Source organism: Gramella sp. Hel_I_59 (genome assembly GCF_006714895.1).
Taxonomy (GTDB): domain Bacteria; phylum Bacteroidota; class Bacteroidia; order Flavobacteriales; family Flavobacteriaceae; genus Christiangramia.
The window spans coordinates 1,441,790-1,499,460 of the sequence record NZ_VFME01000001.1 but is presented as its reverse complement, the minus strand read 5'-3'; the positions used below and the strand labels follow the sequence as shown (position 1 = coordinate 1,499,460).

General features: G+C 36.1%; 45 protein-coding genes (1 of these 45 cut by a window edge). 10 read left to right on the top strand and 35 right to left on the bottom strand.

Annotated features, from left to right (window positions below; genetic code table 11):
- Together JM79_RS06795 and JM79_RS06790 are read right to left on the bottom strand one after the other, a co-directional pair.
- On the bottom strand, nucleotides 1-485 hold the beginning of the coding sequence (locus JM79_RS06795) for an ATP-binding protein (RefSeq protein ID WP_141877427.1). Its footprint begins 1,729 nt before the window's first position; 485 of the gene's 2,214 nt are visible here — the first part of the coding sequence; its start codon is at nucleotides 483-485; the stop codon falls past the left edge of the window.
- Nucleotides 486-492: 7 nt separating this feature from the next.
- Entirely contained in the window at nucleotides 493-4,152 is a 3,660-nt protein-coding gene (locus tag JM79_RS06790; protein WP_141877426.1) for a CheR family methyltransferase, read from the bottom strand.
- A gap of 603 nt (nucleotides 4,153-4,755) precedes the next feature.
- Here JM79_RS06790 and proC point away from each other — a divergent pair.
- The 7 genes from proC to JM79_RS06755 all read left to right on the top strand — a co-directional run bounded on the left by proC (nucleotide 4,756) and on the right by JM79_RS06755 (nucleotide 13,867).
- Nucleotides 4,756-5,562: a pyrroline-5-carboxylate reductase gene (proC, locus tag JM79_RS06785; RefSeq protein ID WP_141877425.1), complete on the top strand. Its 807-nt coding sequence runs from the start codon at nucleotides 4,756-4,758 to the stop codon at nucleotides 5,560-5,562.
- A 35-nt stretch (nucleotides 5,563-5,597) separates the two neighbouring features.
- Nucleotides 5,598-6,371, top strand: coding sequence for a glutamate 5-kinase (gene proB / locus JM79_RS06780; RefSeq protein ID WP_141877424.1), 774 nt, complete (start codon nucleotides 5,598-5,600; stop codon nucleotides 6,369-6,371).
- A 32-nt stretch (nucleotides 6,372-6,403) separates the two neighbouring features.
- Nucleotides 6,404-7,603, top strand: a complete 1,200-nt coding sequence (locus JM79_RS06775) for a glutamate-5-semialdehyde dehydrogenase (RefSeq protein WP_141877423.1) — start codon at nucleotides 6,404-6,406, stop codon at nucleotides 7,601-7,603.
- Between the two features lie 198 nt (nucleotides 7,604-7,801).
- Nucleotides 7,802-9,670, top strand: coding sequence for a peptidase M61 (locus JM79_RS06770; protein WP_141877422.1), 1,869 nt, complete (start codon nucleotides 7,802-7,804; stop codon nucleotides 9,668-9,670).
- A 115-nt stretch (nucleotides 9,671-9,785) separates the two neighbouring features.
- Nucleotides 9,786-11,792, top strand: a complete 2,007-nt coding sequence (locus JM79_RS06765; RefSeq protein ID WP_141877421.1) for a cation:proton antiporter — start codon at nucleotides 9,786-9,788, stop codon at nucleotides 11,790-11,792.
- Nucleotides 11,793-11,829: 37 nt separating this feature from the next.
- Complete coding sequence (locus JM79_RS06760; protein WP_141877420.1) at nucleotides 11,830-13,320, top strand: carboxypeptidase; 1,491 nt, start codon at nucleotides 11,830-11,832, stop codon at nucleotides 13,318-13,320.
- A gap of 55 nt (nucleotides 13,321-13,375) precedes the next feature.
- Entirely contained in the window at nucleotides 13,376-13,867 is a 492-nt protein-coding gene (locus JM79_RS06755; protein ID WP_141877419.1) for a hypothetical protein, read from the top strand.
- Between the two features lie 18 nt (nucleotides 13,868-13,885).
- On the opposite strand, the gene thrC is transcribed toward JM79_RS06755, so the two are convergent.
- The 5 genes from thrC to JM79_RS06730 form a co-directional block, all read right to left on the bottom strand.
- On the bottom strand, nucleotides 13,886-15,187 hold the full coding sequence (gene thrC, locus JM79_RS06750) for a threonine synthase (RefSeq protein WP_141877418.1): 1,302 nt from the start codon (nucleotides 15,185-15,187) through the stop codon (nucleotides 13,886-13,888).
- Nucleotides 15,184-16,104, bottom strand: a complete 921-nt coding sequence (locus tag JM79_RS06745) for a homoserine kinase (RefSeq protein ID WP_141877417.1) — start codon at nucleotides 16,102-16,104, stop codon at nucleotides 15,184-15,186. The genes thrC and JM79_RS06745 overlap by 4 nt, the downstream gene beginning before the upstream one ends.
- 2 nt (nucleotides 16,105-16,106) lie before the next feature.
- Nucleotides 16,107-18,554: a bifunctional aspartate kinase/homoserine dehydrogenase I gene (thrA, locus tag JM79_RS06740; protein ID WP_141877416.1), complete on the bottom strand. Its 2,448-nt coding sequence runs from the start codon at nucleotides 18,552-18,554 to the stop codon at nucleotides 16,107-16,109.
- A 320-nt stretch (nucleotides 18,555-18,874) separates the two neighbouring features.
- Nucleotides 18,875-20,338, bottom strand: coding sequence for a magnesium chelatase (locus JM79_RS06735; protein WP_141877415.1), 1,464 nt, complete (start codon nucleotides 20,336-20,338; stop codon nucleotides 18,875-18,877).
- A 4-nt stretch (nucleotides 20,339-20,342) separates the two neighbouring features.
- The gene (locus tag JM79_RS06730; RefSeq protein WP_141877414.1) at nucleotides 20,343-21,470 is read right to left on the bottom strand and encodes a hypothetical protein; all 1,128 of its coding nucleotides are present in this window, start codon (nucleotides 21,468-21,470) and stop codon (nucleotides 20,343-20,345) included.
- Nucleotides 21,471-21,848: 378 nt separating this feature from the next.
- Here JM79_RS06730 and JM79_RS06725 point away from each other — a divergent pair, with 378 nt between their 5' ends.
- Entirely contained in the window at nucleotides 21,849-22,961 is a 1,113-nt protein-coding gene (locus JM79_RS06725) for an endonuclease/exonuclease/phosphatase family protein (protein WP_141877413.1), read from the top strand.
- Here the strand turns inward: JM79_RS06725 and JM79_RS06720 are convergent.
- From JM79_RS06720 to JM79_RS06710, 3 genes are all read right to left on the bottom strand, one after another.
- A complete protein-coding gene (locus JM79_RS06720; protein WP_141877412.1) occupies nucleotides 22,930-23,334 on the bottom strand; it encodes a response regulator in 405 nt (134 codons plus the stop codon). The two genes, JM79_RS06725 and JM79_RS06720, sit on opposite strands and share 32 nt — an antisense overlap.
- Before the next feature lie 21 nt (nucleotides 23,335-23,355).
- Nucleotides 23,356-26,259 carry a PAS domain S-box protein gene (locus JM79_RS06715; RefSeq protein ID WP_141877411.1) on the bottom strand — a complete coding sequence of 968 codons (2,904 nt, stop codon included), beginning with the start codon at nucleotides 26,257-26,259 and terminating at the stop codon, nucleotides 23,356-23,358.
- Nucleotides 26,260-26,347: 88 nt separating this feature from the next.
- Nucleotides 26,348-27,703, bottom strand: a complete 1,356-nt coding sequence (locus JM79_RS06710; RefSeq protein ID WP_141877410.1) for a capsule assembly Wzi family protein — start codon at nucleotides 27,701-27,703, stop codon at nucleotides 26,348-26,350.
- 72 nt (nucleotides 27,704-27,775) lie between these two features.
- Here JM79_RS06710 and JM79_RS06705 point away from each other — a divergent pair, with 72 nt between their 5' ends.
- Nucleotides 27,776-28,519 (top strand): CpsB/CapC family capsule biosynthesis tyrosine phosphatase, encoded by a 744-nt coding sequence (locus JM79_RS06705; RefSeq protein WP_141877409.1) that lies wholly within the window; start codon nucleotides 27,776-27,778, stop codon nucleotides 28,517-28,519.
- Here JM79_RS06705 and JM79_RS06700 read toward each other — a convergent pair.
- The 8 genes from JM79_RS06700 to JM79_RS06665 are packed head-to-tail and all read right to left on the bottom strand — an operon-like array spanning nucleotide 28,512 to nucleotide 38,213.
- The gene (locus JM79_RS06700; protein ID WP_141877408.1) at nucleotides 28,512-30,920 is read right to left on the bottom strand and encodes a tyrosine-protein kinase family protein; all 2,409 of its coding nucleotides are present in this window, start codon (nucleotides 30,918-30,920) and stop codon (nucleotides 28,512-28,514) included. The genes JM79_RS06705 and JM79_RS06700 overlap by 8 nt on opposite strands.
- Nucleotides 30,921-31,688, bottom strand: coding sequence for a polysaccharide biosynthesis/export family protein (locus JM79_RS06695; RefSeq protein WP_141877407.1), 768 nt, complete (start codon nucleotides 31,686-31,688; stop codon nucleotides 30,921-30,923).
- Nucleotides 31,688-33,661 carry a nucleoside-diphosphate sugar epimerase/dehydratase gene (locus JM79_RS06690; RefSeq protein WP_141877406.1) on the bottom strand — a complete coding sequence of 658 codons (1,974 nt, stop codon included), beginning with the start codon at nucleotides 33,659-33,661 and terminating at the stop codon, nucleotides 31,688-31,690. The genes JM79_RS06695 and JM79_RS06690 overlap by 1 nt, the downstream gene beginning before the upstream one ends.
- A 3-nt stretch (nucleotides 33,662-33,664) precedes the next feature.
- The gene (locus JM79_RS06685) at nucleotides 33,665-34,810 is read right to left on the bottom strand and encodes an aminotransferase class I/II-fold pyridoxal phosphate-dependent enzyme (protein WP_141877405.1); all 1,146 of its coding nucleotides are present in this window, start codon (nucleotides 34,808-34,810) and stop codon (nucleotides 33,665-33,667) included.
- A gap of 1 nt (nucleotide 34,811) precedes the next feature.
- The gene (locus JM79_RS06680) at nucleotides 34,812-35,420 is read right to left on the bottom strand and encodes an acetyltransferase (protein WP_141877404.1); all 609 of its coding nucleotides are present in this window, start codon (nucleotides 35,418-35,420) and stop codon (nucleotides 34,812-34,814) included.
- Nucleotides 35,420-36,025 carry a sugar transferase gene (locus JM79_RS06675; RefSeq protein WP_141877403.1) on the bottom strand — a complete coding sequence of 202 codons (606 nt, stop codon included), beginning with the start codon at nucleotides 36,023-36,025 and terminating at the stop codon, nucleotides 35,420-35,422. The genes JM79_RS06680 and JM79_RS06675 overlap by 1 nt, the downstream gene beginning before the upstream one ends.
- Before the next feature lie 37 nt (nucleotides 36,026-36,062).
- Nucleotides 36,063-37,226, bottom strand: a complete 1,164-nt coding sequence (locus tag JM79_RS06670) for a glycosyltransferase family 4 protein (protein WP_141877402.1) — start codon at nucleotides 37,224-37,226, stop codon at nucleotides 36,063-36,065.
- Nucleotides 37,227-37,247: 21 nt separating this feature from the next.
- Nucleotides 37,248-38,213, bottom strand: coding sequence for a polysaccharide deacetylase family protein (locus JM79_RS06665; RefSeq protein WP_141877401.1), 966 nt, complete (start codon nucleotides 38,211-38,213; stop codon nucleotides 37,248-37,250).
- A gap of 318 nt (nucleotides 38,214-38,531) precedes the next feature.
- Between JM79_RS06665 and JM79_RS06660 the strand changes: the two genes are divergently transcribed.
- The gene (locus JM79_RS06660) at nucleotides 38,532-39,044 is read left to right on the top strand and encodes a hypothetical protein (RefSeq protein ID WP_141877400.1); all 513 of its coding nucleotides are present in this window, start codon (nucleotides 38,532-38,534) and stop codon (nucleotides 39,042-39,044) included.
- A 113-nt stretch (nucleotides 39,045-39,157) separates the two neighbouring features.
- Here JM79_RS06660 and JM79_RS06655 read toward each other — a convergent pair whose 3' ends face one another.
- The 17 genes from JM79_RS06655 to JM79_RS06575 all read right to left on the bottom strand — a co-directional run bounded on the left by JM79_RS06655 (nucleotide 39,158) and on the right by JM79_RS06575 (nucleotide 57,629).
- Nucleotides 39,158-40,384 carry a hypothetical protein gene (locus JM79_RS06655; RefSeq protein ID WP_141877399.1) on the bottom strand — a complete coding sequence of 409 codons (1,227 nt, stop codon included), beginning with the start codon at nucleotides 40,382-40,384 and terminating at the stop codon, nucleotides 39,158-39,160.
- Entirely contained in the window at nucleotides 40,385-41,317 is a 933-nt protein-coding gene (locus JM79_RS06650; RefSeq protein WP_141877398.1) for a GNAT family N-acetyltransferase, read from the bottom strand.
- A 54-nt stretch (nucleotides 41,318-41,371) separates the two neighbouring features.
- The gene (locus JM79_RS06645) at nucleotides 41,372-42,484 is read right to left on the bottom strand and encodes a glycosyltransferase (RefSeq protein WP_141877397.1); all 1,113 of its coding nucleotides are present in this window, start codon (nucleotides 42,482-42,484) and stop codon (nucleotides 41,372-41,374) included.
- Nucleotides 42,485-42,875: 391 nt separating this feature from the next.
- Complete coding sequence (locus tag JM79_RS06640) at nucleotides 42,876-44,060, bottom strand: hypothetical protein (protein WP_141877396.1); 1,185 nt, start codon at nucleotides 44,058-44,060, stop codon at nucleotides 42,876-42,878.
- Nucleotides 44,061-44,401: 341 nt separating this feature from the next.
- Nucleotides 44,402-45,238, bottom strand: a complete 837-nt coding sequence (locus tag JM79_RS06635; protein ID WP_141877395.1) for a hypothetical protein — start codon at nucleotides 45,236-45,238, stop codon at nucleotides 44,402-44,404.
- Between the two features lie 190 nt (nucleotides 45,239-45,428).
- Nucleotides 45,429-46,544: a glycosyltransferase family 4 protein gene (locus JM79_RS06630; RefSeq protein WP_141877394.1), complete on the bottom strand. Its 1,116-nt coding sequence runs from the start codon at nucleotides 46,542-46,544 to the stop codon at nucleotides 45,429-45,431.
- 13 nt (nucleotides 46,545-46,557) lie between these two features.
- Nucleotides 46,558-47,427: a GNAT family N-acetyltransferase gene (locus JM79_RS06625; protein ID WP_141877393.1), complete on the bottom strand. Its 870-nt coding sequence runs from the start codon at nucleotides 47,425-47,427 to the stop codon at nucleotides 46,558-46,560.
- 22 nt (nucleotides 47,428-47,449) lie between these two features.
- The gene (locus JM79_RS06620) at nucleotides 47,450-48,319 is read right to left on the bottom strand and encodes a polysaccharide deacetylase family protein (protein ID WP_141877392.1); all 870 of its coding nucleotides are present in this window, start codon (nucleotides 48,317-48,319) and stop codon (nucleotides 47,450-47,452) included.
- A gap of 8 nt (nucleotides 48,320-48,327) precedes the next feature.
- On the bottom strand, nucleotides 48,328-49,482 hold the full coding sequence (locus JM79_RS06615; RefSeq protein WP_141877391.1) for a glycosyltransferase family 4 protein: 1,155 nt from the start codon (nucleotides 49,480-49,482) through the stop codon (nucleotides 48,328-48,330).
- A 149-nt stretch (nucleotides 49,483-49,631) separates the two neighbouring features.
- Complete coding sequence (locus tag JM79_RS06610) at nucleotides 49,632-50,642, bottom strand: glycosyltransferase family 52 (RefSeq protein WP_141877390.1); 1,011 nt, start codon at nucleotides 50,640-50,642, stop codon at nucleotides 49,632-49,634.
- 5 nt (nucleotides 50,643-50,647) lie between these two features.
- Nucleotides 50,648-51,688, bottom strand: a complete 1,041-nt coding sequence (pseI, locus tag JM79_RS06605; protein ID WP_141877389.1) for a pseudaminic acid synthase — start codon at nucleotides 51,686-51,688, stop codon at nucleotides 50,648-50,650.
- Nucleotides 51,689-51,760: 72 nt separating this feature from the next.
- Nucleotides 51,761-52,759, bottom strand: coding sequence for a UDP-2,4-diacetamido-2,4,6-trideoxy-beta-L-altropyranose hydrolase (pseG, locus tag JM79_RS06600; RefSeq protein ID WP_141877388.1), 999 nt, complete (start codon nucleotides 52,757-52,759; stop codon nucleotides 51,761-51,763).
- Nucleotides 52,760-53,024: 265 nt separating this feature from the next.
- Complete coding sequence (locus tag JM79_RS06595; protein ID WP_141877387.1) at nucleotides 53,025-53,900, bottom strand: glycosyltransferase family A protein; 876 nt, start codon at nucleotides 53,898-53,900, stop codon at nucleotides 53,025-53,027.
- 238 nt (nucleotides 53,901-54,138) lie between these two features.
- Nucleotides 54,139-54,849 (bottom strand): PIG-L family deacetylase, encoded by a 711-nt coding sequence (locus tag JM79_RS06590; RefSeq protein ID WP_141877386.1) that lies wholly within the window; start codon nucleotides 54,847-54,849, stop codon nucleotides 54,139-54,141.
- A 41-nt stretch (nucleotides 54,850-54,890) separates the two neighbouring features.
- The gene (gene pseI, locus JM79_RS06585; RefSeq protein WP_141877385.1) at nucleotides 54,891-55,928 is read right to left on the bottom strand and encodes a pseudaminic acid synthase; all 1,038 of its coding nucleotides are present in this window, start codon (nucleotides 55,926-55,928) and stop codon (nucleotides 54,891-54,893) included.
- Between the two features lie 11 nt (nucleotides 55,929-55,939).
- A complete protein-coding gene (gene pseH, locus JM79_RS06580) occupies nucleotides 55,940-56,473 on the bottom strand; it encodes a UDP-4-amino-4,6-dideoxy-N-acetyl-beta-L-altrosamine N-acetyltransferase (protein WP_141877384.1) in 534 nt (177 codons plus the stop codon).
- A gap of 478 nt (nucleotides 56,474-56,951) precedes the next feature.
- A complete protein-coding gene (locus tag JM79_RS06575; RefSeq protein ID WP_141877383.1) occupies nucleotides 56,952-57,629 on the bottom strand; it encodes a formyltransferase family protein in 678 nt (225 codons plus the stop codon).
- Between the last annotated feature and the right edge of the window lie 42 nt (nucleotides 57,630-57,671).

Here is a 57,671-nt window from a genome sequence, read left to right as displayed (position 1 = left end):
TCATATTCGAATAATTTACGGGTAAGATTAGCTGCATCCTGACAAAGCTGTTGAGCATTTTCACTTGCAGATAAGGTATTTAGTAATCCAGATAACTCCTTCTGAAAATCAAAAGAATCTTTCTTTTGATGTATAGGTTCAATATCCAGAATTAAGGAATCACCGCTTAAATGGGGAATAACTATAAATTTCTTACCATTCACAAGAGTTTCTTCGACTTCAAGTCTCTCATCCTTCTGCAGCGATTCATTAATATTTTCAAGTACTTCTGAAGACAAAATCTCCGAAATATTATGTTTCAGTAATTCTTCAGAAGCAATTCCAATAATAGGACCGGCATTCTCTCCAACCTGGGTAATTTGCCCGGTTTTAATACACGAGGCGATCAATAAACCATGTGATTGCGTGGTTCCTATAATATGAATAGGCTCCTTCTCACAACTACTTAGGTCTACTTCTACCGGGTACTTATTATCCTCTATCATTAAAAAACTAAGCCTTCAATTTAAAATAAAATGTACTTCCTACTCCTTCCTGAGAGTCTACCCAGATCGTTCCTTCATGGAGCAGTACGATCTTTTCTACGTGTGCAAGTCCAACTCCCGTACCTTCCATGTCCTCATTTCCAGGCACGCGGTTGAAAATGGTGAAAATGTTCTTCTGGTCTTCTTTTGAAATACCCACACCATTGTCCATAATGGAAAATACCCAGTATTCGTTTTCGCGATAAGAGGAAATTCTTATCTCTGGATTGCGCTCTTTAGGCACGTATTTGATGGCGTTGCTAATAAGATTCTGGAACAGTAATCTTAGTTCTACCTCATACCCCATAATTTGCGGCATGGAACCTACGTTAATTTTAGCGTTGGTATCTCGAATACTTTTTCCAAGATCATATTTCACTATTTCCACGACCTCTTTCACGTTGACCAGTTCTTTTGCTCCGTTCTTTCCAATTCTGGAATGTTCTAATAGCGCCTTGATCTGTCCGGATAGTCGATCTGAAGCATTCTTGATATACTTGATATAGTTCTCCCCTTTTTCATCCAAATGCTTGGCATACATTTTCCCCAATACATCACTACCAAATTTGATAGTTGCTAAAGGCTCCTGTAAATCGTGGGAACAAATGGATACGAATTGCTCGAGATCTCTATTCGCTCTTTCCAGATCACTTTTTTGCTCCTGAAGTTTAGCTTCCGCCTTTTTCAAGGCTGAAATATCCACGCAGGTGTAGCGAATGGTTTTAAGGTTCTCTGCCTCATCTTTTTCAGCAGTTGCATTTAATATCACAGGTAAAATGTCACCATTCTTAGTGATCATATTCTGTTCGATATTATTGATCTCCCCAGACTTTTTAATATTTGTCTTTAGCTTCGTAGAGGATATTTTAGCATCCTTATCAAAAAATTCATGAATAGATCTACCTACTACTTCTTCTTTCTGTTTATAACCAAGTCTTTGAACAGCTTTACGGTTGCATTGAACTATCTCTGAAGATTTCGGATCTACGCTAAGATGCAGCACAGGATCATCTTCGTAGAATGATCTAAAACGTTTTTCGCTGGCTGCCAGTTTCTCTTTAGACTTCTGAATGGTTTCAATATCTATAAAGGTAATAACCACGCCATCTCTCTCATTTTCAGAATTTAGATATGGAGAAATACGTTGCAGGTAATTACGCCCTTCTCTCGAAACTATATGTTTTTCAAGAACCTTTCCACTTTCCAGCACTTTTTTGCAACGATCAATAAAGCTTCGTCTTCGTGTAAGCCCAAAACTATTAGTGAAGTTATCAATTGGCCTTCCAATATCCCCATTTAGCAAACTAAAGTGCTTTTTAATGGCCGGAGTGAATTTCCTAATATTAAATTGCGAATCCAGAAAGATCACACCAATATCAGTACTCTTCAAAAGATTGTTCATATCTGCGTTTAATGCTGCCAAATCATCCATTTTCTGGACATTTTCTGCATTAACAGTGTTTATTTCCTCATTAACACTCTGTAGCTCTTCATTGGTACTTTGAAGTTCTTCATTGGAAGCCAATAATTCCTCATTCGCCGCCTGAAGCTCTTCATTGCTGGTTTCTATCTCTTCCAGCGAAGTCTGGAGATCTTCCCGGGTGCGCTTTAGCTCATTTTCAAGGTTGCTAACGTACTCCTTGGTTTGATTAGATGGACTAACCTTTTCAACTTCCTGTATCTTCGAGAAATCAATTTCCTTTTCGATGAAAGTGATCACATAATTAACCTCATCCTCCAGAGAATACTCCTTCAAAGGTTTTATAAGAACATCAACTCCAATTTTCTTGTCCTCCTTTTCGATGATCACATCTTTATACAGCGATACCTCACCGGTTTCGAGTGCCTTATTAAAAGTGGACTGTATGATATATTTCAAGCTGGAATCTAGCATATCCAGCAAGTTGATAGAAAATCCGCTAACCGGTAATGCAGCATACTTCCTAAATTCACCAACTGCCTGCAGAATGTTATAATCGGTATCTACAAAAACTGCAGCACCGCCAAACTGACCAAGAATTGCGTCATTTAATTCCTGCTGTAGCTTTTGACGGATCGGGTTCACCTGAGATCGGCGATTTTTTCGTTCCCGCTTCGCGTTCTGTTCCAGAATCTTGGAATTATCCTTATTTGTTTGCGCGGCATGTCTAATGCCATTATTGATTCGTTTAGTAATCTTCTTATTTCTGAAAATTTTCCACTTTCTGCTAATTTCAGAAAAGTGATCTTTAAGTGTGTGCGGATTTTCACTTGTACCCAGCACCAGAATACCATTTTTCTTTAAAGCATAATGAAGCATGTTCATTGCTTTTTTCTGAATACTATTCTGAAAATAGATGAGAAGGTTTCGGCACACCACCATATCCATATTACTGAAAGGTGGATTTTTAATAATATTATGTCTGGAGAAAATTACTGATCTTCTCAATTTATCGGTAACCTGATAGCCTTCAGAATTACTTAAGAAATACTTGAGTAAAAATTCTTTTGGTATGTCAGCAACGATGCTTTCAGGATAAATCCCTTTACTACCAATATCCAGGTGAGCCTGTGAAATGTCTGTAGCAAAGATTTTAATTTCAATATTTTTTCCCTGCTTCTGCATTTCCTCGTGCAAGCACATGGCAAAAGAATATGCTTCTTCACCCGTACTACAACCAACACCCCAGATCTTTAAAACATCTCCATTGTTTTTACTCTTTATCAACTCTGGAAAGACTTTATCTTTAAGGATATTCCAAACTTCTTCATCTCGAAAAAACTTAGTGACACCAATCAAAAACTCCCTGTAAAGGATTTCAACCTCTTCATCGTTCTTTTGTAAGTAATCAAAATAACCGTTAAGATTATTGCAATTACAAATGTTTACTCTTCTCGCGATTCTTCTCGCCAGTGTAGCATATTTATATTCCCTGAAATCAAGACCTGATTTCTCGTCAACATAATTCAGGATCTTATTTAATTCTGTTTCATCGAAACTTGCATCCCCTTCTTCGGAATGGAATATTGGAGGAGTTGTAATAAATCTTTTAAGCTCATGCCCCATATCATCTACGGAAAGCACATAATCTACCAGGCCTGTGTTAATTGCACTAATAGGCATCCCATCGAACTTAGCTTCCTCTGGCTCCTGAACCATGACCATCCCATCATTCTCTTTGAGAGCGCGAACTCCACGGGTTCCATCACTTCCGGTACCGCTCAGGATCACTCCAATCGCTTTGTCTCCTCTTTGAGATGCCAAGGATTCAAAAAACAAATCGATAGGTAGATTAAGCGTCTGGTTTTTAGGTTTGTCTAGAAGTATCAACCTGTCACCATCAAGCTTGAGGTTGTTCACCGGCGGGATCAGGTGCACATGTCCAGGCTTAACCTGCATTTCATTTTCGATCTGGACAATTGGTAATTTTGTGTTCTTTTTCAATAATTCACCCATCATACTTTTGTAATCTGGGGACAAATGTTGAATTACCACATAAGCGTTTACATCACTTGCATCTATATTTCCAAAAAAAGCTTTTAAAGCTTCCAGCCCGCCTGCACTTGCCCCAACGGCAATAATACGAGTTTGTTCCTTTTCGGTATTTATTTCAGATGTCACACTTGAGCGTTCTCCTGTACTTTCCATTAATCTGAGTAGTAGATAATTAAAGAATAGCCACTAAGGCTTTTAGCAATTGGTAATTATAAAAAAAATAATCGATTTAAAGTAACCCTATTCGAACAATTGTTGAGTCAAATGAGTAGTGTTTACAGTACTTATGACAGTATTATTACCTGGAATTGGGAGCTTTTTCTCTACTCTCGGTCGGTGAGCCCTTATACTGAAAGGAGAGAGAATGTTCTGCCATTCTTACAGTTAATTGACAGATTTGCGCAAACGCAATTTTGCATAACTGATGTTTAACACAATTTTAAGATAACTCAACATTCTATGAATCCACCGGGAATAATCCATTTACAATCTGTCAAAAAACCAGTGGAATCTTTACAAATATTCGAATTCTCTGTGCTCAGTTTATCAATTTAATAACGAAAAGCTGGTTATACTTCAGGATATAATAATCTTATTTTAAGTTTTTATTAATGGTAATTCTTACCGAATGTGGGTAAATTATAGCTCTATTAAAACGCATGGCACTTAAAAATTGTCATATCGCATGGTAATTGCACCATAGAGCATGAAATCGTTCGACTATAAGTCGATAATATTTGAATCAAAATACCAAAAATGAAAACATTAGTAATTGGAGCAGGAAACATGGGATTAACTTATGCTGAAGGTATGGCGCAATCTGCCATGCTTAACAGAAGAAATCTTATGGTATTCGATAAATCAGCAGATGTGATCGCAAGACTTAGAGATCTGGATCATTTCGATGTATACGAATCGCTGGAAGAATGCCTGCCTCAGGCCGATATGATTTTTGTAGCTGTCAAGCCTTATCATTGTGATGAGCTTTTTGAGGAGATGAGATCAATGGTGAATGAGGATCAGATATTTGTATCCTTGATGGCCGGTGTTACTATAGAAAAAATTCAGAATGGATTAGGAATTAAAAAAGTAGTTCGATCCATGCCTAATTTGCCAGCTCAGGTAGGAAAGGGTGTCACTTCTTATACAGAATCTAAAGAAGTTTCCAGGGTAGAACTCCTAATGGTCCGTAATCTTTTAGATACCACTGGTGAATCTATTCATGTCAAAAACGAGAATTTTATTGATGCCTCTACTGGTATTTCAGGAAGTGGACCAGCTTATGTTTTCTATTTCATGAATTCAATGCTGGAAGCTGCTCGTAAAATGGGCTTCAGTAAAAATGATTCTAAAGTTTTAGTGAGCCAGACCTTTGAAGGCGCTGTAGAACTTTTTAATCAAAACGATCTTAGTCCAGATACCTGGATGGATCGAGTGGCCTCTAAAGGTGGAACTACCAGGGCAGCATTAGATTCTATGGATGACAACAATGTAAAAGAGCTTATCAAGGATGCAGCTTACGCCGCTTTCGACAGAGCCGTGGAACTAGGAGAAGAAAAATAAACTACTAACTAAACCAGATAACCAAAACATCTATAATGGATAAGAAAAGAAGAATTGTCGTAAAAGTTGGAACTAATGTTATGACCAACAAAGACAACAGAATTTTGGGACCAATATTGAAAAGTTTGGTGCGACAGATCGCAACATTATACGAAGAAGACATCATGGTTGTACTAGTTTCTTCAGGATCTGCAATAGCAGGAAAGGAGATTCTTGGACAAATTAGCATTGAGGACGCCAGCAAACGTAGACAGGTGTACTCTTCTGTAGGGCAACCTAGAATGATGCGTCATTATTACAGTATTTTTCATGACTACGGAATGCGATGTGCACAGGTACTAGCCACTAAAAGAGATTTTAGTCCGGGTATACATCGTGAGAATATGATCAATTGTTATGAATCCTTATTATCTGAAGGAATTATTCCAATTGCCAACGAAGATGATGCTGTGTCGGTAACCATGTCAATGTTCTCTGATAATGACGAGTTAGCCAGTTTAGTTGCTGAATTAATCGGTGCTGAAAAGTTGATCATTTTAAGTGATACAGATGGTCTTTACACGGGACATCCTGAGCATGACGATTCAGAAAAATTAAATAAAGTACAGATTGATGAGAATGTTGAAAAATACGTTCAGCAATCTGAGAAAGGTGAAGGCGAAGGTCGAGGAGGAATGGAGTCCAAGATCAAGATCGCTAAAGGTACTGCAGCCAAAGACATCGTTACATATATAGCTAACGGTAAACGTGAAGACGTGATTCTGGACATAATGGCCGGAAAACCTGTAGGTACTAAGTTTACCTCGTAACAACTAATTAATAATCTTAAAGAAACGAAGAAATGAAGTTGATAAAGTCAGATACTAAAAATAACGTACTTAAGTCTATGATGAATATTCTGGACAAGAGACGTCAGGAAATTATAGCAGCTAATAAGAAAGATCTTGATGCTTTTACGAAAGATGATCAGGCCATGTATGACCGATTGATCGTTGATGAGAAGAAAGTTGAAGGCATGATCCAGTCTGTAAAAGAAGTGATGGAACAGGATGACCCGGTTGGTCAGGTTATAGAGCATAGAAAGCTGGATACCGGACTGGATATTACGAACAAAACTGCTCCGTTTGGAAATATCATGATCATTTATGAATCCAGACCAGATGTAACTATCGAAGCAGCTGTGCTTGCTTTTAAAGCAAATAATAAGATCTATTTAAAAGGTGGTAAGGAAGCAATTGAGAGTAATAAGATACTTGAAGAATGCTGGCATGAAGCTCTTGAGGAAAATGGTTTAGGAAAGGAGTGGATCAAGCTTTTACATCTGGATAGAACCGAGACTCAGGAATTCCTTAAAAACCCGCCAGAGCAATTAGACCTTATCGTACCACGTGGTGGCGAGAGACTGATCGCTTTTGTGAAAGAACATGCAACCGGAGCAGTATTAGTTTCCGGGCGAGGAAATAACTTCCTGTATGTCTCTAAAAATGCCGATTTTGATATCGCCAAAAAAGTAATGCTGAATGCTAAGATCGATAAGATCTCTGGTTGCAATGCATTAGATAAAGTATTGGTAGATACTAATATTGAAGGTTATGAGTCTAAACTGAAGGAACTGGAAGAATTATTCAGCGACAATAAAGTTGAAATTCTGGTAGATGAGAAAGTATCTGAAGTTCTTACAGATCAATCTAAAGTACCTTCTGAAGATACATGGTATGAGGAGTTTCTAGCGATGAAAATTGTGATTGGAGCCGTTGACGGACTCGATAATTCCATTGAGAAGATCAACCAGTACTCCGGAGGTCATTCCGCTTCTATTATCACTACAGATAAAGAAGAAGCGATCACTTTTATGGAGCAGGTAGATTCAGCAGCAGTGTATCATAATGCTTCCACCCGTTTTACTGATGGTGGGCAAATGGGCGTTGGAGCTGAACTTGCAATTTCAACCGACAAGCTTCACCACAGAGGACCATTAGGCCTTAAACAATTGGTGACCAATAAATATTATATATTAGGTGAAGGACATGTAAGAGTATAATCTCAATCCAAATAAGCTTGAAAGCCTGGCAAATGCCAGGCTTTTTTTGTGCCCAGATTTCAGAAGGAGATATTTCACGCATAACCATTCGACTAAAGGTTTAATTTCCTGAATCTTCCAGTTCTCTAACATAATTAAACCAATAACTGTAACGTTTAAAGGACTGTTCAGTCTTATAAATAGAAAACAAAAGCACATATGAAAAAATTAGTGATGGGTCTGGCTGCAGCTTCAATGTTGTTTGCTTGTAAGACTCAGAAAAATCCCCAGGCAACCATTGAAAAGCCAGTTCTGGCTCAACTTGATCTGGTAAATGTTGAAAATGACAAAGTGTGGGTTACCGTAGACCCAGCAGAATTTAAAACGGAATCTACCATATTCAATATTCCGAAAACTGTTCCCGGAACTTATTCAGAAGATAACTACGGAAAATTTACTGAGTCTTTTAAAGCTATTGACTATAAAGGAAACGAATTAAGCTTCGAAAAGATTAATGATAATAGTTATAAGATCGAAAAGGCGGCAAACCTGGATAAAGTTATGTACCTGGTAAATGATTCTTTCGACTGGGAAGAAGAAGGCGGTGTTTATTCCATGGCAGGAACAAATATTTTGAAGGATAAGAACTTCCTTCTGAATCTACATGGTTTTGTAGGTTATTTCGACGGAATGACCGAAAAGAAATATCAGCTTGAGATTGTACGTCCAGAAGATCTTGTAGCAGGAACTTCTCTTACTATTGCTTCTACTAAAAATTCTGAAACAGGAAACTCTAAAACAGATATTTACAACCTGGATCGGTATTTTGAAGTGATCGATAATCCTATCATGTATTCAAAACCAGATACTACCAGTTTCATGGTAGAAAACATGCAGGTCTTGCTTAGTGTTTATTCACCGAACGAGAAACATTCGGCGCAGACATTAAAGCCTGGAATGGAGAAAATGATCCGTGCACAAAAGGAATTTCTAGGTGATATTAACTCTACAGATAAATATGCCATCCTTGTATACCTTTCCGAAGGTGAAGGAGATGCTTCGAACTATGGAGCTCTGGAACATCATACCTCAACGGTGGTGGTAATGCCTGAGTCTATGGATGCATCTTCTCTGGACAAAAGTATGACCGATATTGTATCGCATGAGTTTTTCCATATTATTACTCCACTTGGAATTCACTCTAACGAGGTTCATTATTTTGACTATAACGATCCAAAAATGTCCAAGCATTTATGGCTTTATGAAGGTGTAACAGAATATTTCGCGAATCTTTTCCAGGTAAATCAAGGACTTATAGATAACAAAGAGTTCTATACACGAATGAACCAGAAGATCACAACTTCACAGAGATTTGATGACACCGTTCCATTTACCGTAATGAGTGAAAATATACTTACAGATGAGTATAAAGATTCCTATTACAATGTTTACCTGAAGGGAGCGCTTATAGGTATGGCCCTTGACATCAGGCTAAGAGAACTTAGCGGTGGAAATATGGGAATCCTGGATCTTATGAAAAAATTGAACGCAAAGTACGGGAAAGACAAACCATTCAATGATGATGAATTGATTCCTACGATTGTTGAACTTACATATCCTGAAATTCAGAATTTCTTTGACCAGTATGTAACCGGTGAAACACCAATTCCTTATGATGAGTTTTTTGCAAAAGCTGGAATTGAAAAGCAGGAGCAAATGACGGAAGTTGGTTTCTTTTTGAAAGGTCAGCAACCATACATCACCGCGAATCAGGAAACTATGCAGATTGTTTTCCGTGGAGACACAGAGTTTAATACTTTCCTGAAGGAATTAGGAGTTGAAGGAGGTGACGTGATCAAAAGCGTAAATGGAGAGGAATACAATGTCCAGAATGTTTATGAACTTATACGCAAGTCCCAGGAATGGAAGGAAGGTGATGACATTACCATGACCATTGTTCGAAATGAAGAAGAGATGCAATTGAAAGCGAAGGTATCTACACCTATGGATACCCAAATGACTTTAAGCGAAGTACAGAATGCAGATGGTGATAAAATTGAATTACGAAATGCCTGGTTGAAGGGTTAATCAAATCCAGGTATTTCATATAGAGCGGCAGTTTTTACTGCCGCTTTTTTTGTTTAAATGCTAGAGTCGCTCTCGCAGTATTTTTATCTTTAAAAACTAATTAACCAGCCAAAATATGGAAATTCCAATCCTTCAGGATATTGTTATTATACTAGGATTATCGATCGTGATCATTCTCGTATTCCAGAAGTTGAAACTACCGGCAATTCTGGGATTTCTTCTTGCTGGAATCATAGCGGGCCCGCATGCTTTTAACTTAATTAGTTCGCAGCATGATGTAGAATTACTTTCAGAAATTGGAATTATATTCCTACTGTTTGTAATTGGGATCGAACTATCATTAAAAGGTCTGGCATCCATCAAGAAGATCATATTTCTTGGTGGTGGATTACAGGTTGGAGGTACAATACTTGCCACTGCTGGAATATCAACCGCATTGGGACTGCCTTTAAACACTTCTATATTCCTGGGTTTCCTATTTAGTTTAAGTAGTACGGCGATCGTCTTAAAATTACTTCAGGAGAAAGGGGAAATTTCCACACCGCATGGAAAAATAGGTCTGGGAATTCTTATTTTCCAGGATATTGTGGTAGTTCCAATGATGCTGTTTACGCCCCTGCTGGCCGGAGAGACGCCAAATATTCTCACGACAGTAGGGATCATGATCTTAAAAATCCTACTGGTATTGGTGATTGTATATATTCTTGCGCGGTATGTGGCTCCTAAGATCTTTGGATGGGTCGTGAAGACAAAAAACCAGGAATTATTTATTCTTACGGTCGTAGTATTTTGTTTTGGCGTAGCATGGTTAACTTCTACGGTCGGTTTATCTCTTGCATTAGGAGCGTTTTTCGCCGGACTCATTATTTCTGAATCAGATTACAGTCACCAGGCTACTGCAAACGTATTACCCTTTAGAGAAATATTTATAAGCTTTTTCTTTATCTCGGTAGGGACACTGCTGAACCTTGATTTCTTTGCTGAAAATATCCTGATCATTATTGGACTTGTACTCGCAGTAGTATTACTGAAAATGCTGGTTATTGGAGTTACTGTACTAATCCTGAAGTTTCCAGCCAGAACCATGTTTCTTGCTATCTTTAGTCTCTTTCAGGTTGGTGAATTCTCCCTGTTACTTTCTGGAGTAGGAAAGGAAAGCGGTATTATTCCTGAAAATATCTACCAGTATTTCCTCGCAATTTCTATTATAACGATGGGAATTACGCCGTTCCTGATAGAATCTGCTCCAAGGATCACCTATGCACTTTTGAAGGCGCCAATTCCTCCAGCGGTTAGAAAAAGACTGGAAAACATTAAGAGAAGTACTAAAGCCGACGAAGAATTTTCCGAAGAGAATCTGAAGGATCATCTTGTACTTATTGGATACGGGATCAATGGTTCCAACATATCCAAAGCTGCTCAAAAAGCTGAAATTCCATATGTGATCATCGATGCAAATCCGGAAGCATTTGATAAAGCAAAAGAACTTAAAGAACCTGTAATATTCGGGGACGCTATCAATACAACGATCCTGAAGCATGCACATGTACAGGAAGCCCGGGTTATTGTAATCGCAATATCAGATGCCGGTGCGACCAGGAAAATGCTTACTTCTATAAGACAACTGACCAAGACTGCTACCATTATTGTTCGTACCAAGTATGTCAAAGAAATGGAAGAAGTTCTGAAATTGGGAGCAGACGAAGTGATCCCGGAAGAATTTGAAACTTCTATTGAAATTTTCACCAGGGTTCTTAAGAAATATCTTGTGCCTTTTGATGAAATTCAGGAGTTTATCAACCAGATTAGATCTTCAGATTATGAGATGCTGACATCCATGAAGAAGAGGCCACACTCCCCGGCCCTACAACACCTGAACATTCCGAACAGGGAGATTGTAACTCTAAAAGTGAATCGGGATAACCGCCAGATCGTAGGAAAATCTATAGAAGATTCCGGTATTGGAAAGAACTTTCAGGTCACCTTGCTGGCGATACAGAGAGACCGCAGGTATTTAACCGAAATTTCCCCAAAAACGATTATCGAACAAGGTGATTTATTATACCTGTTTGGTCATCCAACCAACATCAACCATTTGAATGATCAACTTTCTTTCAAGTAAATTAATATGCTCTTCAGCAGAAATACTTAAATCAAATATGAAAAAAATACAATTACTCTTTCTCGCATTATCATTCTTTTCTTCCATCGCCATTGCACAAAAAGTCGAGATTCCACAGGACACCATGGTGACTACCAATCATTCAGTAAAAATAAATGGGAAATCGATCGACTACACTGCAGAAACTGGTATGATGCCGCTTTGGGATGAAAGCGGATCTCCAATTGCCAGCCTTTTTTACACCTATTATAAGCGTAAAAATGTGAACAATACTGAAGACCGTCCATTGGTTATTTCCTTTAATGGTGGACCCGGTTCAGCTTCTGTTTGGATGCATATTGCCTATACTGGTCCAAGGGTTTTGAAGATCGATGATGAAGGTTTTCCAGTACAACCTTACGGAATTAAAGAAAACCCACACTCCATTCTCGACGTTGCAGATATCGTTTATGTGAATCCCGTAAATACAGGCTTCTCAAGACCTATTCCAGATGCTGAAGGGAATGTTGACAAAGAAAGGTTTTTTGGAGTGCAGGCAGATATCACGTACCTCGCTGAGTGGCTCAGTACTTTCGTAACCAGGAAGAATAGATGGTTATCTCCAAAATATCTTATTGGTGAAAGTTATGGTACCACTCGCGTATCTGGACTGGCTCTCGAATTGCAAAATAGTCAGTGGATGTATTTAAACGGAGTAATTCTCGTTTCTCCAACTGAAATTGGAATAGACCGGGAAGGCCCGGTTGAGGTAGCGAACAGACTTCCTTACTTTGCCGCGGCTGCGTGGTATCATAAAATGCTACCTTCAGAATTACAACAAAAAGATCTGGAAGAGCTATTACCAGAAGTAGAATCTTATGCGATCAACGAGCTTTTGCCGGTTCTTATGAAAGGTGGTTTTGCAGATGCTGAAAAAAAGAATGAAGTCGCAGAAAAAATGGCTCATTATTCCGGTATTAAAAAAGATGTTATTCTTCAGAGTAATATGGAAGTTCCGTTTCAGTATTTCTGGAAAGAACTTTTAAGAGATAAAGAAGGTTACACCGTTGGCCGACTGGATTCGCGATACAAAGGTCTTGACGCTAAGAATGCAGGAGATTCTCCAGATTACAATTCAGAATTGACTTCGTGGTTACATTCATTTACACCAGCGATCAATCATTACTTACGAAATGATCTTCAGTTCAATACTGATCTAAAATACTTTATGTTCGGCCCTGTTCACCCGTGGGATCGGAGTGGAAATAATTCCGGAGAAATGCTAAGACAGGCGATGGCTCAAAACCCTAATCTGGATGTTCTAATTCAATCTGGTTACTTTGATGGGGCGACCACCTATTTCAATGCGAAATACAGCATGTGGCAACTTGATCAAAGTGGTAGAATGAAGGATCGTCTTAGCTTTAAAGGTTACCGAAGCGGACATATGATGTACTTAAGAAGCGAAGACCTCCAAAAAGCTAATGATGATCTTCGCGATTTTATCAATAACACGCTACCTGCAAAGGATCAATCCGCCAAATATTAAGTTCTAACGCAACTATATCCATGTTGAAGCATCTAATCGGAAACAAGTATATCACATGAAAAATTTATTAATATTACTCTCCGTTTTATTTCTTACTGGATGCTCTAGTGATGACGAAACTATATCAGATACTGCAATTGAAGGCATTTGGGAAAAGACTTCCATGTTAGATTCTAATGAGTTTGATGAATTGGATGAAAATATGAACTACGAGTATGTGATTCAATATAAGTTTCTGGATAATGGTAAATTCGAAAGTTATACTTTCATTCGAGCTATTGAAAGTTCTGAGATTGCAGGGTATATGTTCAAGGAACTTGGAACCTTTTCTGTAGGCAATAACAGACTTACTTTATTATCAGACAGATGGATTTCTCAAGATGATCTCGGATCTCTACAATCTTTGCAGGAATTAAGTTTAAATGAAGAGGATATAGAATGGAGTTTCAATTATAAATTGGAACAAAATACTCTTATATTTAATTTCGATCCCTGCGGACCTGCAGAATTTTGTGTAGGAAGTATAACCTTAAATAAAGTAAAATAGAAATTTTCCTACATTCTGTTATCGATAATCTTCCAGAAGAAATTCTTTCAACTCTGCATACGTGCTTAGCTGAAAGGATTTCTTCTTTTTATCCATAATTCCTGCGATAGACTCCGGCATATCTACTTTTGCTCCTGAAGCATTTTCTACAGTTTTCAGAAATTTTACCGGATGCGCTGTTTCTAAAAACACACCACTATATTCTGGATTTATTTTAAGAAAGTCTTTAAGCCCCAAATAACCAACCGCACCATGAGGATCCATTAAATAATTGTGTTTTTCGTAAACCGATCTAATTGCTGCATTAGTCTCAGAGTCGGTATAGCTCATAGCCATCAAATGTTTTTTGAGATCTTTAAAGTGATTTCCAAATAATTCCAGGATACGTACAAAGTTACTGGGATCACCAACATCCATAGCATTCGAAATGGTTTGAACACTTTGTTTTGCCTGGTAATCCTGGGATTCCATAAACCTGGTTACCGTATCATTGGCATTATTAGCCGCAACAAATGTATCTATAGGTAACCCCATTTTTTTCGCGAGAAGACCGGCGCAAATATTCCCAAAATTCCCACTTGGTACTGAAAAGGCTATTTTATTGTTTGTTTCTAACTGTCTGTAAGCAAGGAAGTAGTAGAACACTTGAGGCAACCACCTGGCCAGGTTTATCGAGTTCGCAGAGGTAAGCTGCCGGCGCTCTGTAATTTCACTATCTAGGAATGCTTTTTTTACCATTCCCTGGCAATCATCGAATGTCCCATCAACTTCAATCGCCTGGATGTTTTGTCCCAGAGTGGTTAACTGTTTCTCCTGAATTTCACTCACTTTTCCTTTTGGATAAAGAATGACCACATCGATTCCATCAACACCCAGAAAACCATTAGCCACAGCGCCACCGGTATCACCTGAAGTTGCTACCAATACGGTGACCTTTCCTAAATTTCCCTTCTGAATGAAATAGCCAAGACTACCCGCCATAAATCGTGCTCCCACATCTTTGAAGGCCAGGGTTGGACCATGAAATAATTCAAGTACTGAAATATCTGGTTCAATCGCTTTCACCGGAAAATCGAAAGAAAGCGTTTCCTCCACGATTTTTTGAAGTTCTGTCTCAGGTATTTCGTTACCAACAAATGGAGAGATGACCTGCATTCCAATTTCTGCAGGATCCAGTTTCTTCAGGTTGCTAATAAATTCGATCGATAACTGCGGAATCCTCTCTGGAAAATAAAGTCCTTTGTCGGGTGCAAGTCCGCGTACCACCGCATTTTCAAAATTGCTATGATGTTTTTTATTGTTAAGACTATAGTACTTCATAATACTCTGATTCCTGATTTATTAATTTCTGAAATATGCAGTTCGAATCCCATTTCCTTATCCTGAAGAAAATCGACGAAACCTACTTTTACCTGTTCCGCGGCACTATCACCCTGACACATAGCGAATACTGAGGGCCCTGAACCTGAAATTCCGAAGCCAAGGGCTCCATTGTCTAAAGCAAGTTTTTTTAATTCTTCGAAGTATGGTATTAAAATGGAACGAACAGGTTCTACAATAGCGTCGTGCAGACTTCTTCCCATAAGCTCATAATCATTGGTATAAAGCGCACTGATAAAAGCTCCCAGATTTCCCCATTGTGCAATGGCTGATGCCAGGGTTACATTCTGTTTTATGATCGCCCTTGAATCCCGGGTTTTAATTTCGATCATTGGATGAAGAACGACCATTCTTATCTCGGAAGGTGCCGGTAGTGCAAGAATTTCGAGTGGATTGTAACTTCTAACAAGACTAAAACCACCCAGTAGAGCCGGAGCAACATTATCTGCATGAGCATTGCCACTAGCAAGTAATTCACCCTGCATTGCAAACTCGATCAACTCATTGTTAGTAAATGGATCATCCAGAAGTTTATTAACTGCATAAACCGCCCCGGCAGAACTTGCAGCGCTACTCCCGATCCCACTTCCAGATCGAATCTTTTTATCGATTTCGATATCAAAACCCTGCTTTGAACCAAGTCTTTCCAGAAGAGCGAGAACAGCAACCCCGGCAACATTCTTAGCAATTTCCATTGGGAGATCTGCACCAGTAATTTTAGTAATACGAAGCTCATTTAGATCATTCTTTTTTACCAGCATCTCGTCGCCTACGTTCTGCAGACAACATCCAAGTACATCAAAACCACAGGATAAGTTTGCAACGGTAGCAGGAGCAAAAATTTTAATTTCTTCCATAATTATCGTTTACCGATTCTTATCACATCTGCAAAAATTCCGGAGGCAGTTACATCTGCCCCCGCACCTGCACCTTTTACAATTAAGGGCTGCTCAGGATAACGTTCTGTAAAGAACAGTACAATGTTATCACTCCCACTCAAATTCGCGAATGGATGCTGCGCATGAACTTTTTGCAATCCGACTTTAGCCTTTCCGTTCTCTAATTGAGCTACATATTTAAGCTCGGCGCCTTCAGCTTCTGCTTCACGATACATTTTTTGAAAGCTTGCTTCATCTTTTTCAATGATCTCAAAAAATTCAGCATTATCTGCTGCATTAAGGCTAGCTTCAGATAAGAAACTATCTTTTTCAATATCCTCCAGTTCAAGCTGAAGTCCCGATTCTCTAGCCAGAATTAAGATCTTACGGGCTACATCCACTCCGCTAAGATCAATTCTTGGATCTGGCTCGGTAAACCCTTCTTCCATCGCCTGACGTACAATACTATGGAAAGGCTCTTCAGCTTTATAATTATTAAAGACAAAATTCAAACTTCCGGAGAGTACCGCCTGGATCTTCAAGATTTGATCTCCAGAAGCCATAAGATTTTGTAGGGTATCTATAATTGGCAATCCTGCACCAACATTAGTTTCATAGAGAAAGGAAGCTCCATATTCCCTGGCAAGATCTTGCAATTCCTGATAGTTTTCAAAAGAATCTGCGCAGGCAATCTTATTACAGGTCACTACCGAAATGGAATTTCTAAGGTAATGTTTGTACCACCCGGCAATTACTTCACTCGCAGTATTATCTACAAATATGCTGTTTCGCAGGTTTAATTTTTTGATAGATTCAAAAAAAGCTTCTGGGGAGCAATCATCAGCTTTAGCTAGATCTTCCTGCCAGGTGTTCAGGTCAATTCCATTTTCAGAAAAGTGCATTTTGCGGGAATTTGAGATTCCCAGAACCCGAACTTTCAGTCTTAACTTCTCAAGTAGATATGCTTCCTGCTTCTGAAGTTGCTGTAAAAGTTTGCCACCCACATTTCCTACGCCGGTAATGAATAGATTCAACTCTTTTGAAGGCACCTCAAAAAACTCTTCATGTAATAGATTTAGAGCTTTGTTTACATCCTTCTTCGCGATGACAGCTGAAATATTCCTTTCTGAAGCACCCTGAGCAATTGCCCTGATGTTGATATTATTATGTCCTAAAGCACTGAACATTTTACCACTAAGACCATGATGACTTTTCATACGATCACCTACTAGTGCAATGATCGCAACATCATCTTCAATTTTTACGGCTTTGATTTTACCGGAAGAAACTTCAGCTTCAAATGCATCATTCAAAACATTTCTTGCCTCCTGAGCCTCATCATCCCTCACCGCAATACAAATACTATGTTCCGAAGAAGCCTGAGTAATAAGTACAACATTGATTCCTGATAAATAGAGCGCTTCAAAAAGTCTTTTAGAAAATCCCGGGATACCAACCATGCCGCTACCCTCCACGTTCAGCAGACTGATCGCATCGATATGGGTGATACCGGTTACCCATCTAAAGTTCTTTTTACTCGACCGGGAAATTACAGTTCCATGACTATCAGGATCAAACGTAGATTTTATATGAATTTCAATATTCTGATTGATAAGAGGTTGTAAAGTTGGAGGATATAGCACTTTGGCACCAAAATGAGAAAGCTCCATCGCCTCTTCATAGGAGATATGTTCAAGTGGATAAGCTTGTGACACCAAATTTGGATTTGCGGTGTACATTCCGTTCACATCAGTATAGATATAAACCTTTTTAAGATTGAGAGCTGCACCAAGGATCGCCGCAGTAAAATCTGATCCACCTCTTCCTAAAGTGCTGGGAACGCCTTCAGAATTTTTCGAAATAAAACCAGGCACTACATAGATCTGAGCATCATGATTATTAAAATATTGACGAATCTTAGTGTTCGACGGCTCGTAGCTTACCTGCACTTTTTCCTTAAAGTTACGGCACACTATAAGCTCTCTAGCATCTACCAATAATGTATTATTTTCGCTCAACTTAAGATAAGCTGAAATGATCTCGGTACTAAGCATTTCTCCGAAACCGGAGATCACATGAGTCGTTTTATCGGAGAGTTCACTTAAAAGATAAACACCTTCACAGAGCGTTTCAAGGTGATTTATGAATGATTTTACTTTACTCAAAACAGCACTCTGCTGGTCGACAGGTAATAATTCCCGAACCGCATCCAGATGTCTTTTTTCTATAGAAGTCAGTAGTTCTTTATAAGAGTCATCGCGGTTCCGGGCTAGTGTAGCTACACTTAGAAGATCATTGGTTACACCTCCAAATGCTGAAAAAACAACAACGACTTTTTCATTATTACTATACTGTTGAACTAAACTGGATAATGACTTGATTCTCTCTGGTGAGGATACAGATGATCCCCCAAATTTCAGGATTTGCATGGCTGAAATTATTTAAATGATTAAAATAAAATTAGGTATGAACGAGTATTATATAGCTAGGACCCCACAAGGGGTAATACCTGTAATCGTGATAAACATAGTCACTGCAGAAGAGTAGATTTCTTCCTGGATCATGTTAATAATTGAAGTTGAAAAATTCACGATTCTGGTCTTATTTATTTTAAAGGTATTTAATAATTCTACATGACAAAATTTTAAACCTTAATGAATTGAAGATTTATGGAATTCTCAAAACAGGACAAAAAAAAGCCTGATAATTCAAATTATCAGGCTGATTATTAATTATTTAAAAATACAGATTATAATCCACTAATATAACTTCCATAAAGATCCTTAAACTTGAGACCTTTAGAAAAACGCTGTTTACTTAACTTTTTATGTTCGACCAAAGCCCATAATAAGAACTCTTTCATAAAGTACTTATCTGATGTCTCAATATTCGGTTGATATTTCTGAATGAGTTCATTTAGAGGTTCAATAGAATCTAGCTGTTCTTTATATTCTGAATCACTTAGATCATCTGGCAATTCAAAACCTGAACTTTCAAAAAACCATTCTACCAGATCATCATAAGGTGTAGTTGCGTCTGGCTTCTGAAGTTTTTCGATCTTCGGAAAATACTCCGGGAACAAGGTTTTTACCGCTGCACCAATAAGTTCCATGGCTACAAAAGCTGCGCCTTCCTGCTCTCCTTCATAAACGAGTTCCACTTTTCCAGTGATTGCAGGAATAACCCCAAGAAAATCACCAAATCGTAAAGTAGTTTCTTCACTTCCGGTTTTAAGGATACGTCTCTCTGCAGTACTTAATAAATTTTCGAAAGCGGTAATACTCATCCTCGCACTTACACCACTTTTATGATCTATATATTCACTGTCCCTGGCTTCGAAACTAATTTGTTCTAAAAGATTTTTCGCAAGCTCGGGAACTTTGATAGTATCTTCCTGTCTACCATCTTTTTTGGCTTCCTGTGCCGTAATGGTTTTGGCGATATCAATATTCTGTGGGTAATGGGTTAGAATTTGAGATCCTATCCTATCCTTCAGCGGAGTTACAATACTTCCTCTGTTTGTATAATCTTCAGGGTTGGCTGTAAATACAAATTGCATATCTAACGGCAAACGCAATTTGAAACCTCTGATCTGGATATCCCCTTCCTGAAGAATATTAAATAAAGCAACCTGAATTCTGGCCTGTAGATCTGGTAGCTCATTGATTACAAAAATACTTCTGTTCGCACGTGGAATCATTCCGTAGTGAATTACGCGGTCGTCAGCATAACTCAGTCTCAAATTCGCAGCTTTGATTGGATCTACATCACCTATAAGATCTGCTACAGTAACATCTGGAGTTGCTAGCTTCTCGAAGAACCGATCTTCGCGATGCATCCATTCTATTGGAGTTCCATCACCTTCTTCCGCAATTTTCTCCTGAGCATAACGGCTAATTGGTTTTAAAGGATCATCATTGATCTCTGAACCTGCAACTACCGGAATCCATTCGTCCAATAAATTCACCATGAGCCTGGCTAGCCTGGTTTTTGCCTGTCCGCGTAATCCTAGTAAATTAATATTATGTTTTGATAGAATAGCCCGTTCAAGCTCCGGAATCACCGTGTAATCATACCCGTGAATGCCTTCAAATGCTTTTTTGCCTTCTTTTATTCTGACTTTTAAGTTATCTCTAAGTTCGTCTTTAATACTTTTAGTCTGGTAACCTGAAGATTTTAATGCTCCAAGTGTCTTGATATCTTTCGTATTCATAGCTTTATCCTCTAATTCTTTTTTTTCTGTTCGATTCGTAATCTTCAAAGATCATCTCACCCAATCCTTTCAATCCTGTATAAAATGCCTTCCCTTGATTAGCGGCCGTAAACTCCTCTACAAACCTGGTAAGATATGGATCCTGGGCAATCATAAATGTGGTTATAGGAATTCTTAGCTTTCTGGCTTGCCTTGCTTTATTGTAGCATTTATCGATTACATAAGGATCCAGTCCTACACTATTTTTGTAGTATGTTCCATCCTTTTCCCTGATGCAACTAGGTTTCCCATCGGTGATCATAAAGATCTGTTTGTTGGTATTCCTCTTTCGGCGTAAGAGATCCATAGCTAATTCAAGTCCTGCCACGGTATTGGTGTGGTAGGGACCAACTTTTAGGTATGGTAATTCAGCAATGGAAATAGGCCAGGCATCATTTCCGAAGACCAGGATATCCAGGGTATCCTTTGGGTACCGCGTAGTTATTAATTCTGAAAGTGCCATCGCTACCTTCTTTGCCGGAGTGATTCGATCCTCGCCATATAGGATCATACTGTGACTTATATCGATCATAAGTACGGTACTCATTTGTGATTTGAAATGAGTTTCCTCAACTACCAGGTCTTCTTCAGACATACTGAATTCACCAATTCCATTGTTTATCTGGGCATTTCGAAGACTTTCGGTCACAGAAATCCTACTTAAAGAATCACCAAATTGATATTGACGGAAATCGCCTGTATGTTCATCCCCTCGACCTGTTTTGTTAGTTCTGTGATTTCCTGCGCCACCTTTTTTCAATCTTCCGAAGATCTGCTCCAGTGCCTGCTGTCGTATAGCACGCTCAGTTTTCGCAGTAATGCTCATTCCGCCGGTACCATCAGGTTCAATTTCTTCCTTTATGTAACCTTTTTGCTTCAGCTCTTCAACGAAATCATCGATCGTATAATCATCTGTAGTAAGTTGATACTCTTCATCCAGTTGTCTAAGCCAGTCTAGAGCCTCATCGAGATCTCCTGAAGTGTGCGTAATAATCTCTTTGAAGATGTCGAAAAGCCTGTCGAATACAGACTTTTCAGGTTCTTCGAATTTATTAAAAACAAAGCCCCTTACTTCTTTCTCCTTCTTTTTCATATTAATAAAATTAATGCTTTTCAGAAGAATCTAAAAACGCCAGATGATGCACAGAGACTAAAGTTATGTTAACCTTGGTAACCTACCAATTTCACACAGGATGTTATTTTTGTCACAAATTCCCGGGACTATTCTGTTGTAGTTCAAAATTACATATTGCCAATTGTTTACTAGCGGCCTGTATTTATAAGGGTTCAGAAATTTGATCCTTAATAAAATGAATCTTCCAGATGCTCCTGGTATTCAGGCCCTCTTTTGCAATTGCTATGCAAATACTATCTTAGAGGCCTGTAGTAAATTTTTGCGCTACAGGTTAAGAATGGGAAGTTTGCTAAATTGAATTATCCTAGACTTGATAACCAACCATAAACGACCAGTATGAGTATAGGAGAGATTATCGTGATCTTTTTTTCAGTAGTTATGTGTATTCCTACGATCGCATCAGCAACCAGATTTGATCAATGGTGGATTCGTGGATTTGATTTTCCAAGAATACAGATCAGCTTTCTAATTATTTGCGCGATCATTGCTTCCATAGTTGTTTATGATTTCGATAAAGACTGGCATCTTATAGCAATTGCTGTCCTCTTCATTAGTTTGCTGTATCAATTCGTGAAAATTTATCCTTACACGTATCTTTCGAGTAAACAGGTTATGAAATTTAAAGGCAGTGATCCTGACGCCTCGATTTCGATATTAGTTAGTAACGTACTTACTCCTAATAAACGCAGTGATAAACTTATTGAACTGGTAAAAAAGCGTGATCCGGACATTCTTTTAACCTTGGAATCTGACCAGCGCTGGGAAGATGAAATGTCGGTTATCGAAAAAGATTATAAATACACTGTCAAGATTCCTATGGATAACCTTTATGGTATGCACCTGTATTCAAAACTGGAACTTGAGGATATAAAAGTAAGATATCTGGTGCAACATGATATTCCATCTATACATGGAATGGTAGTTCTAAGAAGTGGAAAGAAAGTAAACATACACTGTTTGCATCCAATGCCTCCAAGTCCTACGGAAAGTGATACCAGTACTAACCGAGATGCAGAACTATTGATGTTGGGTCGGGATATCGACAGTGAAAAACATACTACTTTGGTCTTTGGAGATCTAAATGATGTGGCCTGGTCCAGAACTACAAGACTTTTTCAAAAGTTGAGCGGACTCATGGATCCCAGGATTGGTAGAGGGTTCTTCAATACATTTCATACAGGTTACGCCTTATTACGCTGGCCTCTGGATCATGTTTTCCACACCAGAGATTTTACACTTATCGATATTGCCAGGGAGAAAAGTATAGGCTCAGACCACTTCCCCATGTATATTAAGTTGAATCACGAGCCTATTGCGGGCGCGATCAATGAGGACACTGATGCACCTGATGAAGAAGAAAAGAACTGGGCTGAAGAAAAAATTAAAACTGCAAATCCTCTGGTCGAGAAGATTCCCTTTAGCTCATTTGGAAATAGGGTGCAAGCTTAGAAATTCCCTTTAATTTTTCGCAGTGTCTGGCAGATAGCGGTTTTTCGATAAAATCTACTACATGTGGGTCATTCGCCGCTTCACGCTTGTCCTTTCGATCTATTGAAGATGTTGCCATCACTACATGCAAGCGTTCATCTGAAGGTAGTTTTTTGATATGGTCTAAAAATTCCCATCCAGACATGGTAGGCATATTGATATCCAGCATGATCAAATAATCCTGGTCTTCTCTGGCTTCCTGCTCTAGATATATCAATGCTTTGTGCGCATCTTTGAAAACTAGTGGGTCACTATCCAAACCGCATTTAGAAACAATCTTTTTCTGTAAAAAAGTGACAATGTCATCATCATCAATAATTATGGTACGTAACATATAGGGTAATTTTGGGGATTGCTACAATTCGTTTTCTGTTTTCACAGCAATATCTCGGATGATCCCATCCAATTCATTCGCTGAAATTAATATATTTTCTAGTATTTCATCGATGTTATCTAAATCTTCTCGATAGTTCATCATTAAATCTACTAAGCCCATGATCTTCGCTAAGGGTGCACGAACTACATGTGACTGCGTCCAGGCTATTTCCTTTAATCGCTTATTGTGATTTTGAATGGCGATTAGATGACTTTTTCGCTCAGTGATATCCTGCAGCGAGCCTATGATTCTGATAGGTTTCTGTTCTGCGTCGAACATTAAATGACTTCGATCCAGTAAATATTTATAAGAACCATCAGCACATCTAAACCTATATTCAATGGTTAGATTCTGAATATTATTTTTGAGAAGGTCTTGTGCAGCGTTTCTTACTTCCTCGTAATCTTCAGGATGGATTTTATCATTCCACCATTCCGAAGTAAATCTACCCTCCTCTGACGTCCAACCGAAAACCGATTCAATGGTGTCACTGGCTTTCATAATTCCCGATGCAATATGATAATCGGTTATTATATCACTAGTAGCTTTTGCCACTATATCATAACGCTTAAGACTTTCAATGAGCTGGCGTTCCTGAAGTATAAATTCTGTAATGTCTCTCGAATTAAGTACAATACCACCTACCGCGTCATCATCGGAAAGGTTTGTTGCAATAGTTTCAATCCAGTGAATAGTCTCACTTTGATCCTTCACCCGGTAACTAGGTAGTTGAATTCTCTGTCCTTCTTTAAGTTCTTTTAGGATACCAGCAATTCTAGACCAATCTTCATTGCACACTCTATGTTCAAAATAAGTATGAGATAATTGATCTGTAGAAAAACCATAAAGTTGCTCTGTACCCGGGCTATTAAAAATAAATTTTAAATTGTGATCCAGAATTGCAATATGATCTGAACCTTCCTGAACCAGAGCCTTAAATCGCTTCTCACTATTTATTAGTAGAGCCTCATGATTTTTGATCGCCGTAACATTGGTTCCGTAGATATAAACGATATTTTCGTTTTCAAAGAACCTTGAAAAGCGCCAGGATATCCATATATAATCTCCACTCTTTTGCCTGCAACGAATCTCAAAATCCTCTCCTGCTACAGAAATCTGTTTGATAGCTTCAAAGGTTTTATCGAGATCATCAGGATGTATAAAAGTTGAGAATGGTTGCGATAAAATTTCAGTCGTGCTATAGTTGAAAGTTTTTACAAAAGCTGGATTCGCCATTTTAATATATCCATCCAGCCCAATCACCGCTATAAGATTTGGTGAATATTCAAAGAAGTCTGACAACTGATTCTGACTCAGTTTTCTCTCCATAGCTGAGGCTATCTGAATGCTAACATCTGAGTAAAGAGATTGTTCTATTTTTTTTCGGGAAACTTTAGAACCAAAACAGAGAATACTGATCAACCGTCCTTGTAGGATTATAGGAATTCCAACTGCAGTTTGTATCGACTCAGATTCATTCAGCATCATATTTTTGAGCAGACCTGTTTTATCCTCCTTATGAATGATTTCGATATTCATAGAGGACCATACTTTACCTGGCAGACCATCATCTTTTTTGTAACGAACACTCTCAGAATCTCCATCCTGAAGATCTAAATTTTCAGGCCAGTAAGCTGTTCGAATCAATTCTATATTGTTTGCACTAAGCTTATAAGCTTCTGCATAGTCAAAACCTAACTCCCTACTGAATATCTCAAGCGTTTTATTCGTTGCCTCCTGGAATGTTTTGTTATCACCGAAAGCCTTTAAAGTTTTTAGAATTAAATCCTTTCTTTTATTCTGAAGAAAAGCATCTGTATTGTTTCTTGCTATCCCTACTAAGCCTATTACATTGTCTTCAGCATCTTTCAAAGGAACTTTGGTCAATAGCACCATTTCCTGACTTCCATCACCTTTTTCGACAATATCCTGGCGATTGTAAACTGCTTTACCTGAACTCATTACTGAATCATTGTCTGCAATGATTTCTTTAGCTTTAGTCTCCTCAAAATAGTCGAGAGGAGTGATATTTGAGTTGGCTTTTAGATCATCCAGACCTAATATATTATTCGCGAATTTTTTGTTGGTAAGGATAGAACGATTATTGCGATCCTTTACAAAAATATAATCCGGAATATTATCGATGATAGCGCGCATCATTTGTTTATCTGCTCGTCGCTTACGTTCTGTTTCAAGTTTTTCTGTAATATCTTTAGCAATTCCGTATACCCCGATAATTTCTTGCTGAAATACAATTGGAAAGTTTTTAACCTCCAGTATTCTATGGTTACCCTTAGCCGTAACAAAATTACATTGATAATCTAGAGACTCGCCTTGTAGAGCTCTTCCGAAATAATTTAAAACCTGTTCCTTCTCTGCTTCAGGAATGAACGGTAAAAAGTGCATTTGCAACAGTTTTTCTTCAGTCGTTTCGGCTAATTGTGCTGATTGAGCGTTTACATTTATGAACTTTCCCTCCAGATCGAAAAGAAAAACCGCATCTGGATTGTGATGAAAAAGATTGGTATAGAATTGTGAACTGTAATTTAATTCTCTCAATAACAGGTCTTCCTTCTTTCTATATGTCTTATCATTCTTTTCTATTGACAATGAAACACTACTAATTTTACTGTCAACACCTATAATTGGTGCTATATAAATACTAAAAACAGACGAATTGAGTTCTTTCTGGTACGTATGGGTTTGAAAGCGACCTTTCTTACAAAAGGTCATTTTTTCATTAAGCTGTGCGGCAAGTTCTGAAGGAAAAAGGGAGAATAGCGTGGATTGCAGACTAATTTCCGAAGAAAAGTTTTCCTCGAAAAATTGAGTTGCTGAATTGTCAAACGCAGTGACACCCTTAGCATAACTTAAGGTTATCACTGTTTCTGTAATAGAATTTATAGAAACATAATTCAAGATACTATAGTAGGTTTGGATTTAGGAAAATACAAAAAAATTTAAGCTTGACCTAAAATAAAGATCTGGAGAATTTGAGACCTGCACCAAAATTAGATTGATCTACGTTTTTAATGTCTGAAGCGATAAATGCAGACAGGTTGTAATCCCCCTTCATTAACTCAACTTCCAGGTAAGATGAAACCACCTGTTGTGTAACGTCAAAGAATGTATCCTTCCTACCATAGTTTTTACGATAGGATAGCAAAGCTTTATAAGGCAGATCGAACGCTTCTCCAGAGATTCCAATATGATGTGCAGTTATTATATTTACACCAATTCTGTAGCGTTCTTCTGTTGTTAAAATAAATGGATTACCTATGACTAGATTCTGATACGTCCAACCTGATTTGTAGAGATTATTATTAAAATAATTATCAGCGCCATCAGAAGTTGAGCTTTTTCTACTTCTACTTTGATTTTTTGTATAATGAAACTCATAAATAAATGCTTTTATCCAATCCTCACCCCAGAAAGTATCTCTATTGTCTTCAACGTATATTCCATAGCGACCATCTGGTAAATTACCCATTTTAAGACCAGATCCATCCTCGAAAATATGATTATAAAAAAATTCAACTTCCAGATCATTCATCCTTGACTTCATCTTAAGTTCGTAACTCCCAATCTGGTTCCCAAGTGCATTGACTTCCTGGCCTCCTACATCATCTATTCCAGCTCTCCCTGTAATTACGCGCCCATAATCTTCAAGGGTTTGTGGCAATCTCCCAAATTCTTCTGAATTACCCGCCCATTGTACGAATTGTTGCAACCCTAAACTAACTTCGAAAGATTTCTTATTTCTGTAAACTAAATGAGCACTTTTATGATGCAATCTAGGGCTATCTATATATCTATCATCATCTAACAGATATTCCCCAAATGAAAATTTGAAGCCAAAACCATAATCCTTCAAATTAATAAAAATAGGATCTATTGTTTCGATCAATATCCCAGGAAACGGCGAAGCATTGAGAGACCATAAGATACTTTCGTTGCTAACACTTAAACCTTGGTATAAATCCGTGCGCTGCCTTTTACCTATGTCAACTCTAATTTTTGGTGAGACATAACTAAAATATGCTTCATCTATCTTAATACCATCATCATAGCCATCTTTATAGAGAAATCCGCCACCAAATTGAAAAGAACTAGTGTTATCTATTTCAAAAATAGCTGTACCCGATAATAATCCGCTGTAAAAAGTTTTCTCATCTAGCCTACCTCTACGGTTAGAATGCATCCAAAATGGAGATTCTGCTCCACTATAAAGTCCTGCAGTTCCTTGCGCATCGAGATTGAAATAATCCTGACCAGATGAGTTTATGCCAAGGATTAAAAATGTGTAAAGAATAAAAGGATGCTTCATAGGTCTACTTAGGCTGCAAATATTACTATTTAGAATTTAAAATCTTTAATTTTGGACTGTAAACTTGTTCATATGTTATCGATATTTAGTAGAAGTAAATATTTAGTTGACTTAATCGAAGGTATTCCAGACTTTCATAATCACACATTACCTGGTATTGATGACGGGTCTGATAGCGTAGAAACCTCGCGATTATTATTTCGGGGATTCTCTGAGATAGGAATTGATGACATTGTTGCAACACCGCATATTATTGGCGAGTTTTATCCCAATACTCCCAGTAGCATTCAAGAAGCCTATAAGAAGGTATTGAATGAGAACGCTGGTCCTAAAAAACTAACCTATGCAGCTGAATATATGATGGACCAACATTTTCTTGATATTCTAGACAGTGGTGAGATACTTACAATAACAGACAATAAGGTTCTAGTAGAGATGTCCTATTTCCAAGCTCCAATCAACCTGACTCAAATTCTTTTTAAACTTCAGAATAACTCTAAAATTCCGATACTTGCGCATCCAGAGAGATATACTTATATGCATTCAAAGGATCTTAATAAATATAAAGACTTAAAAATGAGAGGATGCCAGATGCAAATTAATATGTTATCCCTATCCAGTCATTATGGAAAAGGGATTCAGAAGATTGCATTTCAGCTTATTGAAAATGGAATGATTGAATACATTAGTAGTGATGTTCATAAAACTGCTCATCTAGAAAAGATCAAAGAGATTAAAATTCCGAAAAAATACGCTAATCAGATTCAATTAATAGCTGAAAATAATTGCAGGCTACTTCAAAATCATTTTAGCTAGAGTTTGAAATACGCTTTTTAATCCGCGACCATCTCGACACATTTTCTTCTCCATATCCATATCCATATCCATAGGAGTAACCATATTGTGCGCCGTAGCTAAATTTTGAATAGTCTATATCGTTGAGAATTACAGCGAGACCGTTAAGCTTTCCTTGTTTCTTTAGGTCTTTCGGGAAATCTAGAAGGGCCTTTTCTGTATAATCTGCTCTGGTAACATAGAGCGTATAATCTGCTAACTGACTAATCAACAAAGTATCAGTCACAATCATCGCAGGTGCTGTATCCACTATGATGTAATCATATGTCGACTTCGACTCTTCGATTAAATGTTCTAATCGATCGTTCATTAAAAGTTCAGCAGGATTTGGAGGAATTGGTCCCGACAGTATTACATCTACTGGAATATTCCCATCATTTGTGGTAGAAATGACATCAACAGAATTTACGTCATAATCATACAGAAAATCTGATAATCCTTTTTCTTTAGCACCAATAGTGTTCTGGGTATATCTATGAAGTTTAGGGTTCCTGATATCTGCCCCTATTAATAGAACTTTCTTACTACTACTAGCAAGTGTCCTCGACAAATTATAGGAAACAAAGGTTTTTCCCTCACCTTTAATTGTTGAGGTAACAAATATTACATCAGCTTTTGTTTTATCTTTATTTTGCACTAGATATGCTAAATTGGTACGCAGTATCCTAAAAGACTCTGCAAGTGGAGAACGGTCATTTAATTGAATAACATCTACATCCTCTGCTTTAATTCGTGGTAATTCCGCTAGAAATGGAACACTTTTCAACAATGAAGCCAGATCTCCTTTATGATGAACCTTAGTATCCAGAAAGTTTTTAGCAAATATTATTAAAATCGGAATGATAAAGCCGACTAAGAATCCTGCAATAAGAATCAACCATGGCTCTGGATCAACAGGATCGTTATTGGTGTATGGTTGATCGATTACTCGAGCAACAGCTGCTGTAGCGGCAGAAGATATTGCAGCTTCTTCTCTTCGTTGCAATAGAAAAAGATACAACTGCTCCTTAATTTGCTGTTGCCGTTCGATATTACGCATACCTTTTTCCAATCCTGGAAATGCACTAAATTGCCCCTGAGCAACATTTTCTCTTTTATTTAGCTCGCGCAATTGAATATTTAACGAGCTTCTTGTACTCTGAATATTCTCAAAAAGATTGTTTCTCAAGCCATCGAGTTGTTCGCTTAGAGTTTTGACTATTGGGTTTTTCTCAGTCCCACCCTCGAGATACACATTCCGTTCTACCACTAAGGAGTTATAAGACGTGACCAAACTGGAAACTCCACCCTTATCTATCCCGATATCCGGAAGTAACTCGTATTTACCCTGACTTCTTAATAGTTCTTCTACAGATGTTAGGAGTTCCAATTGAGTTTCCAAATTGAAAATTTCTTGTTCAGCAGCAGAAAATTTCGTTTGAAATTCAGATGCTCCAGTTCCAACATCCATAATACGATTACTTCTTTTGAAGTCAGCAATATCAACTTCTACCGAATCAAGTTCTGTGGTAATCATTTCCAATCTATCCTGAATAAAATTCGTCGTATTTTCAGCAACTTCCTTGTTGTTCTTTACACCCTCTTCGTTGAATCGCTCCATTAATTTACTCAGAAAATCCTGAGATTTCTCCGGAGTATTCTGAACTAAACTTAAAGAGAGTATGTCCATGGCTTTTCCCTTTTGAGCGATTTGCAATTTCTCAATATACTCTTCAGCAACATCTCTAACTGGCTCTAATACAACGTTTACAGAACTTGTAGTACCAAAAGTTCCTTGTTCCTTACCAGATTTAGGTAAGACTATAAAATCTAAACCATCCAGGCTTATTATTTCTCCAATTTTATGACTGCCACTATATTCCAATATTTCATCTTCTAACCTAAAAGATGTTTCGGAAGTAGGGGTTATAACGAAATCTCTAGAGGCAGAATCTACAATACTATCATCGGTAATGAATTCAATTAAAACTGGACTGGAATGATATGCCTGAACAGTAATTACATTACCTTCAATGAAATAACTAATATTATGGTTTAGCTCCTTCACTACACTCTCTATGAGTTGCTTGGATTTTAATTTCTCTATATGATTTTGTATACCATCTTCCTCCAGTGAAAATATAGCTCCACCACCTGAAGGCGTGGCATTCATTGCATTTTTCTTCTCATCATCTACTATGATCATAGTAGCTTGAGTGTTATATTTAGGGATTGTATATCTATTGTATAAATAACCAATTACGCCACCTATTAATAAGCCTAATACAATCCATTTCCAATAAGCAAGATATTTGTAAAGCTCTGCTTTGAGATCAAAATTTGACTCTTCTGTTTCTGCAGTGAAATCGTTAAATTCTTCCATTTATCTTGTGAATATAAAAACTAAACCAATAACTGAACTTATAAGGCCTATTATAGCTCCTGGATTACCAAAAAACCCTGCCGATTTCATTCTGGCATAAGTAGGCTCTACATATACAATATCATTCTGCTTGAGGTAAAAGAACGGACTATTAAATAAATCTGTCTCAGTCATGTCGATAAATCCTACAGATTTGACTCCATTGCTTTCTCTTATAACTCTGATATTTTGTCGTTTCCCTGTATAACTAATGTCCCCACTCATTGCGAGCAGTTCAGGCATAGTTACTCTCCCATCACTAATTTGAACCCGACCTGGCGACCCCACTTCTCCAAGAACTGTTACACTGAAATTAACTATTCTAACATCTACAACAGGGTCTCTAACATAATCCAAAATTTCCTCTTCAAGTTTCTCTTGTATTTCAGTCCTCGTTAATCCCTTCACCGCAATAGTTCCCAAAACAGGAAAATTAATAGTTCCATCGGGGCTCACTAAATAACCAGTAAGTGATAAATTCTGCCCTCCTCCGCCGCCAGACTGTCCTCCCTGTTGATTCATCTGAAAGGGAGCTACAATTTCGGGATTTACTGAAGATGAAGAAACATTAATTCTTAGAACATCATTTTTTTCGATTTGCGGTTCGTAATCCAATAGGTTTTCCCGACCCTCCAATTCCTGAACATCGTTGAAATAAACTACCTGATCTTTGGTAGCACAGCTGAAAAGACAACTAGAAATAAGTACTATAATTAAAAATTTCTTCATCAATTAGTTTCTGATTTTTTGGTTTGATTTAAATTGTCCAATTTTTCGTAAGATGAGTTATTACTCTTAAATTCCGGTATCAACTCTTTAAGTTTAGCAACTACCTTGTCATTTTTCAACTTAGTGGCGGATTTTATTATCTTGAGAATATTCTCGTTGATTCCTTCGTAATTCCTTACCACCTCCTGACCTATCATAATCTTTTTATGATGTGTAGGAAGCGTTTTACATTCATCGTTCAGTAACTCTTCGTATAATTTTTCACCTGGTCTAAGTCCAGTAATTCTAATCTTAATATGTTTGTTCGGTTGGTAACCTGCAAGTTTAATCATTTTGATGGCTAAGTCCATAATTTTGACTGGCTCACCCATATCGAAAACAAATATTTCGCCCCCTTTACCCATTGCGCCAGCTTCTAGTACAAGCTGACAAGCTTCCGGGATTGTCATAAAATATCTAATGATATCTGGATGAGTAATAGTTACAGGTCCACCTTTCTCTATTTGTTTCTTGAATAGCGGTACTACCGAACCATTAGAACCTAGAACGTTTCCGAAACGAGTGGTTATAAATTTCGTAGATCCTAGACCAGTTTTAATTTGGTTATGAAATAAGGATTGAACGTACATTTCAGCAGCTCTCTTAGAGGCACCCATAACATTGCTTGGATTAACCGCTTTATCTGTTGAAACCATAACGAAGTGTCCAACATTGTATTTCACTGCAAGATCTGCGAGATTTTTGGTCCCATGGATATTAACAAAAACCGCTTCGTGTGGATTACTTTCCATCAACGGAACATGCTTATAAGCCGCTGCGTGATAGACAACATCAATGTTCTGATTCTGAAACATAAGTTCCAATCTTTTCTGATTCCCTACATCGCAAACAATCACCTTAAAGTTCAGGTCAGGAAACTTGGATTCCACTTCTAGCTGTAAATTATGAAGAGGTGTTTCTGCCTGATCTAATATTATTAAACGTTTTGGGTGATATTTAGCAACCTGCCTCACGATCTCGCTTCCAATAGAACCTGCTGCACCTGTAACCAGAATTGTCCTATCCGTTAATTGCTCAATTTTATTCTGAGTTTCAAGATTAATAGGTTCTCTATCAAGCAAATCTTCTATCTGCAACGTTTTAACCTTATTGGCAATCGGCTCTCCGCCCCAGGTTGAAACTAAAGGAGCGTTATAAATCGCTATATCGTGTTCCAGACACTCCTCTACCAATTTAAATTTTTCTTCAGAGGTGAGAGTATGTTCAGAAAAAATAATCGCCTCGGCTCCAAGGGATTTTAATTCTTCATGAATTTTTTGGGTATGCCTTAAAACTGGCTTGTCCAAAACTCGGAGTCTTTTGTGTGAATCCTGTGTTAGAAATCCCACAATACGGAACCGGCGTGGATGTTCAATTTCAAGAGCACCTGCTATAGAGATCGCATTTTCATCAACCCCTAGAATAACTGCATTGATGAGAGACTCATTTTTCTGAAGAATTTTGAAATATTCGTAAAATTGCTTGACACTAAGCCTAAATAAAAATAAGAGCGAAAATGATATCCATAGGTTAATTAGTAATCCACCGATTAAAAATATTTTCTGACCTATTATGAAATAGGATGTATAGTTTATTACTACTAAACCAATAAAGGCACTACAAGTAGATAATAATAATTTTAATGCGTCGACATTGGAAGAATATCGTATGATACCGGCATACGTCTTGAAAACGAAAAAGAAGCCGACATTCATGGCAATTACCAAGAGTGCCTTCTCATAATAATTTAAAAAGGTATACTGGAAAGGAGATAGATCTAAAAGGATAAATATGGTTAAAATCGTTGAGATAGTAACCAGACCTATATCGATCATCAAAATTGCCCATCTAGGAAGATATCTGAGATTTCGAATATCCAGAGAATTATCAGGACCTGTAAGTATATTAGAAAGGGCTTTTCTTATGCTCCCCATAGTCTATTGGTCTTTTTTCAAATGACTTTTAATTGCATTACTGATTCTGGACCTATCATTATCCGAAAGATTGCTACCACTTGGCAAACAAAGTCCATTGTCGAACATGGTCTCAGCAACTCCCGTGCCGTAAAACGGACAATCCGAAAAAATAGGCTGCATATGCATAGGTTTCCACAAAGGTCGACATTCAATATTCAAAGCACCAAGTGATTCTCTCAAGTCTTCCCTAGAGAACCCAGTTACCTCACTATCAATAGTTAATACACTTAACCAATGATTACTAAAATAGTCGGCAGATGGTTCAGAAGCCAGACTGACACCTTCGACACCACGGAATAAATTTACATAAAATTCGAACATTTCACGTCTTGCACTTACTCTTTCATCCAAAACCTCCATTTGTCCACGACCAATTCCTGCGGAAATATTACTCAATCTATAATTATAACCAATTTCGCTATGCTGGTAATGTGGAGCATCATCCCTGGCCTGAGTAGCGAGAAAGACAGCTTTCCGCTTTATTTTATCTGTCTTAGTAACCAAGGCACCACCACCAGAGGTAGTGATGATCTTATTACCGTTAAATGACAAAATAGCCAATTCGCCGAAGGTGCCACAATTTGCACCTTTGTATGTACTCCCAAGAGCTTCTGCGGCATCCTCAATAACTGGAATGTTATATTTATCTGCAATAGTATTAATTCGATCCACCTGATATGGCATACCGTATAAGTGAACAGCAATAATAGCTTTCGGTTTTTTGCCTTTTTTTATTCTATCTTCTATAGCAATCTCCAGCTGGTCAGGACAGATATTCAAAGTTTTAGATTCACTATCAATAAATATTGGAGTGGCACCCAGGTACTTTATTGGGTTGGCTGAAGCCGCGAAGGTCATGCTTTGACATATAACTTCATCTCCATTCGAAACTCCAAGCATAATTAAAGCCAGGTGCAATGCAGCCGTTCCAGAACTTAATGCTGCAACTTCAACATTTCCACCAAGATATTTTTTAATATCACTTTCAAATCCACTAACATTAGGACCCAAAGGTGCTATCCAATTCTCATCGAATGCATCATGAATATATTTTAACTCATTACCACCCATATGCGGGGAGGAAAGCCAGATCTTATCGTTTGACATATTAATTCTTATTGTATTTAATTATTCGGCCTGGATTCCCAACCACCACAGCGTAATCTGGAACGTCTTTCAATACGACGGCGCCAGCACCAATTGTAACCCATTCGCCAATACTTATTCCTGGGATAATTGAAGCTCCAGCTCCAATGTGGGAACCTTCTCCAATACTCACAGCCCCAGTCACAATTGCACCTGGAGATATATGTGCAAATTTAGCGATGCTAACATCATGTTCAATGATAGCATTCGAATTAATAATGCTGTTTTCCCCTATGTTCGCTGAGTGATTTATTACGGCTCCAGCCATAACAACAGACCCATTTGACACAGTTGCAGATTTTGAAACAATGGCAGTTTTGTGAATCAATGCTTGATGCAACATTATATTATATTTTAAACATATATATTTACGGATCTTGTTATCTCCAATAGCAATAATCGTATTGTTCTTCTGAAGGATGCTTCTATCAACTATATGATCAATTTCAAAACCAGCTAAGTCGAATATTTCAGAATTATCATCTAATATAAAGTCCACGATATCACCAGTTCCTGAATTTATAATATCCAGAATGACTTTTGCATGTCCGCTTGCACCAAATAGAATCATTAATTATTACCGTTAAAAGGTTCTGTGGTAGCCATGTTATCTGCATTTATGCCTTCAGAAATAACAACTTTTTTAATAGTTTTAAATAATATCTGAAGATCTAAAACAAATGACTGCTTCTCTACGTACCACACGTCATATTCAAATTTTTTAAGCCAGCTTATTGCATTCCTACCATTTACTTGCGCCCAGCCAGTAATACCTGGTTTCACCTCATGCCGCTTTAGTTGTTCCGCATTATATAGCTCTAGATACTGAGGAAGTAATGGTCTTGGACCAACAATACTCATGTCACTTTTCAGAACATTGAACAATTGTGGTATTTCATCAATTGAAGTCTTTCGAACAAAGCTACCAATTTTCGTTAATCGTTCAGAATCCGGCAACAGATTGCCCAATGGATCCTTTTCATCAGTCATGGTTTTATACTTCACTATTCTGAAAATATCCCCATTTTTACCAGGTCTGGCCTGATAAAAAAATGGCTTGCCATTGTTTGCTCGATATAATAATATAGTGACTACAATTAAAACCGGACTCAGAATCACCAGCGCTGCTACAGCAGCAAGAAAATCAAAGATTGGTTTAATTAAATTTCTATACATTCAGTTAATAATGAATTACTTCAACCGGGGCGCGAATTTAATCATGTTTGAGAGAGCTTTCTAACTCTTTGTATTCTTTTAACAGAATTTGCCAAAAGTCCTCTCTTTCATATTTTTCTTGAATTACATGACGAGCATTTAAGGTAAGTCGACTTCTCAATTCTACATCATCGACTAATTTTTTCATAACAACCTTCAGCGCTTCCTCAGACTTTACAGGAATGATAATACCGTTCTCACCATCCTGAATGATTTCATTACAACCATTTATATCAGAGACGATTGCTGGTAATGACATGGCTCCCGCTTGTAAAACTACATTAGGGAAGCCCTCTCGGTACGATGGAAAGGTTAGAATATCAGCAATTGCAAAATATGGTCGAACATCAAGTTCATAACCGGTAGTTACAATTTTAGGATTGTTTTCAATCTCCTGAATAATTTCATCTGAAATTGGGTCCAGATCTTGTTCAAATGGACCAATTAATAACAAGCTACATTTCGGTGTACTAAATCTAAGTCCATTAAAAGCACGCACAAGTTCCTCGATGCCTTTCTCCTTTACCAATCTCCCTACAAAAACAAAAACGATATCTTCCTGGGGAATACTCAAGGCTGCCCTTAAATCTGATTTAAAGTCTTCTGTAAATCGTTGAGGATCAAAGTAAGTCGTATCAATCCCGTTTGAGCTACCATTTCCCAAAACCTTCAACTTAGATTCATTTGCATATTCTAAATCTAGAATAATATTCTTTAATTCAAATGAGTTAGGAAATACCTTATGAGCTAGTTTATAAGTAAGCTTTTCTACTGAATCTAAAATTCTTCTCTTAGTTCCACTAACCTCTAATAATGGCAAACCTGCCACAGTATGTAACCTGATTGGAACACCTGCGAGCAAACCAGCTAGCATACTAATGATTCCCGCTTTGGGAGTATGACTATGAATAATTAGAGGTTTTTCTTTGAGTAAAAAACTGGTGAGTTTAAATACAGCTTTAAGGTCAGCAATGGGAGTTATAGCTCTAGTTAATTCTACAGTATAGGTTTCTACATTATTATCGACTCCATATTTCTCGAGTCTCTTTTCCTCTGCAGCAATTGCAATCACCTGGTAATGCTGACTCATAAAAGTAAGCTGTCCTTCCAGAAGCTTTTCCAGAGATAAGGGTATAGTGGTAACACGAACAAGTTTACTCAAATTAATATTTTTCAAACTAATCTATTGCAAATTTAATCTTAAATCAGTCAGCTCATCCATCGTAAATGATTGCATTCCGTATTTATCTTGACATTTGGCAAAATGTTCTAGAATTGTATTGAGGTCTTTCAAATTAGATTCCGGATCAGCACCAAAATTATGGGGGTGCCACCATAAATGATAAACTTTATTATTTTTAGCTGCAAACTCCATTTCATTTTTGATTCTGTTAATCCTCAATGAATCCTTAAAATTGTTTTCATGAGGTCTTAATAATCTGGATGCTTTTTGCTGAACAATCTGATTAACCTTTATACTGCCGAGATTGTAAGATTTATCATTTAGTCCAATATATGCATCACCAGTTCGGAAAATTTTGTCGGCTAATGTGTCTCTTTGCGTATTTTTCCAATACCAGTTCTCAGGGTTGATCCTAATGGTCTTAATTCCGTGGTTGGCACAAATATCCTTATAGGATTCATTGAATTGGTTTCTTGGAAAAACAAGACTTTTTAATCCCAAACCTTTTTTAGAGGCAAGTTTCTTAACCAACTGCAGATCTGATGCAAAACTATCCCTATTCTGGCCATCTTCAAGGCAATAATAATGGGAATATGTATGTGTAGCCATTTCCTGATTATCTGACTTTGCGATTAGGTCAATTAATTCGCTAGCCCAACATAGCTTTTCATTTATACTAGACCTATGTTCATTCCCGTAATTGTAAGCTGATAATTTCTGATTCGTGTACTTAGGAAAATGTTGGGGTAAGTTTTCCATCCATTCCTCCCAGCTTTCGTTGAAGAGCATACCTACTGTCGCCCATGTACTATGAATTTCATGGTAATTAAATAGCTTTAAAAGTTCAGGAATGAGTTTTCGAGTATTTTCAAAATATTCTAATTTTTCATGATGTTCAACTTTATCGAAAACACCCCAGATGAGTTCAAAATCCAGGGAAATGACTAACTGTCCATTATTCTTCATTATAACTATTGATTTACGAAATAGATATTTCGATTTATTCCCGCAATTTCGCAAAAAGATTTTTAAATCATTTTTAATATACTTAACAAGCATGCGATGTAAAAAAGACTAATTTGCCGGTTAAAATTTTATTCAGTGAAGTTAACATTATCGTCAATCAGACAGAATCAGGAATTAACAAACATTAATTCTCTTTATAATAACTTAAAAAGGCTCTTATATTTTCTCCTATTGATAGATCTATTCTTCATCTGTCTTCACCTATATACCTTTACATTACCTGAAATTAGTGGTAGTGACAAACTATTAAGACTGGATATGGATTTTGGCTATGCCGAGATGTTTCAATATCTACAATATCTTACTGCTGCAATTATACTGCTCTATTTATTCTTCAAAGAACATAAGTTCATTTTTCTAGTATGGTCTTTTTTTCATTTAGTTTTATTCGCAGATGACGCCTTTCAATTCCATGAAGGTTTCGGAGCTCAGTTTGTTCAAGCTTTTGGTGTTCGAAATGCCTTTGGTTTACGCGGTCAGGATTTCGGTGAGTTGGCCATATCAGCGCTTTTAGGACTTTTCTTTGCGCTACCTATATTATACCATCTATTCAAGGGTGATGAACGATCACAGAACGTTACAATACATTACATCATTTTAACAGGAATTCTAATATTTTTTGGAGTTGGTATAGACATTTTACATAGCTTACTTAAATTTGTACCAGGCAGCAGTGTTCTTACCATTGTAGAAGATGCGGGGGAGATAATTGCTGGAAGCTTAATTGTATGGTATAGTTTTTACGTTTTAGTAAAAAGGGAAATTCAATAATCATTATTACTTAATCTCGAATAATGCTTTTCAATTTTATAGTCACATAAGCTAGGGATTCCTATGCAGTAAGGATTTGACCTACTTTAACCTTCTCGTCAGTCTTTGTACTACTATCGCGATTGGATAACCGGGTTTTCACTGGAATTCTTAAGCTTTTCTTTTGCTCTCAACTTCCTTATTTTTAAAATTTCCAAATATCTTTTTTCAGCCATATAGTAATAAACTACAAAGAATAGAAAATACATTACCATTGACTTTTGACGCATTATTATTCCAAGGTTAGACATTACAAAAGTCATTGCCAAAGAAGTCATTAAAAAAACAACAAAGCTCATTTTTACCAGAGGACCTGACTTTTTAATAAATGAAATGAAGTCCTTCTTCATAATTTTAAATGTAATTAGCAAGTAAAGCAAATTTTCTGCCGAGACAATGAGCCCTAAAATTCCAGGTGCATCTATAAACAAGGGTCTAAACCAAAACGTAAACAATTTAATTGGAAGAGGATAATTTGCCATATCTACTCCAGATCCAGCATCTTCACTTAAACCTTCAGATCGAGAAGTTGTAAAATCTTGAAAATCATTCACCACGTCATCAGACCCACCTAAGTTTACAACAGATAACACCTTATCCTGAATAAGAAATAACAAAGCTAACATTCCAATGAAAGCACCTACTTTCATACCTGTTGAAACTTTCTTGTTACCACTCATAAAGCCTAAACCTGCGCCTACGACCATAAACATAAAAACATGTGGCCGTACGTGATAAATTATAAGCGACCCCACTACCAGCGTCAACCACCTTTTTTTAGGCATTTTAAGTGCATATACAAACATCATGATACCTAGAAATATGACTGAACCTTTCCCTAAAGAGGAAGTCCAGAAGTGCATATTAGGCAAAAACAGAAGTATAAATAGAAAATCCCATTTCTTGAAAAGATTTATCTTTACTGGGATATTTTCCCGGAAAAATAGATAGGTAAATATAAATCCCAGGTAACCTATCCACGCAAATATTACCATCACTACAACATATGGTAAATTCATCATGTTCGTTAATGGGTATGCTATAAAATCTATAAAAGTTGTACTCGTACCATATAGGTCAAGCCAGTCCCCTCTATAATCTTGTGTGTTCCGGTAATAATTCTTAGAGTCAGACGCATTAAATAGCGCGTAAGTGTAATAGGTAAGCCAGAAGATTAGATGATAGAAATATAATTTGTTCATTAGAGGAACAGAGAAAAATTTGTGTCTTTTTTTAAAAAAACCAAATATTCCTTGATTAACTAAGGCTAAAATTAATGCCAGAAAAATTGCTCCAATCATCTAGAATAATTCTAAATCTCCTAATGTATAAATAAAACTATCTAAATCTAATACTTCGGAATATTCTTGAGAAGATAAATTCAAATCTCTTGCAGTCAACACAGGCCCAAAACCACCGGATAGATTTAGCCTTGATAAAAAATTGAGAGCTATTGCAGAACTAACAATGTAGGCACCATGTTTACTACACCAATTTTTAATGACAATTTTAGCCAGCTTTCTCTGGTCTTCAGTTACCATGGCTTCAGATATACGCAATTCTTTGATATTTTTATGTTGTTTTACATAGGCAGCGAGGTAAATACCTTTTTCCTCGAAAATATCATAAACCTGCATAGGATTATTTTGAAACCTCCAGGATAAATAACTAACATTTTTTGGAGTATAAAATTTTCCTTGCAAGTTGTTCTGTTTGTTATATGAATCACATAAATCTTGGATTTCCGTTTCTATCAAATTAATCGTGTCTGTATTAATCTCTCCAGAAATCTTTTTTGGATATGTGAGATACAAATGAACCTTTATTTTGTCCACTATTTCCCATTTCATTTTTAAATATCCCGGCAAACTCTGTTGGTTTGGGGTATTGAAAATGAAGTGATGCTTAGCTAACTTTGCTCTCTGAATAGCTTCCAATGTAAGTTTTTTAAATACACCTTTTCCCTGATGATTAGGATGAGTAGCCGTATCTACAGCCCTAAAACAAAAAAACGTTTCATCTTTTTTCTTCCACTGCCATTTCATAAAGGCTCTCACGCCAATGATGTTATCGTCTTCAATAGCTAATAGTACTAAGGATTTACCAAAAGGATTATCTAGGTGTTTGTATCTCCAAATATCTTCAGTTTTTTTAGAAGAAGTTTCGCCAAGACTAGCTTTTAATACTCGCAAGATTTCTGGAATATCCTTTTCTTCAGCTTCTCTAATATGCATTGTATAAGGTATATTTTGTTGGACGATAAGTTAAACTCCTAAATTAAAGAATTACTAACCTGTGACGGCTGCGGCATAAAACTCTTCCAGTTCTTCGACCATATTTGTTAAGCTAAAAGACCCTATTACTCTTTCCCTAGCCGCGATTTTGAAAGATTTCAATTGGGAGGAATCATTAATGAGGATTTGACAGAAATCGGCTAATCTGGACCATTCTTCAACCAGACAGATTAAGCCATCCTTATCGTGTCTAATAACCTCTTTAATGCCTCCAGCCATAGTAGATACCACAGCGCATTCCATACTCATGGCTTCTAACAATGCTATCGGAAGACCTTCAAAAGATGAACACATCATGAAAATATCCATAGCCTTTAGATAAGGTTTTACTTCGGTTTGCAAGCCTGGAAAAAACACTTTTCCTTCAAGATTCAATCTTGAAAACTCTGCCTTTATTTCATCTTCTAGCGGTCCAGCTCCTACTATAATGCCATATACCTTCGAATTCACTGCGTGAACTTCAGCGAAAACCTGTAACCATTCCTTTAGACGTTTCTGGAACCTGAACACGGCTACTGTTCCAATTACTACTGCATCATTAGGAATTTCGTAGTCTATTCTAATAGAAGATGATACAATCTCTCGATTAAAATTTTTAGTGTTAACTCCATTAAGTAGAGTTTTAACCGGAATTTTCGGTGCTATATTTGTTTCAATTGACTTTTTTACATCTTCAGAAACCCCAAGTGCTAAGCTCTGAGAGTTGAAAGTAGCTTTATTTATAACCTTAGTTAACTTATGATACCGCTCTTGCATATTATGTTCGGTATACATTACTGGAATACCTGTTCTTTTATAGACTATCCGGCCCAGAAAGCCGGCCCAAGGTAAGTGACAATGAATAACATCTATATGATGATCCCTGCAATAAATAATAACTTCTTTATATTTCAAAAGGAGTCGAATATTATCGTTGCTACTAAAACAATTTACCTTTCCGCCAAATTCTTCAATAGATTCCACCATTTGATCTTTCCAAGGGAGGAAATATATATAATGAAAGTCAAACTTATTTCTGTCGTGAATTCTTAGCGTCTCGGGAAGTAACATTTCTGCACCGCCTCGACCAAGTGATTTTATAATATGAAGTACTTTAATCTTTTTCATCTAATATATTCGGTGCACTATTAAAAAACAAAATTACGGGAATAAGATAATGCTGCCAACCTACATTGAAACAAAAACCTTCGAAGATTCGTTAATTTATATTTTATATGCTATAAACTTAGTGAATCAAAAATCCATTACTCAATTTTTCAATTAATAAATATCATGAACAATTATTCGAAACTTCTGGATTTCACTTTAGAAATTTAGTGTTCACAATTTCATCAGTAAAATTCACCAACGGTATAATTATGAAGACTACCAGAGGATTGTGATAGCCATTTATATCATCCCTATTAATAAAAGATATGCAGAGTAAGCTAGTTTTTTAATATCAGTAAAAAAAAAGAACGCCATATTGGCGTTCTTTCAGTTAATATGTTTGGGAAAATTACTCTACAACATTGATTGTCAATTCGACATTATCTGAACATCCGTTAGATGTCACTGTGTAAGTAGTTGTGAATTCACCTATAGGATTTGCTCTGTAGCTAGAAGCGATTTCAGAAATTGTTGGATCGAAAGACCCTTCTTTATTTACTCCAGCATCTAGTAGATTTAGATAGAATCTTTTAATTCTGGCAGCAGTGTAAAGATTCTTCTGAACATAGTCTCTAGTAAGTGTTACATATTTATCAGATCCTGCATTGATATCACACGCTTCCTCTATAACAACTGTTATTTCAGCTGAATCCTGACAGTTATTTTCACCTACGGTGTAGACAGTAGTGTAAGATCCAGGTCCGTTGTTGATGTATTGCGTTTTAATTTCTTGAATACTAGGCGAAAAATTACCGTCTTCACTAACTCCATCTTCAACTAGGTCTAAAAAGAATCTATCAATTTTTGCATCTGTATCTAATTCTTCTTCTACAAATTGAGGTGTAATTGTTACAGTGTTATCAGATCCTGCGTTGATGTTACAAACCTCTTCTATAATAATGCTTAATTCAGTAGAGTCCTGGCAATTTCCATCGACCACTGAATAAGTAGTGGTATATATTCCTACACCGTTGTTTAGATAATCTGCTTTGATCTGAGCAATTGTAGGATTGAAAGTTCCAGTTTGACTTACTCCATCATCTAACATTTCTAAGAAAAATCTCTTAATTCGAGCATCAGTATACAACTCGTCCTGCACAAAATCAGGAGTTATATTTCGTGTTACGTCCGCTCCAGCTATTTCTGCACAATTTTCATCTAAAAATTCAACGACTTTCAAGGTCAAATTTGCAGAATCTTCGCAACCATTATTATTAACGGAATATGTAGTTGAAAAGTCTCCTAGAGGATTTTCCAAGTAATCAGAAGCAATTTCGCTTATAGATGGGTTGAAATCACCTTCTCTACTAACGTTCTTCCCTAACAAGTTTAAATAAAATCTTTTAATTCGTGCAGCAGTGTAAAGGTTCTCATTCACAAATTCACGTGTCACGGTCTTTGTATTGTCTGGTCCAGCACAACCAATGGTTTCTACTGTTGCATTCGCCGATGCGAATGAATCATTGTTTTCAATTTCTTCAACAGAGCAAGATGATAAAGCTACTGCAAAGATTAGTAGTAAAAATCTATTCATTATAATTTAGTTTTAGGATTTATCTTACAATATTACTACTAAGTTAATGATATAGAATATATATTCGTTGAAACGCATATATAGTAGATAAAAACACTAAAACCTCATATTTTCAATCAATTTTTGTAGGGATTTACATGAATTTATTAATCTTGAACAACAAAATTACGATTTATAAGAGTCTGTTGTTCAACATGTTATAACTTTGTATATGAATTTATATTAAATTAACAAAAAAATAGTTCTCATAGATTTTGGCGTACTAGGTTGCAAAGGGTGCATTATAATTATTAAAGCGCCTGTCTTTATCAAAGTAGGCGCTTTAATAAATTTAATTCGATCTATTCAGAGATAATCGTAATATAGGATTCCGCTGAGTCCACAACGTTTATTAAAATTGTCGCCGAATCCTCACATATACCGTCTTCAATTGTATAATTTATTTCAAAGTATGTAACTCCATTTTGAAAATCTTGTTTAACCTGTGTAACTGTAGGTGTATAAGTACCTCCTAAATCAGCACCTTTATCCAATAATAAGTTTTCAAAAAACCTGTCTATTTTCGCCCCAGTATTCAAGTTCTCCACTTGGTATGCATTTGTAAAAGTAATATCATAATCTGGGCCGACGTAAACATCTTCCTTACATTGCTCACAGTTCTGAAAATCATATTGAAAATATAACCAATCTCCCTTTTTACCTTCTTCATCTCCTGCCCATGCACTAAATGAATTTTCTCCCCGTATAAAAGTCGCCTTAACAGCAATCAAAATTTCCGAAGTATTATAATTTGATTTATCTAATTCAAATAAGATTTCATTACTTCCAGCTTCTGCATTCTTTTGAAATTCCATTTTACCTGGAGGTAGGTTACCATTTCCTACGGTAGGAAAATTAATGGTTCTGGAGCCTTTAGAGCTTATTTTTGCAGCGTGAAGTTTAGCATTATCAACTGTATAACCCTCAATTCCCACTAATTTTACATAAATAATATCATTATCATCTATTACTGATACTATACCATAATCTTCAAAGTCATAGGTACTCCAGGTACATTCATTGGAAATAGTCCCTTCTAGATTAACTTGTTCCATTTCATTAGTTAAGCCTCCAACTTCATTATCGACAGAACAGGCTGTAATCGAGATAATAAACAATAAAAGAAATATATTTTTCATAACAGATTAATTTACAACGCTTTAAGAAAAGTAAATAAATCATCTTTCAATTTTAAAGCTTTTCGTTGTAATTGTCATTATAATCGATAGGGAGCCGATAAGAAGAACTTTCCAGCCAAAAAACAACTCTTTTTCAACAATTTATTCCTAGTGGATAACTTATTATATTGAATATAATTTCGTATAAGTGCTACTTCATTTTCGAAATTAAATCAGAATAGAGTCCTTCAAATTTTCTAGCATTCTTCTCAGGACTAAACTCATTCAGAACCAATTTGTATGCATTCGCTCCCATTATTTCTCGCAATTGTCCATCTTTCATTAACGCAATCAACTTACTAATGTAATCTTTTCGATCAAAATCTTCAATAATAAATCCAGTTTCTCTATCCTTTAGCACTTCTGTAACTCCACCCACATTTGTAGCAATAGAAGGTTTCTTCTGTGCTGCTGCTTCCAAAATCACTCCCGGAACTCCTTCTACTTTACTTGACAGTAGAAAACAATCGACAGCGGCTAATAATTCTGGAATATCTTTCCGAAAACCTGCTAAGAACACTGTTTTTTGCAACTCCATCTCTACGATGCTCCTCTCTATCTTTTCAAATAGAATGCCGGTACCCACCAACACTAGTTTCAAATTAGGTTCAGTTTTCTTTAATTCAGCAAAAATATCAATTAAAAATTGATGATTTTTTTCCGGACTAAAATTCCCAATGTGCATGGCAATTTTGTCCTCGGGCTGCAGATCGAACTCTTCAATAAGCAATCTACGCTGCTTATCATTGTCTACTTCTTTAATTGGAATTCCTCTCCTAATGACTGAGGTTTTATTTTGAGGAAAATTAAAAGTTTTGACCAGATCGTTTATAGCTTCTTCTCCAACAGAGGATACGTGATCTACTCTTTGAAAAATCTGTTTATATATTAAAAATTTTGGCTTGCTAGAAATCCATTCACTTATGATACTAATGTTCCTATATATAATTGGAATTTGAGGAACGAATAAAGAAGCGGCTGCCATGTATTTCAAGGTGTCTGATCCATTACATTGAATCACGTCAGGCTTAACTTCTTTGATTAACCTCTGAAGAATTTTAACCAAAGAAATCGAAAAATTGCTCGTTTTAGCGTCAGATAAATCTCGGTTGTCTGCATTCTGGACTTCAAGAATGTTCTCTTCGTTTTTATACAATCCTGCGAACGTGATGGAATGTCCTAATCTTATAAGCTCAGCACTAAGGTTTGCGGCAAAAACTTCTGCTCCCCTATATTGTCTCTGGGTAACCAATTGAAGAATTTTCATTGAGTTTTTAGTTTTATAACTTTCCTTCCAAATCTCCTATAGAGAAATTAATCTTCTGACTAATATCACAAACATCATCTTTACTTACAACTACCTGATTTCCCCGACTATATGTGAATAGAAACTTGAATGCCTTGCTTTTATTATTGTTAAGAAAGTAAATAATCTTTATAGAATTTCTTGAGCCTACAGAATTCAGCAATTTGTTTACCTCTAATTTATCACCAAAACTATCTATCAGGATAATAGTATTGATTTTCTTTAAAGAAGTGAATCTGTATACAATTATTGCGCCTGTTTCTGATCTGGCAATCTTATAATCTGAATTCCTATATCTCCACTTTAAGTAATGATTTGAAATATTTGTTTGACATTGATTATTCATTAGCCAAGATTGTTTGAACTCAATTTCTTCCGAAGTAATTGTTTCAAAATTTACCGCATTCTTAAAGAAATTCAGCATTCCTATCCTATATTCGAAGGTATTTTCAATTTCTTTCCAACCCATCTTTAAATATCCAGGCTTACTGTTAGAATTTGGAGTGTTAAAAATAAGTTCATTTTCAGCTTTAACATTATCCAATCCTTCTAATGTCAGTTTCTTAAATAAGCCCTGACCTCTGTAGTCATGATCTGTACATGTATCTACTGGTCGAATCGCCTTTATAACTTGATTATCACAAATAAACTCCCACCTCATGAACATTCTGAGGCCTACAATTCTGTCTTTATCTACCGCTAATAAACCGTAAGATTTGCCGAAAGGATTTTCATAGTGTTTCCAAATAAACGCTTCCTTAGTATGGGTAGTTGGAAAATTAGCATTTAAAAGCTGAATAATGCTATCTAAGTCCTCTTCGTAATTTATTTCTCTGAATTCCATTATTCAATAGGATAAACTTCAATTAATTATTATTCTTCAAATTAAACATAAGGGGATGTAGACCTGATACTTTCGCTTTAAATTCTGCTAGTTTATTATCACTATCTACCCTAATTCTTGAGATATTGTGATGATCTAGTACTGCAGGATTTATCTTATGATCAAAAAGGAAAATAAAATCTATATTCGCATCTATCAAAGTTTTATTAGTATTATCATCTGCGTTTCCATTGGGGTAGGCGAAAATATTATATCCAGGTAGTTCTAATTCATCAAAAACTTGTTTTGAAGAATTCATTTCTTTCATAATCTCTTGAGACGAGCATTTATCAAGCATAGGATGGGTATGGGTATGGTTACCTATATACATGCCATTTTTTTGCAGTTTTTTTAAGTCATCTGTATTTAACTGTTGCTTATCTACTTCAGGATAATCCCGCATTTTGACCACTCTGTCTCTATTAGACATACTTTTAAAAAGGCTGACAACCTTCCTAGCATCCTGATAAGACTTGCCATTTTTCATTTCCTTCTGTTCTACGCTGCTAATCCACACATCATTCGAAGTATTTATTAAACCTGTAATAATAAAAAGGCAGCTTTCAATACTATGCTTTTTCAAAATGGGAAGCCCTTTTTCTATAACACTAATATCTCCATCATCGAAAGTTATTAGCAATGGGTTTTTCGGTAAGTCTGCTTTATCATAAATATGTCGCTTCAACTCTGGAATACTTATGATATTATAATGCGATTTTAAATAAATGATTTGCTCCTCAAAGGCTCTCTCATCAGGAACCTTATGATAAGCCAGAACTCTCAATCGATCTGAATAATTGCGTCTAATTAGACCATCAAATTTACTTAAAAACCAATATAATTTGCTTCTCATATCCTTAACTATCTTTTTCCGGTAACTTCTTCTATAACCGTATTATAAGTTACCTCATATTCAGCAGCAACTTTTTTGATGTCAAATTTTTTAACAGCTATTTCTCTAGCTTGCTCAGCTAATGCTCGGTACTGCTCATGATCTTGCATTACTCTTAAGACATTTTTTGAAATTTCCTCAACATTTCCTCTTTCAAAGATTATTGCAGAATCATCATTTATGCACTCCAAATTTTCAGGAATATCAGAGCATATGATAATTTTTTTAGATAACATGGCTTCAATTAAGGCACCCGGCAGGCCCTCGAAGTAGCTAGGATATAGGAATATTTCTGAGATTGATAAAAGTTGTGGAACATCTTTGCGTCTCCCCAGAATTTTCACTTTGTTTTCTATATTTAGCTCTCTAGATCGGGCTTTTAGTTTCTCTTCATAAACACCATGACCAGCAATCAAAAGTACAGTATCAGGAAATTTTTCTAATATTGATGGCATCGCATTCACCATATCCAATTGACCTTTTCTTTCGATTAACCTACTAACATTGAGAAGAACTCTTTGATTCTCTACTCCTAAAGATTTTTTCAAACTCTCAAGATTATGCTCATCTTTTGTATGCAGGAACTGGTCTATATCTCTACCCCTATAAATCACTTTGACTTTGTCCTTTTTTACTAAAGTAGACGCTGCCTTAGATTGTTTTATGGTTTCAGAATTGGAAATAAAAAAATCAACCTTTCTGGAAGAAATAGTATCGTACAATTGAACAATTCTTAACTTTAGCTGCATAGAAAGAGACTGCTTTTTGAATCGCAAGGGATTATAAGAATTGTTTACAAAGCTGCTGATCAATGGAGTTGCATATTTAGATCGTAACTTCCTAGTTACAATATCTGACCGGAATAAGGTAGAATGAACAATATCTGGCTTTTCTATATCGTACACTTCTGCAAGTTTTTCCACTGCCTGTGAAAAATTTCTTGGTCCAGAGACATTGAGTGAGTAAACCTTGATACCGGCTTGTTCGAGATTTGGTTTTAACTGATCACCTGTGTATAAATGAACAAATACAGGTATATACTCTTCAAAATTTTGCGCTATTTCAACCAGGCTTCTTTCGGCACCTGATCCATTTATGGTATCTATAACAAATAAAACCTTCATGATTCTCTGTTTCTTTTAAATTTTCCGCTCCCAATATTTTTCTTATGAGTCGGATATCTTAATTTAATAAATTTTGAATTATAGAATACGTCCTTTATAAAGGGCAGTACAGTGTAAATTAGATACCCTAAATAATTATGGAGTACTGTTCAGTTTAAAGATTTAAAATTGGGTAAATCGATTTTTTTAAACTCCCGTTCTAAGTTTTCGTATCGACTATCAAATTCTGAATCAGATACTATTTCTCCCTTATCTAATTGCAGATAATAAAATTGTATTTGAGGAAACACCTGTGGTAGATTTATTAGGATTGATGACATATAGGAAATAACAATTCCGGGAGATTTCTGTTCTTTTTCCATTCTCTCTTCAAAAGGAATATCATCTCTCATAATTTCACCGAAAAATCTATATTTTTCAAGATTGTTATCCTGTTCACGTCGATGAGAAAAATAGAAAAACGCACAATCGTTAAATTGATCTTTTATTCTCTTAAGATTCGATATATGGCTTTCTCTATCTAAATATCCTAGTTCCACTAAAGGGCTCCCTACAAAAAATATTTTTTTTGAGTCAACTGAAACACTGTTTGATGATTTAAACCGGAAAACTTCAATAGTATCGTGATTTGCAACATCTATATCAACCTGGGAATAAATGTGCAGATTTTTTATACTGGTTAAACCAAGTACTTTTTCTACAAAAGCCTTACTTCCATCAAAAGGAATACTAACATCTTTCTTTCTTAATTCAGCAATAGTAAAAATTCCTGTACCATCACTGATTAGAATTATTCTTCTGGGATGAAACTGTCTTAGGATATAATGTTGTACCCACGAATTATAATTAGTAAAGAAAATTTCATCAAATGTACTATGACTGAAACATAACCATTTGATCTCACCAATTATTTTGAAGATATCTATATAATGAAATGGCTTTTTTTTCTTTTGATCTACAAAAATTACTTTAAGAAGTTTTAGATTAGAATTAGCTTTCACCCTCTCGATAAAATCCTGATAACCCTCGAAGCGTCTTATAGTAAGAACTATATAATTCTCACCCGTTTCATGTGAATCGACATAGGTATTCACATTTAAATAATGTGTAGTATTTGCTATAATAAAGAGTCGTTTTACCGGGGAGGAAATTTCTTTCATAATTCTTATTCAATGTGATCAAGTGATAAAGCTGTGCCTTTTAATAAGTCTTTCTTCACGGATTTACCTTGAATATCCTTAAAATATTTAGGGTGTAAGCCATACCCAGGTCTAATGGCTCTAATATTGTCGGTGGTGATTTTCTCTCCTCTTTTGATATCATTAGTTACATATATAGACCGAGAAAATGATCTGGCTATCTTTTGATTTTCTGAAAGCTCATAGTTTATGCTTCCAAGGACTTTTTCTGCTTCTCTCACTGCTTTCACCATTGCGCTGAATTCATTTTCATCCATAGAAAAGGAAGCATCGGGACCACCAACACTCTTGTCAAGAATAAAATGTTTTTCAATTATTTGTGCACCGAGGCAGGTGGCAGCAATAGGGGCGGTATTCCCGATAGTATGATCTGAAAGACCACTAGCAACCTCGAATCGATCTGAAAGATCATTTACCATGACCATATTCGCATCTTCTATAGGAGCAGGATATTGCGAGGTACACTTTAGTAATACGATGTCTTTATTTCCCATTCGATGGCATGCATCTAACGCCAACTGTATATCTTCCAAATCTGCAATTCCTGTGGATATTATAACAGGCTTCCCTTTAGATGCTACAAGTTCGATTAGTGGAATATCCGTGATTTCGAAAGAGGCAATCTTATATGCAGGGGTATTCAATTCTTCCAAAAGCTCCACAGCTTCCTTATCAAAAGGACTGGAAAAACATATTAAACCAACTTCTCTTGCAGTATCAAATAATTCTTTATGCCACGACCAGGGAGTAAAAGCTGCTTTGTAAAGATCATAAAGATAGTAACCATCCCATGATGTCCCATGCTTTAATTTAAAATCATCTGTTTTTACATCTAAAGTCATGGAATCTGCGGTATAAGTTTGGAGTTTTACTGCGTCTGCACCAGCACGTTTGGCTGCTCTAATAGATGCTTTAGCAATTTCAATATCTCCACCATGATTTGCTGAAAGCTCAGCTACAATAAAAACTGAACTTCCTTTTTCTATTTCAAATTCTGCGATTTTCATTTTATTACTTTTTATAAATGAATTATAAATAGGTAGAGCTATTTATATTTCAACAAAATTATTCATTTAGAATCAAAAACCTGTAGTACTAGCCAATCTTCTAAAATTTTTTAGATTATTACCAGGGGAATTAGCTACTTCTACCCTGAGAAAGAAAGGCTCATTAGAATTGATATTCAAAGAATTCCTAATTGCTATCTTTAGCTCTTCCCCATCGAAATTGAATACATTTAAACAAAAAGCATTACTGTTTTTCATAAGATATTGATACAATTCCTCCTGAGCATTACCATAAAAACATATTATTGGTTGGGCACCTGTAACTGCTACTTCATATAAAACGTTGCTGGCCGGGACGATTGCCAATCCTGCAGAAGCCATTGCCGATAGCATTTCCACGTCATTTATAGAATTCATCAACTGTATCCGCAAATCCTTTTCTAAAATTTCGCTCAATGAATTTTCATGTTGATAGGCAGGTCCAATTACCACTGTAATTTTTTTAAAATATTGAAATGAACTAACTACCTCCAGGATTAGTTTTGATATGTTTCTACTATCGGCGCCGCCAAAACATATAAAAATATTTTCCTTCGATATAGAATTTGTTCCTTCTTTGTATTCCTGAAAATATACTGGTCTTAGCAACGCATATTCCGGTCCCAGCGCATAGGTAGTATAATCCTGCGCAAGGTAATTTTCGATTTTTGCTGCAGGAGAGTGATTGATTATCAAATCTGCAAAAAATTCCTGATCATGCCTGTCATCTATGCATACCAACTTAGCTCCCAGATCTTTTATTTTCTTTTGATAATCAGACCCCAGATAATAATGATCAATTACAACTATTTCTTTACCAGTAATGCAGGAAAAAAAGTCTTCTTCTGAAGAGATAGTGTTTATCAAAAAATCCTTCTTGATTTCCTCTGCAATTTCGGTAGGCACATCGAGACAAAAAAAATGAATAGTAAATTCATCTTTTAGCATATGTGCCAAAGCTAAACAACGTATTAAATGACCAGCACCTAAGTTTAAACTTCCATCAACTCTAATAAAAACTTGATCTATCATTTATGGCAAAGTTAAAATTGAATAGTTTTTTTTATTGATTAATATCTAACAAAAGATTTTATAAATTTTGTATTCGCCTTCAACAAATATCTATGATCAAAATCAATCAGTGATTCTACTCCTTAATAGGATTTTCTCAATATTATTACTTACAAAGGATAGTATCGAAGTGGAAACGATGTTAAAACTAACAAATACATATTGTTTAAATTTGGAAATGCTATTAGCAGAAAATCCAATGTACATGTAGAAAAACGTTTATTAACTAATCTTTTACGGAAGGTTTTCTTTTCCACAATTTTCTCCTTACGAACGGAATTTCGATAGCTATTACATTTGCAATATTTTTCAATGAAAAATCTTCTTTTAATAATTTGTGAAAAACCTCTCGGCTTTTTTTTATCTCACCTACTCTAGCATAATTGATTGCAGAAGAGTTTAAAAAACCATTTTTTCTGAAATGAAGAACTCCGGAGTCTTTATATTTATTATGCATGTATAGAGTAGCCGCTGCTCTTTTACTATCTCGCATATGTTTCTTAGAAGGGTCAGTATGTATGGTGTACTCAAAATTACAATTATTTGTGTAGACAATACTAAGATGGTGCTTTTCACAGCATTCAATTGCCCGAGCAGTAAATTCCCAATTAGTACTTTGAATTAATAGTGGATCATATCCGCCTACTTCCGTGAAAATATCTCTTCTAATTGAATATGTGCCAGATAAAGATGAATATTTGTGTTTCGATATATTTTTCTTTACTGCTGGATAAGATTTCTTCCCTCTAGCAATCCAACCACAACTTATATAACCTGTATTAGACTCTCTCAGATCATAAAAATCCTGCAACCAATTACGGGTAACTTTGTCATCACTATCGAGAAAACAGATAAATGCTCCTGTAGTTAAAGAAGCTCCGTGGTTTCTGGCTACAGTATCTCCCTGATTCTTCTGTTTTACATACGTAATTCTTGGGTTATCTAAAAATGGAGCCACTTGCTTCTCTGTATCATCTGTCGAACCATCATCTACAACAACCAATTCCCAATTAGTGAATGTTTGATCCATGACGCATTTAATAGAGGTAATTACCGTCACTGCATTGTTGTATGTAGGTATTATAACTGAAAAATCTACCATATTTTTTAATTTAATATTTTTTAGAATTATCCTCGGAAATAAACTTCCATTTCCGGAGATTAATATTTATGTTCAAGCAAGATCAGTATTGGATATCATCTTGAGTGAAATAAAATTAGTTAAGCCAGAGAACAAAATAGTTTAACTTCACGAAGATAAAAATCTAGGACTGCCTTCAAGATCATACTCCATATTAGTAATGATTAGGATATCCTCAAAATTTTCGATTTAGTCATTATTATGAAATAGTCCGTACAATAGCAAAAGCTTCAGCGTAATGTTGACCCACAACTACTCCCCAACGCTGAGCCTGAATTCTTAACGCTTCAGGCGAACGTGGGTGTGGATAATCTCTTTTCTCGAATTCATAACATTCCATTCCTGAGATCTTTGCATTTATAGCTTCTTCACTTACACTTACATACATATTTGGAGTAAAATGCCGTGGATCTGTGGATGCTCTCCATTCGGTTCCTGAAGGAGTTTCAAATGTAATTACGGTTTTTACCTGCTCATCCTTCATAGGTCGTGTGGCAGTGACAACGGCTTCAAAAGTTCTTTGGTGATCTACGTTCACGTCTCCACCATGATGGGTGAAAATTACTTGGGCACCAAATTCCTCCTTTTCTTTCTCTATTACTTTGATAATATCAAGCAGAGATACGGTATCAAACCGATTGTCCGGGAAATCGTATATACCTACGGAACCAAAACCAATTGCCTTTTGAGCATTTCGAATATTTTCTCTATGGATTTTCAATTCTTTATCCCACTTTTCCGGATCTCTAACATTTGCTCTTGAAGTAATTCCTTCACCCAGAATGACAACTCTAGTTTTACAGGAATAGTCTTTATTTAATTGGTACATAGTAGCACCTAGGCCCAAGAGTTCATCATCTGGGTGAGCTACTACTACAAGTATGTTTTTATTTCTTAATGATTCTAACATCTTCAAATCTTTTATCAAGCAACTACCTCAATTACTTTTTATCAATTTATATCTTCGAGCTTTAGTGCGGTTCCACGTTCTAAATTTGATTTAGCTTCTTTCCCCAATAGTGAAGAATAGTATTTAGGATGCAATCCGTAGCCGGGACGAATAGATCTGATATTTTTCTCAGTAAACAGTTCGCCTTTTCTTATATTTTCTACCACATAAAGTGAACGCGAAAAATTTCTGCCTTTTTTCTGCTTTTCAGTTAGCGAATAATCCACATCGCCAATGGCACTTTCAGCATCTCTAACAGCTTTCACCATTATTGTAAATTCTTCCTCATTCATTGAAAATGATGAATCAGGACCTCCAACAGATCTATCCAGAATAAAATGCTTTTCGATGATTTTTGCACCCAAACTTGTAGCTACAATTGGTACTGTAGAACCTATGGTATGATCAGATAAACCAGAAACTACCTTATAGCGCTCTGCAAGGTCTTTAATCATCAACATATTGGCTTCTTCTATAGGGGCAGGATATGATGAAGTACATTTTAAAAGGGCTATATCAAGATTCCCCATTCTCTTACAGGCTTCCAATGCCAGTTCAATATCTTCCTTCTCTGCTATACCAGTGGAAATAATTACAGGTTTACCTTTAGAAGCGGTATATTCTATTAAAGGAATATCGGTGATTTCAAATGAGGCTATTTTATAGGCGGGAACATTTAATTTTTCTAAAAAATCTACGGCCGATTTGTCAAAGGGTGATGAAAAACAAATTAGTCCTTCTTCTTCCGCAGTATCAATTAGCTTTTTGTGCCATTCCCAAGGGGTATAAGCCTCCTGGTATAATTTATGTAAGTTTTTTCCCTCCCAAATAGTACCTTTTATTATGAAATCGTCCTTATCACAATCAATGGTCATGGTATCTGCCGTATAGGTCTGTAGTTTTATGGCATCCGCCCCTGCTCTTTTCGCGGCTTTAATTGTTTCTATGGCTGTTTCTATATTTCCATTGTGATTAGCCGATAATTCTGCAATAATAAAACAGGGGGATTTTTCATTAATTTCATTCTTTCCTATTTTCATAATTCTATCTCTTAAATTTTTTCGAATAATGATTTTAAATGGATATACTCTCTTCTTAACATTGCAATTCCTACAACATCAATGTACTTCCCATCCTTAAAGCTATGTTCTCTAAAATAAGCTTCCCTTCTAAACCCAAATTTTTCGGTTAGATGAATAACTCGTTCGTTAAATTTAAATATTTCTGCAATTAGCTTATTTAGTTCTAGTTCTTCAAACACATAGCGGCAAACATGAATCGTTATTTTTTTACCTATACCTTTTCCTCGTACGTTCACATTTCCTAGATAAAATCCCCAAGAACATTTGCTTAAAGTTTTATCAATATCTGTAATATAAGCTAAACCAAGATCTTCATTTTCATATTCAACGATCCAGTAAATTGAAGAATCATCTTGATTCATTTTTTCAAACCACCTTTTCTGTTGTTCTTCCGTTATTAATTTTACAGAATGCATATACTGCGATACCTCTGGACTATTTCTCCATTTCCTAACTAATTCGATGTCTTTTTCTTCCAAAAGTCTTAAAGAAATATCACTCATATTCTAATTAATTTAAATTATTATTTTATCTGCCCAATTACAACATTCATAATAAAAACAAACCTAAAGATTCCATTGATCAGTGCTCTTAAAATCTATTCAAATCTCCAAAATATCTTCATTTCAACTGAAATTAAACTATAAAAAGACTTAGAACAGTAACACCAGATTACATTATTAATTTATTATTTCTATGATCAATTGATAAACTTAATACCCTAGAAATATTGATGAATAATTTAAACCGTTACACACAAATCATCTACCATTAATTTTATTGCAGCCTCTAATACTCTGCCTTTTAATTTCTCTCATAGCTTACTATTTCTCATCGTCTAAATTATTAGAGCTCCCTATCAACCCTTCACACAATATTGTCAGTTGTGATTAAAAATTAAATTTCCTTCCATGATCCGGTTATAGGTGTTCAAAAATCTAATAATTCACCTTATGATGGTTTATTAAGATCATATCCCATTTATTTTTCAGAAATTCTAACATCTGCTAAAACTGAATCAGATGATTTATAATTAGCTCGAGAAAATTCTAATCGGAAATTTCCAATATCCAAAAAAGCATTAGGATAACCCTCTGCGTCCAGCATCCTTATATAATCGAAAACTTCCGACAATGATTTTAATTTTGAAATATCTCCCTCGGCCGGTTTACGTCTTTTAAATTGTACTACTTCACCCTTTTGAGGAGATGGCTCCAAATTTCCGGTTATTATCTCTTCAACCATTGAAAAAATAATTTTGGTACTCCGAATAAAAATTTCTTCGGCACTACCATATAAGGATAGTTCTTTTTTTAAATAGACATCACCGGTATCAATGCCCTTTGTTACTTTTAATGCGGATATTTTAGTACTGCTATGTCCCCTAGCAATTAAATTCTGAAGAGGGCTACCACCCCTGCCATATGGTAAATCTGTCATATGAAATACAACACAATCAAAATAATCAAATATCTCAGAAGGAATAATGTAGGACCAATGTGGTATAAAGATTTTATCTGGCTTTATTTTCTTTAATTTTTCTACTTTAAAATCCTTTTTATTATCAATTAAAATCCAATTCTGATCGATTTTTAATTTAAGTAATTCATATAATTCAATATGCCACTTTTTTTCAGTAAGTAATATATAATTATGCATTTTTGATAAAGATTTTACTAAATAAATACTTATTATGGACAC

Bases quoted from the DNA above. Each gene is read 5' to 3' on its own strand.
- JM79_RS06790 (WP_141877426.1), bottom strand. From the start codon at position 4,152: ATGGAAAGTACAGGAGAACGCTCAAGTGTGACATCTGAAATAAATACC.
- proC (WP_141877425.1), top strand. From the start codon at position 4,756: ATGAAAACATTAGTAATTGGAGCAGGAAACATGGGATTAACTTATGCT.
- proB (WP_141877424.1), top strand. From the start codon at position 5,598: ATGGATAAGAAAAGAAGAATTGTCGTAAAAGTTGGAACTAATGTTATG.
- JM79_RS06775 (WP_141877423.1), top strand. From the start codon at position 6,404: ATGAAGTTGATAAAGTCAGATACTAAAAATAACGTACTTAAGTCTATG.
- JM79_RS06770 (WP_141877422.1), top strand. From the start codon at position 7,802: ATGAAAAAATTAGTGATGGGTCTGGCTGCAGCTTCAATGTTGTTTGCT.
- JM79_RS06765 (WP_141877421.1), top strand. From the start codon at position 9,786: ATGGAAATTCCAATCCTTCAGGATATTGTTATTATACTAGGATTATCG.
- JM79_RS06760 (WP_141877420.1), top strand. From the start codon at position 11,830: ATGAAAAAAATACAATTACTCTTTCTCGCATTATCATTCTTTTCTTCC.
- JM79_RS06755 (WP_141877419.1), top strand. From the start codon at position 13,376: ATGAAAAATTTATTAATATTACTCTCCGTTTTATTTCTTACTGGATGC.
- thrC (WP_141877418.1), bottom strand. From the start codon at position 15,187: ATGAAGTACTATAGTCTTAACAATAAAAAACATCATAGCAATTTTGAA.
- JM79_RS06745 (WP_141877417.1), bottom strand. From the start codon at position 16,104: ATGGAAGAAATTAAAATTTTTGCTCCTGCTACCGTTGCAAACTTATCC.
- thrA (WP_141877416.1), bottom strand. From the start codon at position 18,554: ATGCAAATCCTGAAATTTGGGGGATCATCTGTATCCTCACCAGAGAGA.
- JM79_RS06735 (WP_141877415.1), bottom strand. From the start codon at position 20,338: ATGAATACGAAAGATATCAAGACACTTGGAGCATTAAAATCTTCAGGT.
- JM79_RS06730 (WP_141877414.1), bottom strand. From the start codon at position 21,470: ATGAAAAAGAAGGAGAAAGAAGTAAGGGGCTTTGTTTTTAATAAATTC.
- JM79_RS06725 (WP_141877413.1), top strand. From the start codon at position 21,849: ATGAGTATAGGAGAGATTATCGTGATCTTTTTTTCAGTAGTTATGTGT.
- JM79_RS06720 (WP_141877412.1), bottom strand. From the start codon at position 23,334: ATGTTACGTACCATAATTATTGATGATGATGACATTGTCACTTTTTTA.
- JM79_RS06710 (WP_141877410.1), bottom strand. From the start codon at position 27,703: ATGAAGCATCCTTTTATTCTTTACACATTTTTAATCCTTGGCATAAAC.
- JM79_RS06705 (WP_141877409.1), top strand. From the start codon at position 27,776: ATGTTATCGATATTTAGTAGAAGTAAATATTTAGTTGACTTAATCGAA.
- JM79_RS06700 (WP_141877408.1), bottom strand. From the start codon at position 30,920: ATGGAAGAATTTAACGATTTCACTGCAGAAACAGAAGAGTCAAATTTT.
- JM79_RS06695 (WP_141877407.1), bottom strand. From the start codon at position 31,688: ATGAAGAAATTTTTAATTATAGTACTTATTTCTAGTTGTCTTTTCAGC.
- JM79_RS06690 (WP_141877406.1), bottom strand. From the start codon at position 33,661: ATGGGGAGCATAAGAAAAGCCCTTTCTAATATACTTACAGGTCCTGAT.
- JM79_RS06685 (WP_141877405.1), bottom strand. From the start codon at position 34,810: ATGTCAAACGATAAGATCTGGCTTTCCTCCCCGCATATGGGTGGTAAT.
- JM79_RS06680 (WP_141877404.1), bottom strand. From the start codon at position 35,420: ATGATTCTATTTGGTGCAAGCGGACATGCAAAAGTCATTCTGGATATT.
- JM79_RS06675 (WP_141877403.1), bottom strand. From the start codon at position 36,025: ATGTATAGAAATTTAATTAAACCAATCTTTGATTTTCTTGCTGCTGTA.
- JM79_RS06665 (WP_141877401.1), bottom strand. From the start codon at position 38,213: ATGAAGAATAATGGACAGTTAGTCATTTCCCTGGATTTTGAACTCATC.
- JM79_RS06660 (WP_141877400.1), top strand. From the start codon at position 38,532: ATGGATTTTGGCTATGCCGAGATGTTTCAATATCTACAATATCTTACT.
- JM79_RS06655 (WP_141877399.1), bottom strand. From the start codon at position 40,384: ATGATTGGAGCAATTTTTCTGGCATTAATTTTAGCCTTAGTTAATCAA.
- JM79_RS06650 (WP_141877398.1), bottom strand. From the start codon at position 41,317: ATGCATATTAGAGAAGCTGAAGAAAAGGATATTCCAGAAATCTTGCGA.
- JM79_RS06645 (WP_141877397.1), bottom strand. From the start codon at position 42,484: ATGAAAAAGATTAAAGTACTTCATATTATAAAATCACTTGGTCGAGGC.
- JM79_RS06640 (WP_141877396.1), bottom strand. From the start codon at position 44,060: ATGAATAGATTTTTACTACTAATCTTTGCAGTAGCTTTATCATCTTGC.
- JM79_RS06635 (WP_141877395.1), bottom strand. From the start codon at position 45,238: ATGAAAAATATATTTCTTTTATTGTTTATTATCTCGATTACAGCCTGT.
- JM79_RS06630 (WP_141877394.1), bottom strand. From the start codon at position 46,544: ATGAAAATTCTTCAATTGGTTACCCAGAGACAATATAGGGGAGCAGAA.
- JM79_RS06625 (WP_141877393.1), bottom strand. From the start codon at position 47,427: ATGGAATTCAGAGAAATAAATTACGAAGAGGACTTAGATAGCATTATT.
- JM79_RS06620 (WP_141877392.1), bottom strand. From the start codon at position 48,319: ATGAGAAGCAAATTATATTGGTTTTTAAGTAAATTTGATGGTCTAATT.
- JM79_RS06615 (WP_141877391.1), bottom strand. From the start codon at position 49,482: ATGAAGGTTTTATTTGTTATAGATACCATAAATGGATCAGGTGCCGAA.
- JM79_RS06610 (WP_141877390.1), bottom strand. From the start codon at position 50,642: ATGAAAGAAATTTCCTCCCCGGTAAAACGACTCTTTATTATAGCAAAT.
- pseI (WP_141877389.1), bottom strand. From the start codon at position 51,688: ATGAAAATCGCAGAATTTGAAATAGAAAAAGGAAGTTCAGTTTTTATT.
- pseG (WP_141877388.1), bottom strand. From the start codon at position 52,759: ATGATAGATCAAGTTTTTATTAGAGTTGATGGAAGTTTAAACTTAGGT.
- JM79_RS06595 (WP_141877387.1), bottom strand. From the start codon at position 53,900: ATGGTAGATTTTTCAGTTATAATACCTACATACAACAATGCAGTGACG.
- JM79_RS06590 (WP_141877386.1), bottom strand. From the start codon at position 54,849: ATGTTAGAATCATTAAGAAATAAAAACATACTTGTAGTAGTAGCTCAC.
- pseI (WP_141877385.1), bottom strand. From the start codon at position 55,928: ATGAAAATAGGAAAGAATGAAATTAATGAAAAATCCCCCTGTTTTATT.
- pseH (WP_141877384.1), bottom strand. From the start codon at position 56,473: ATGAGTGATATTTCTTTAAGACTTTTGGAAGAAAAAGACATCGAATTA.
- JM79_RS06575 (WP_141877383.1), bottom strand. From the start codon at position 57,629: ATGCATAATTATATATTACTTACTGAAAAAAAGTGGCATATTGAATTA.